Consider the following 55585-nt stretch of genomic DNA (forward strand, 5'->3'; position numbering starts at 1 on the left):
TGGGACGCCCTCGGCGAGCCGCCGAAGAGCTACGCCGCCGGCACCTGGGGTCCGACCGCGTCGAACACGCTGATCACGCGAGACGGCAATACCTGGCGCGAGGATGGGTATCAGTGAGCCGTCGCATTCGAGCCGAAGCTCATATCGAACAAACCGCGAAGCCCTGAGACCACTTCTCGACGAGACGCTCGTCGTGCTTCCAGCGCCAGCGATTCCAGATCACGTTGACGCGCGCGGTCTTGGCGTCGAGAGACGAGATCTCGATCGCGGCGAGCAGCACCGCCGAGTTTCCATCTCGCGTGACGATGCTGAGTTCGTCGAAGCCGTTCTTCGCCGAGCGACGCTCCTGGATCAGGTTCGCGCCCTCGCCCGCTGCGCACTTCTCGGCGGCGTTCTTGATTTCGCGCAAGGCCGTCGCGGCCGGCATCGCCGCGACGAACGAGCGTTGCCGAGTCGAAAGGCTGCTCTTTGCGCCATCGTAGTTCTGCGCCGCGCAGGCGCACAGCAGCACGCACGACAACAGCGGCAAGGCCTGTCGCGCGAATGGAATCCGCATGAGTTTCTCCCGGTGTTCGCTGGCCACGATGCCCGACGGCGGCCGAACATCAGCTGGACGAAGCACACGAAAAAGCCCGCTGTCGCGGGCTTTTTCGTACAGCGTGCAACGACGATCGTCGATCAGAGCTGCAGCAGCAGGCGGCTCGGATCTTCGAGGCTGTCCTTGATGCTCTTGAGGAACAGCACCGCGTCGCGTCCGTCGATGATGCGGTGATCGTAGGTCAGCGCGATGTACATCATCGGGCGGATCACGATCTCGCCCTTGACCACGACCGGGCGATCGAAGATGCCGTGCATGCCGAGAATCGCGGCCTGCGGCGGATTCAGGATCGGGGTCGACATCATCGAGCCGAAGATGCCGCCGTTGGTGATCGAGAACGTGCCGCCGGTGAGGTCTTCCATCGTGAGCTTGTTGTTCTTGGCCTTGGCGCCAAGCTCACCGATGGTCTTCTCTATCTCGGAGAACGACATCGCATCCGCATCGCGCAGGATCGGCACCACCAGGCCACGCTCGGACGACACGGCGACGCCGATGTCGTAGTAAGCGTGATAGACGATGTCGTTGCCGTCGATCGAGGCATTGACGAGCGGATACTTCTTGAGCGCTTCGATGCTGGCCTTGACGAAGAAGCTCATGAAGCCGAGCTTGGAGCCGTGGGTCTTCTCGAAGCTGTCCTTGAACTTGGCGCGCAGGTCGTTGACGGCCTTGAGGTCCACTTCGTTGAAAGTGGTCAGCATGGCCGCGGTGTTCTGCGATTCCTTCAGGCGCTCGGCGATGCGCGCGCGAATGCGCGTCATCGGCACGCGCTGTTCCTCGCGCGAACCGGCGGCCGGCTTGGAGGCGGGCTTCGGCGCCTCGGCCTTGGCTGCCGGAGCGGCGGCAGGAGCCGGCTTGGCCGCGAAGGCCTTGACGTCTTCGACGGTCAGGCGACCGCCCTTGCCGGTGCCGGTGATCTGCGCGGCCGACAAGCCGAGTTCGGCGAGCAGCTTGCGCACGGCCGGGCCCTGCTGGTCGTCGCCGCCACCGTTGGTCGCCGGAGCCGGCGTGGTGGTCGAGGTCGGCTGCGAAGCCTTGGCTTCGTTCTTCGCCATGACCTGCGGCTCGTCGGCCTTCGGGCCGGCGGCGCTGGCGCCTTCTTCGATGATGCCGATGACGTCGCCGGCATTGACCGTCGCGCCCGGCTGGATACGGATCTCCTTGAGGATGCCGTCGACCGTCGACGGAACCTCGAGCATGACCTTGTCCGTCTCCAGATCGACGAGGTTCTGCTCGCGCTTGACCGGCTCTCCAGCCTTCACGTGCCAGGCCGACAGAGTCGCGGACGACACCGACTCCGGCAGCGCAGGCACTTTGATCTCAATGCTCATCTTGTCTCCGAAAGGGAACTTACTTTTTTCCGTTGAATGCGTTGTCGGGCAGAAGCCGGCCTTAGTTGGCCGGCTTGCCTCCCGTGAGGGCGCCGTTGATGACGGCCTCCTGTTCCTTGTTGTGCACCTTCAGGTAGCCCACCGCGGTCGTCGAATTGCCGTCGCGCGTGACGTACAGCAGCTTGTGCTGCGGCTTGAGGTAGGCGCCGAGGCGATGCTTGATCTGATACCAGGCGCCCTGGTTCTCGGGCTCTTCCTGGCACCAGACCACGTCCTTGGCGTTCGGGAACTGCGCCAGGGCCGCTTCGTAGGCTTCGCGCGGGAACGGATAGAGCTGCTCGATACGCACGAGCGCTACATCCTTGATCTCCTGCTTGAGGCGAGCCTGGTACAGATCGAAGTAAACCTTGCCCGAGCAGAACACGATGCGCTTGACGCTGCCCGTTTCGACATCGTGGTCGCTGATGATGGGCTGGAAGCGGCCCTTGGTGAGGTCTTCGAGCGTCGACACCGACAGGGGGTGGCGCAGCAGCGACTTCGGCGTCATCACGATCAGCGGCAGGCGCAGCCCGCGCTTCATCTGGCGACGCAGCATGTGGAACATCTGCGCCGGGGTGGACGGCACGCAGACCTGCTGGTTGTTGCCGGCCGACAGCTGCAGCCAGCGTTCGAGGCGGCCCGAGGAATGCTCCGGACCCTGGCCTTCATAGCCATGCGGCAGGAACACCGCCAGACCGCAGGCGCGGCCCCACTTGGCCTGGCCGCTCGAAATGAACTGGTCGAACACCACCTGCGCGCCGTTGGCGAAATCGCCGAATTGCGCTTCCCAGATCACCAGCGTGTTCGGCTCGGCGGTCGAGTAGCCGTATTCGAAGCCGAGCACCGCCTCTTCGGACAGCAGCGTGTCGTTGACGACGAACTTGTACTTGTCCTGGTCGAGATGGCGCAGCGGCGTGAAGTTCTCGCCGTTCTTGGCGTCATGCACGGTGGCGTGGCGATGGAAGAAGGTGCCGCGGCGCGCATCCTGACCGCACAGGCGAACCGCGAAGCCCTCGTTGACGAGGGTAGCGTAGGCCATGGTCTCGGCGAAGCCCCAATCCATCGCGAGTTCGCCGGCCGCCATCTTGTTGCGGTCGTCGTAGATCTTCTGCACGCGATTGTGCAGCGTGAAGGTCTCGGGCAGCTTGGACACGCGCTCGTACATCGAACGCAGGGTTTCGAGGCTCACCGACGTGTCGGCCGCATCGTCCCAATTGCCCTTGGTGTAGTTCGACCAGTTGACCGTGTGCTTGTTGCCGACCAGGCCGAGCGTGGTGCGGACGATGTTCTCGCCCTTGTCCAAGCCTTCGCGGTAAGCCTTGACGAGCGTCGCGCCCTCGTCCTTGGCGATCGCGCCTTCCTCTTCGAGCTTGCGCGTGTAGAGCGCCATGGTGGTCGGATGCTTCTTGACCGCCTCGTACATCATCGGGCTCGTCACGCTCGGCTCGTCGGCTTCGTTGTGGCCGAGACGGCGGTAGCAGCAGATGTCGATGATGACGTCTTTGTGGAACTCGTTGCGGAAGTCCATCGCCAGGCGCGTGACGAACACCACGGCCTCGGGATCGTCACCGTTGACGTGGAACACCGGCGCTTCGAACATCTTGGCGATGTCGGTGCAGTAGCGGCTGGTGCGCGCTTCGTGGTTCGAGTTGGCTTCGATCGGGTTCGGCGTGGTGAAGCCGATCTGGTTGTTGACGATGATGTGCACCGTGCCGCCGGTCGCGTAGCCCTTCGACTGCGACAGCTGCATGGTTTCCATCACCACACCCTGGCCCGCGAACGCGGCATCGCCGTGGATCAGCACCGGCACCGCGCGAGCGCCGATGTCGTCGTGACGGCGAACCTGGCGCGCCTTGACCGAGCCTTCCACCACCGGATTGACGATCTCGAGGTGCGAGGGGTTGAACGCGAGCACGAGGTGCAGGCGCTTGCCCGACACTTCGACGTCGGTCGAGAAGCCCATGTGGTATTTCACGTCGCCTGCGCGCGAGAGCGCATCGACCGAATACTTGCCCTCGAACTCCGCGAACAGGTCCTTGGGCGACTTGCCGAGCACGTTGATCAGCACGTTGAGGCGGCCACGGTGGGCCATGCCGATCATCACTTCTTCGACGTCCCGCGCCGCGGCGCCGCGCAGGATCTCGTCCATCGCCGGAATCAGCGCATCGCCGCCTTCGAGCGAGAAGCGCTTCTGGCCGACGTACTTGTTGTGCAGATAGCGCTCGATGCCTTCGGCCGCGACGAGCTGCTTGAGCAACTCGCGCTTGGCCTCCGGAGCCACCTTGGGCTTGAACGCCGCGCCTTCGAGACGCTTCTGGATCCAGCGCTTCTGCGCCGTTTCGGTGATGTACATGTACTCGGCGCCGATGGTGTCCGTGTACACGTTCTTGAGGATGCGGATGATCTCGCGCAGCGGCAGGCGATCGCCGCCGTCGTGCATGAGCGAGCCGGTGTTGAACACCGTGTCCATGTCCGAGGCATCCAGGCCATGGAAAGCCGGATCGAGGTCGGGAATCAGCGCCTGCGGGGCGATACCGAGCGGATCGAGCTTCGCGGCCTGGTGGCCGCGCACGCGGTAGTAGTTGAGCAGGCGCAGCACTGCGCCCTGCTTCTCGGCCGCGCGGGCATCGAAGCTTTCCTGCGACACCGTGACCGCACCGGGCTTCTTGTCGCGGGCGATGCGCTCGAAGCGCGCCAGCACATCGCTGTGCGCCACCTCGCGCTGCACGCTCTGATCCTGGATCGAACGGAAATACGCGCGCCAGGACGGATCGACCGATTCCGGGTCTTCCAGGAACTGCTCGTAGTACGCTTCGACGTAGGTCGCGTTGCCTCCCTGGATGGAGGAGGAACCAACGAAACTCTGATATTTGCTACCGCTCATTTTTATTGGCTGCCGCGATGCTCTGCGTAAGGGCTACGAGGGACACCGTGCGGAGCTGAAGTGCCGCCTGAGGGATCGCGGCAGAGAGAGGGGCGGCACCCGAGCCGCCCGCACGGCGTTACGACTTATTTCTTGGCCGTCTTTTCCGCTTTCTCCGGCTTCTTGACATCGAGTTCGGAAAGGTAGCTGCGGAAATCTTCGGCGAGCTCCGGATGCTTGAGGCCGTATTCGACGTTGGCCTTCAGATAACCGAGCTTGGAGCCGCAGTCATAGCGCGTGCCTTCGAATTCGTAGGCCAGCACCGTCTGCTCCTGGATCATCATCGAGATGGCGTCGGTGAGCTGAATTTCGCCACCGGCGCCGCGCTGCGTGCGCTCGAGCAGCTTGAAGATGCGCGGGGTCAGGATGTAGCGGCCGACCACCGCGAGGTTCGACGGCGCATCTTCGGGCTTGGGCTTTTCGACGATGCGACGGATCTCGCCGAGGCCCGGACCGACCGGCTGCACGTCGACGACGCCGTAACCGCTGATTTCTTCCTTCGGCACGCGCTGGGTGGCGATCACGCTGGTGCCGTACTCCTGATAGACGCGCTGCATCTGCGCGAGGCAGGGGCGCAGCTTGCCGTCGATGAGGTCGTCCGCGAGGATCACGGAGAAATCTTCGTCGCCCACGGCCGGCCAGGCGCACAGCACGGCGTGTCCCAGACCGAGCGCTTCGGCCTGGCGGATGAAGATGCAGGTGATGCCCGGCGGAAGGATTTCCTGAACGGTCTGCAGCAGCTTCTCTTTGCCGCGCTGGGCCAATTCGGCTTCGAGCTCATAGGCCTTGTCGAAGTGATCCATGATGGAATTCTTCGAACGACCCGTGACGAAGATGAGTTCTTCGGCACCCGCACTGATCGCCTCCTGCACCGCATACTGAATCAGCGGCTTGTCGACGACCGGCAGCATTTCCTTCGCACTGGCTTTGGTGGCGGGGAGAAACCGCGTTCCCATGCCGGCGACCGGAAATACTGCTTTACGAATGCGCATGCCTCACTCCTTTTTCAATTTTGGAATGAGCGAAACAGCAAACCCCGTGCCGTCCGCTCGAAGCGGGCAATAGTTTAGGAGGTTAGCCTGAATAATGCATGCAATTCAGCGTGAAACTTGTATTGCCAAAACCGATATGCCCGACTCGATAAGCGGATACGGGAGCAAGATAAATCGCAAGCCGGGGTTATCCGAGGGCCTGTCAGCGAATCGAGCCGGTCAGAAACACTTTTTCGCCGCGCTCGGCCAGCAACATGAAATCCTGCGAGCCAGCAGCCGTCGAACGCTTGAGCACCGCCTTGTTCGGCAGCAGCAGCGGGGCCTTGTACTGCACCTGCAGCTGGCGCGGCTGGGCACCCAGATCGCCCTCGAGCAGCGCGGCACAGTGCGCGACCGACCACATGCCGTGGGCGATCGCACGGTTGAAGCCGAACAGCTTGGCGGTCAGCGGAAACAGGTGGATCGGGTTGTAGTCCTGTGACACCGCCGCATAACGACGGCCGGTGTCTGCCGGCACCCCGACCTCGCGGTAATCGGCCAGACCACTGGTATTCGGCTCCGGCTGCGACTTGTTCTTCTGCAGGCCGGTCTTGAGCCGCACCAGCGGCGTGGTGATGGCGCTATAGACCACCTGTCCGGCCGCATCGGTGAATTCGGTCTTCAGATCGAAGATCACGCCCTGCGGCAGCTTGCGAGCCGGGCCGACGCTGGCCAGCACGTCGTAGACACCATTGGCCGGCAGGCCGCCCGTGGGCTGCTCGATCTTGTTGCGCAGATGCACCATGCCGAGCATGGGCAGCGGAAATTCGGGCTGGGTCATCAGCCAGAGGTGCAGCGAGGTCGCGAGCACCTGCGGATAGGTGATCGGCAGGAACTCCGAGGACGCGAAGCCGCAGACGTCGCGATAGCGATCGAGCAGCGCCGGCTCGGCGCGGACTCCGCTGACCTTGACCGACAGCGGCGGAATGACGACATCGGCGGTCGGCTTGCGGGTCGCCGTCATCAGCGCCTTGAGCAGCAGCGGGCGGGCGTCGGGAAGATGGGTCAGCGTCTGCGTCATGACGGATTCGTGTCGGAACTGGGCTTCGGTATTGGGATCAGGATCAAGGCACCACCGAGTCGATCGTCAATGCGATCGGCCCGGCCGCGGCAGCCCGGTCCACGCGTACCACCCCTTGCAAATCGCCGGATTCGGCCTTGGCCTGCCCGCTCTTGCCGACGCGCGCGGTCACTTCCCAGTGATCGAACGACGACAGCTTGAGGTTGGGCATCATGGCCTGGCTGTCATCGAGCCGGACCTGGACCGGGAAGCCGGCGAGCGGCTGGCGAACCACCGCCAGCGGCATCGGAGGCCCGGCGGCCGCCTTGGCGTACACGATCAGGATGCCATCGGCTGGCAGCTTGGCGGCGAGTTCGGGGGCGAGGTTCAAGCTTATGTCGAGCGCGACCGCCGACGGTGTGGCCGGCGATGCCGCGCCCGCTGGCGATTCGGCCACATTCGGCGCCGGCACTCCGAGTTCGGCGAGCTGTTGGTCGAGGATGGTGCTGAGCTCTTCGGGCATCGGCTGCGAGCGCAGACGCGTCCACAGCTCGACCGTGCGCGGCTTGTCGCCGGCCTGCAGTGCGGCCACGCCGGCGTACCAGAGCGCCTTGGCCTGATTCGGGTTGAGCGTGAGCGCCTGTTCGAACAGCTGTCTCGGCTTGCCTTGCAGCTGCCGATCGGCCGCCATGCCGAGCGCCTCGGCCTCGCCGACGAGCAGCTCGGGCTCGCGCCGCTGAGTCAGCTCGTTGGCCTTGGCGTAGGCCTCGGCCGAACCGGCGTAGCGCTGCAGCATGAAGCGCGCGCGTCCGAGCATGGCCCAGCCGTCGACATCCTCGGGGTTCTGCTGCAGGCGTTGCTCGAGCTGGGCGAGCATCGCATCGACATCGGGCTTGGGCGGTTCGATCTCACCCGCGATCGTCGCCGCGGTGCGCCAGGAACCGGACCAGGCGTAGTAACCGCCCGAAAAGATTGCGAGCAGCAGGCCCAGCAGCACGGCTCCACGCCAGAGCGGCGAAGTCGGTTGCGCAAGCTCGGCCTGGCCGGACGCATCGTCGAGCAGCCGAGCGCCGGCTTCCTGGCGCAGCGCGTCGGCCGCCTCGGGCCGCACCAGGCCGGCGGCGACTTCGGCGTCGATCTCCTCGAGCCGTTGACGGTAAGCGGTGACGTTGGCGTCGCGGCGCCGCAAGGCTTCGCTGCCTGCACGCTTCCACCACGGCCGGGCGAGACCGAGCGCCGCGAGCACCGTGAGCGCGGCCATAGCCAGATACAGCAGATTCATGAGCGCTTCGAATCCTCGTCGAGCAGCCGCTTGAGGGCTTCGGGATCGGCGGCGACCGGAGCACGGCTGGCCCTGGAACGCCGGGTGAAGCTCAGCACCGCGGCCAGCGCACCGAGCGCGAGCGCGAACGGCCCGAGCCAGAGAATGGCGGTGCGCCAGGCGAACGGCGGTTTGTAGAGCACGAAATCGCCGTAGCGATCGGTCAGGTAGCCGCGAATTTCCTTGTCGCTGCGCCCGGACGCGATCTGCTTGTGCACCTGCTCGCGCAGGTCGATGGCGAGCGGAGCGCTCGAATCGGCGATGGTCTGGTTCTGGCAGACCAGGCAGCGCAGCTCGTGGATCAGCGTGTCGTAGCGATCGGCCTGATCGGGGTTCAGGTCGGACAGATCCTGCTGGGCGAACACGGCAACGCTCGCGAACAGGCCACAGCCGGCGAGCAGCAGGCGCCAGCGCCTCACGAGCCTGCACCCGGGGCCTGCAACAGCGGCGCGATCTTGCTGCGCCAGGCCTCGATGGTGACCGGCCCGATGTGCTTGTAGAGCACGGTTCCGTCGGCGGCGATCACATAGGTTTCGGGCACGCCGTAAACACCCCAGTCGAGCCCGGCCTGCCCCGCCGGGTCGGCGATCACCGAGCGATACGGGTTGCCATGCCGCTGCAGCCACTGCTCGGCGTCCTGCCGCGTGTCCTTGTAGTCGAGTCCCACGATCTCGACCTGATATTCACGCGAGAGCTTCATGAGCACCGGGTGCTCGACCTGGCAACCCGCGCACCAGCTCGCGAAAAAATTCACCAGCAGCGGGCGACCCTGCAGATCGGCCTGCGTCAGCGGCTGGCTGCCGTCGAGACTCGTCAGCGAAAACGCGGGCATGGGCTTGCCGACCAGCGGGCTCGGGATTTCGCGCGGATCGTGCTTGAGCCCGATCGCCAGAAAGCCGATCAGCACGAGCAGCACGACGATCGGAATGGCGTAGCGCATAGCTCAGGCCGCCACGGAGCCGGCGGGCGACGTCGCCGTCGCGGGCTTGCGCTCGAGCCGGTAACGGCGATCGCTTGCCGCGACGATCCCGCCGAAGAACATCAGCAGGCCGCCGAACCAGACCAGACGCATCATCGGCTTGTAGTAGAAGCGCAGCGCCCAATCCTGCTCGCCGATCGGCTCGCCGAGCGCCACGTAGAGATCGCGCCTCGGGGTGTGATCGACCGCCGCCTCGGTCATGACGCTGCGCTGCGACGGATACAGCCGCTTCTCGGGCGTCAGCAGCGCGATCTGTCGGCCATTCTTCTCGACGAGCACGCGGCCGGTGTCACTCTTGTAGTTCGAGCCATTCACGGGCTCCACGCCCTGGAACGTGAAGTCATAGCCGCCGATGTCGGTGGCCTGCCCGGGCGCCAGACGCACGTCCTTTTCGACGCTGAACAGGCTCGTGAAGGTGACGCCGAGCACCCACACGCCGAGCCCGAGATGGGCCAGCGTCATGCCCCAGGTGCCGGCCGGAATCGAGCGCAGCGCGGCGATCCGATCGCGCTTGGAACGCAGGCGATGCAGCACGTCGAGCATCGACCCCGCCAGAACCCAGACCGCGAACACCGAGCCGACGATCGCGAGCCAGTTCCAGCTGCCTTCGAGCACGAACGGCAGCAGACCGCCCACGACCAGCGCCACGATCGCAACCCAGCGCAGGCGCGACACCACGTCCGCGAACTTCGCGCGCTTCCAGCCCACCAGCGCCGAAACGCCGACGAGCAAGGCCAGCGGGGACATCAGCGGCAGGAACACCGCGTTGAAGTACGGCGGGCCGACCGAAACCTTGCCGAGCCCCAGCGCATCGGCGATCAGCGGATACAGCGTGCCGAGCAGCACCGCGGCGCCGGCCGCGACAAGGAAGACGTTGTTGAGCAGCAGCACGCCTTCACGCGAGAACAGCTGCACTTCGGCCTCGGAGACCAGCTTGTGCGCGCGCGCCGCATAGAGCGTCAGCGCGCCGCCGAGCACGGCGCCGAGAAACACCAGGATGAAGGTTCCGCGTGCCGGGTCGGTGGCGAACGCATGCACGGAGACGAGCACGCCCGAGCGAACCAGGAAGGTGCCGAGCAGCGACAGCGCGAACGCGAGAATCGCCAACAGCACGGTCCAGCTCTTGAGCACGCCGCGCTTCTCGGTGACCGCCAGCGAATGGATCAGCGCGGTGCCGATCAGCCAGGGCATGAACGAGGCGTTCTCGACCGGATCCCAGAACCACCAGCCGCCCCAGCCGAGTTCGTTGTACGCCCACCACGACCCGAGCGTGATGCCCATGGTCAGGAAGGTCCAGGCCATCGTCGTCCACGGCCGCGTCCAGCGCGCCCAGGCCACGTCGAGCTTGCCCGTCACGAGCGCCGCGATCGCGAACGCGAAGGCCACCGCGCAGCCGACGTAGCCCATGTAGAGCGTCGGCGGATGAATGATCATGCCGGGATCCTGCAGCAGCGGATTGAGGTCGCGACCTTCGGGCGGAACCGGAAACACGCGCTCGAACGGATTGCTGACGGTCAGCAAGAACAGCAGAAAGCCCACCGCGATCGCGCCGAGCGTGGCGAGTACGAGCGCGGCGATGTCGGGCGGCAGGCGCTTGCTCGACAGCGAGACCGCGAAAGTCCAGCCCGACAGCATCAGCACCCACAGCAGCAGCGAGCCTTCGTGCGCGCCCCAGACCGCGGTGAAGCGGTAGATCAGCGGCAGGTCCGAGTGCGAATTGCTGGCGACGTAAAGCAGCGAGAAATCGCCCTGCACGAACGCCAGCGTCAGAATCGCGTAGGCCAGCAGCACGAGCGGAAACTGCGTCTGCGCACCGCTCACGCCGATCGCGAGCAGACGCGAATCGCGGCGCAGGTAGCCGATCACCGGCAGGATCGCCTGAGCGATCGCGACACCGAGCGCGAGCACCAATGCGTAGTGGCCAATCTCCGCCATCGCCTACTCCTTACTCGCCTGAACTTGCCGACTGCACCGACTTGAACGGCGCGCAGGAATGCTTGCCATCCGGCGTCGTCAGCGATTTTGCGAGCTCCGGCGGCATGTAATTTTCGTCGTGCTTGGCAAGCACTTCTTCGGCCGTGAACTGGCCGTCGTCGCCGAGCTGTCCGGTGGCGACGATGCCCTGACCTTCGCGAAACAGATCCGGCAGGATGCCGTCGTAGCGCACCTTCACCTTCTGCGCGCAATCGGCGAGCGTGAAGCTCACGAGCAGGCCTTCGCCGCGCTGCAGGCTGCCCTGCTCGACCAGGCCACCGAGCCGCAGCCGCGCATGCTTGGGCGCGTTCTGCGCCACCAGATCGCTCGGCGTGTAGAAATACATCATGTTCTTGCGAAAGGCCGTGAAACCGAGCACCGCCGCCAGCGCGATCCCGCCGACCAGCACGCCCACCCACAGCATTCTGCTTTGACGCTTAGTCATCGTCTTTCTCGCTCTGGCCTTCGGCCAGTTGCTGGATCACGCTGCGACGGCGCAGGGCGGGCGTCACGAGGTTCCAGACCAGCACCAGCACGAACACGCCGAAGCTGCCCCAGACGTACGCGGCATAGCCGCCCATGGAGAGAAAGGAACTAGACATCGAAGCTCAGCATGCGTTCACGAACCCAGGACGAATGACGCTCGCGCAGCAGCAATTCGTTCTGCACGCGCCGGATCACCGCCCAGGCGAAGAACGTCATGCAACCCACGCTCATCGACAGCAGCGGCCACAGCATGTCGGCGGCGATGCTCGGCTTGCCGATCTTCGACACCGTCGGGCCCTGGTGCAGGCTGTTCCACCATTCCACCGAGTAATGCACGATCGGCACGTTGACCACGCCGACGAGCGCGAGCAGGCCGCAGGCACGAGCCGCGGTGCGCGGATCTTCGAAGGACTGATTCAGCGCGATCACGCCGAGATACAGAAACAGCAGCACGAGTTCGGACGTCAGCCGCGCATCCCAGACCCAATACGCGCCCCACATCGGCTTGCCCCAGAGCATGCCGGTGACGAGCGCGAGCGCGGTGAAGCTCGCGCCGACCGGAGCCGCGCAGACCACCACGCATTCGGCGAGCTTGATGCGCCAGATGATGGCGACGAAAGCCGCCGACGCCATCGCGCTGTAGCCGAACAACGAGAGCCATGCGGCCGGCACGTGGACGTAGATGATGCGAAAGGCTTCGCCCTGCTGGTAATCGGCGGGCGCGAGCACCAGGCCGCCGATCAGGCCGTAGCCGATCAGCAGCGCAGAGGCGATCGCGAGCCACGGCGCCCAGCGATCAGCCAGGCGATAGAACGCGGGGGGAGAAGCGAGTCGATGGAACCAGGTCCACATGCCCATTCAGTCGAAGCTATTACGCAAGGCCGCGGTAGCGGCGATAGGCAGCAGGCACAGACCCAGCGCCAGAAGAGAGCCCAGCAAGTATAACGGACCACCTGCGGACAGGCCGTTGGCTGCTGCGCGCGCAGCACCCGAGCCGAAAATCACGATCGGCCCGATCATCGGCAGCACCAGCACGGGCAGCAGCACGCCGGCGCGCGGCAGGCCCACCGTGAGCGCCGCCGCGAAGCCGCCGATCAGGCTCAGCATCGGGGTTCCGAGCAGCAATCCGGCGAGCAGCGCAGGCAGCACTTCGGACGGCGTGCCGAGTTGCAGGGCCAGCGGCGCCGCGATCAGCGACAGCGGCAATCCACTCAGTATCCAGTGACCGATGAGCTTGGCGTAGATCACCGGGAAAGGCCCCGATTCGCAGAGGAAGACCTGCTCGAGCGTGCCGTCCTCGAAGTCGCCGCGAAACAGCCGATCGAGCGTCAGCAGCGCCGACAGCAGCGCGCCCATCCACAAAATGGCCGGAGCGAACGCGGACAGATGCGGATCGTTGGGCTTGCCGCCGAGCGCGAACAAGGTCACCACGATCAGATAGAACAACGGCGGCATCAGCCACTCGCCCTTGTGACGCATCGCCAGGCCGAGTTCGCGAGCGATCGCGGCACCGAACGCGCCGATCATCGTGCGAGCTCCAGCACCGTCAGGCGCTCGTCGATCACCGGCAGCGGTTGATGACTCGTCACCAGCGCGGCGCCGTTCTTGGCCAGATGTTCGTCGATGATCTCGGCGAAGCGCAGCAAGCCTTCGGCATCGAGCGCGCTGAGCGGCTCGTCGAGCAGCCAGAGCTTGCGCGGCACCGCGAGCAGGCGCGCCAGCGCGGCGCGGCGCTTCTGGCCGGCCGACAAAGTTCTCGCCGGACGATGGCGCAGCCTGGAGAGCCCGAGCCGATCGAGCGCCTGCACGGTGGCGGCGCCTTCGGCGCCTTGCAAAGCGCACCAGAACCGCAGGTTCTCGATCACGCTCAGATCGGGGTTCAAGGCGTTCTTGTGCCCAAGCCAGTGCAGGCCGCCTTCGGGCCGCTCGACCCGCCCGGACACCGGGGCGCGCAATCCGGCAAGCACTTCGAGCAGCGAGGTCTTGCCGGCGCCGTTGCGCCCCTTGAGATGCAACACGCTGCCCGCATGCAGCGTCAGCGACAGCTCGCTGACCAGGACGCGGTCACCGCGTCCCAGCGACAAGTCATGGGTGCTGAGCAGGGCGGGCGTCATGGGCGCGCATCTTAGCCGATGACAACGCGCAAGCCTTGATTCGAGACAAAAATACCAAGGCAAGAACCATTTGCGACGAAGCCCGCGTTGGTGCCCGAGGCCGGAATCGAACCGGCACAACCGTGAGGTCGAGGGATTTTAAGTCCCTTGTGTCTACCAGTTTCACCACTCGGGCGAGCGACTTTCGCAATATCGCGGACAGGCTCGCGCAGAGCGCTTCGCACGAAGATTGGAAAATGGAGGCTGGGGTCGGAATTGAACCGGCGTACGCGGATTTGCAGTCCGCTGCATGACCACTCTGCCACCCAGCCAGGGTGTCTAAGTCTACTCGCTGACCGAGGTCAGGAGTGAAAGAAAAAACCCCGGTTTACCCGGGGTTTTCATAAGCCTGGAGCGGGAAACGGGATTCGAACCCGCGACCTCAACCTTGGCAAGGTTGCGCTCTACCAACTGAGCTATTCCCGCGAAGAGGCGCGCATTTTAGCGTTTGAAGCCTCTGTGTCAACAACCTTTTTTGAAATTCCTCGAAAATCTTTTTTTGCCGTTTTGCTTGCAATCCGGCGCTTTCTCAAAACCTGCTCAAAGCGGATGGTCTTCCTTCATGTAAGGCCAGGCCGCCTTGAGGTAGAGCAGCATCGACCACACGGTCAGCACGGCCGCGATGAACAGGATGCCGAAGCCGATCTTGTAGATCGGGATGCCGTAGAACGGGATGCCCCAGAGCATCATGCCGATGGCGACCATCTGGAAAATGGTCTTGAACTTGCCGACCTTGCCGACCGCCACGCTCGTGCGCTGGCCGAGTTCGGCCATCCATTCGCGCAGGGCCGAGATCGTGACCTCGCGGCCGATGATGATGGCGACGAGCACCGCGAGCAGCCGCCCTCGCCCTTCGGCGACCTCGGCATCGAGCAGCATGATCAGGGTGACGGTGACGAGCAGCTTGTCGGCGACCGGGTCGAGAAAGGCGCCGAACTTGGAGGTCTGCCCCCACTTGCGGGCCAGGTAGCCGTCGATCCAGTCGGTCACGCAGGCCGCCGCGTAGAGCAGCGTCGCGATCTGGCGCGAGTGCTCGATCGGCAGATAGAACAGAACCAGCACGACCGGAATCACAGCGACGCGCAGCACCGTGAGCAGGTTGGGCAGGTTCATGTTCATGGGCCGAGTATCAGCTTTTTTTGACTTGCGTGCGCTTTTACCCAGGCCCGACCTTCGTCGCGATGAACCGCCGTCCGGCGAGCCGCTCAGTCGCGGTAGAACGCATAGATGCGCTCGGCCAGCGTGCGGCTCACGCCCTCGACCTGGGCGAGCTGGTCGACCGTCGCGCGCCGCAGCTGCGTGGTGCCGCCGAAGGCGTTGAGCAACGCGCGCCGGCGCGCCGGCCCCAGGCCCTCGATCGATTCGAGCCCCGACGTGAGCCTGGCCTTCTCGCGACGGCCACGATGCCCGGTGATCGCGAAGCGATGCGCCTCGTCGCGTATGCGCTGGATCAGGTGCAGCGCCGGCGAATCGGCCGCGAGCCGCAGCGGAAATTCCATCTCGGGAAGAATCAGTTCTTCGAGGCCCGGCTTGCGCGTCGGGCCCTTGGCGATCGCGACGATGCGCAGGTCTTCGATGCCGAGTTCGTCGAGCGCCTCGAGCGCCGAATTGAGCTGGCCCTGGCCGCCGTCGATGAACAGCACATCGGGCTTCTGCACTTCGCCGTTCTTGATGCGCGCGAAACGCCGCCCAACGGCCTGCTTGATCGCGGCGTAGTCGTCTCCGGGCGTGATGCCGTCGATGTTGAACTTGCGATAGCTCGCCTTGACCGGCCCGCCTTCGCCGAACACCACGCACGAGGCCACCGCTTTCTCGCCGCGCGTGTGGCTGATGTCGAAGCACTCCATGCGCTTGGGAGGATGTTCCAGATCGAGCGCGCGCTGCAGTTCGAGCAGGCGCTGATCCATGCTCGCGGATTCGACGAGCCGCGTCGACAGCGCCTGCAGCGCGGTGTTCTGCGCGATCTCGACGAGCTGCAGCTTGGCGCCGCGCTGCGGATGCCGGATCGCGACCTTGCGACCGGCGTGCTGGCTGATCGCCTGTTCGAGCCAGTCGAGATCCTCGAGTTCGTGGCTGATCAGGATTTCGGGCGGCGCCGGATACTGCGCGTAATGCTGGCTGATGAAGCTGTCGAGCAGCTCGCTGATTTCGGCATGCGGCGGATGCTTCGGAAAGTGGCTGCGATGGCCGAGATTCACGCCATCGCGCACGCTCATCACGACGACGCAGCTCGAACCCGCATGCGGCGCGACGGCGACCACGTCGAGCGCATCGGCGCCGCCGGTCATCACGCGGTTCTCGCGCACACGCTTGAGCGCGGCGATCTGATCGCGCAGGCGCGCGGCGAGTTCGAACTCCAGGGCTTCGGACGCCTGTTCCATTTCGGTTCCGAGTTCGCGCGCGAGCTCGTCGCCTCGGCCTTCGAGCAAGCGCCCGGCCTTGGCGATGTCCTTGGCGTAGTCCTCGGGCGAAATCAGGTTCACGCAGGGCGCGCTGCAGCGCTTGATCTGGTGCTGCAGGCACGGCCGTTCGCGATGCGCAAAGAAGCTGTCGCGGCAAGGCCGCAGCCGGAACAGCTTCTGCAAGGTGTAGAGCGTCTCGCGCACCGCGGTCGCGTTCGGGAACGGGCCGAAATAGCGATCGGGCGGCGTCTTCGCGCCACGGTAGTAGCTGATGCGCGGATAGCGGTGCGCGCTGATGCGCACGTATGGATAACTCTTGTCGTCGCGATACATGACGTTGTATCGCGGTCCGTACTCCTTGATCAGGTTGTTTTCGAGGATCAGCGCCTCGTCTTCGGTGCGCGTCACCGTGACTTCGATGCGCCGGATCTGCGAGACCATCGACTCGATGCGCGGGTTGCCCGAGGCGCGCAGGAAGTACTGTCCGACACGCTTCTTGAGATTGCGCGCCTTGCCGACGTACAGCAGCTCGTCCGCGCCACCGTACATGCGGTAGACGCCCGGATGCGTGGTGAGCTGCGACAGGAATGCGCGGGAATCGAAACTGTCTGCGGGAGAAGACGCCATCGTCGATCAGCGCCGGCGCAACGCGCCGGCTGTGAGAATCACGGCCCTGCCTTGTCTTCCAGCAGGCCGTAACGCATCGCCATGCGCGTGAGCTCGACGTCGTTGGTGACGTTGAGCTTCTCGAACAGGCGATAGCGGTAGGTGCTCACGGTCTTCGGCGACAGGTGCAGGCGGTCTGAAATCTCCTGCGTGCCGTAGCCCTTGGTGACCATCAGCATGACCTGGGTCTCGCGCTGGCTGAGCTGCTCGAACGGCGAATTGCCGCTGCCGCGCACGAGCGTCGCCGCGAGGTTACCGGCGACGTCGGCCGCCACGTAGTGACCGCCCGCATGCACGCGTCGAATGGCCGCCACCACTTCGTCGGCCGCCGAGTCCTTGCTCAGGTAGCCCGCGGCGCCGCCGGCCAGGAAACGGCTCGGATACGGCTCTTCCATGTGCATCGAGACGGCGATGACCTTGGTCGTCGGCGAGCGCTGCAACAGGCGGCGCGTGCATTCGAGGCCGCCGATGCCCGGCATGTTGATGTCCATGAGCACGACATCGGGAGAATGTTCGCGAGCGAGATCGAGCGCCTCTTCGCCGCTGCTGGCTTCGGCAACGACGCTCATGTCGGAAACTTCCTGCAACACACGGCGAAGTCCGGCTCGGACGAGGCGGTGGTCGTCCACCAGCATGATCTTGATCATCGTTCCCTGAGTATACCGATCGCTGAAAACTACTTGATGGGCCAGTAAAGGTCGGTGGCGGAATCCGCTACCGGCGTCGTTGCCGGATCGGTCGTGCTTTGCTCCCAGATGTCGCCGTTGTCTTCGAGCCCGGCGACCGTCTTGAACGTGCGCAGGGCCGCGAAAATGGAGGTGATCGCCGCGTCAGTGCGCTCGTGGCGCGCGTAGAGCACCCATCCCTGGTAGCTCTTGCCGCACTGAACGCCGCCTTCTTCGGTGGCGGCGGTGCAGGCTTGATCCAGGGGAACCGCGACATCGAACTTCCAGATTCCGCCCGGCTCGTCGACGCCATGCGTGATCGTGAGCGGAGCGCCGGCCGGGCGCTGCCCGCTGGCCGCGAGAAACTGGCCGATGCGCGCCCTGGCAGCGGCAATCACCGGCGCCGATTCGGCATGCGGCGCTTCGCCGGCCAAGCTCGCCAGCGGACGTGAAGGCAGCTCGCGAATCTCGATGGGGACGGCGGTGAAATCGTCCTTCGGCAGGCTTTCGACCAACGACTCGAGGCGGCTCAGGCCTTTCTCGAAATCGGGGCCGATCATGCGGTCGAACAGCAGGCCGAAGTAGCGATTGAGCAGGTCGCCGCCGAAGCCGGTGTCCATCGCCCAGACCAGCCGTGTGCCCTCGCCTTCGGGCGTCAGCGTATAGGTCAGCTGGTTTTCGGTGGACATGCTGTCGAAAGACAGGCGCACCTTGACCATCGAATACGGCGTTACCTCGAGAATTTCCTGGCTGCCGCCGCCGACGTTCGGATCGTCGCTTTGCCACTTCTGCCGCGCACCGGGGCCGAACGGCGCGCCGGAATACTGGTATTGGGTTTTCGGGTCCAGATCGGCCCAGGGCGACCAGCGATTGAACTGCTTGAAGCCGCCGAGCACCGCATAAACCGTTGCGGGCGGCGCCTCGATGACCGTGCTGCGCTCCACATGCGCCTCGTCCGGCAGGAAAAAACCCACGCCGACCGCAGCCACGACGAAGATGACGAAGGCGATGAACAGCCCACTGAGCACACGCATCCAATTTCCCCGGCCACTTGGGCCAACCCCTTGTCGGCGAACCTTAATGGAGCCTTGGGAGCCCGGCAAGGGAAGCCGCTCCGATGCGCAGCGGAGCGGCCGGGATTGGCTTTGATTCAGGGCGGCGGAAACATCGAACCGGTTTCACCGAGTTCGAATCCGCCCACTTCCCGCACTTCCCAGTTGCTGGAATCACGCACCAGCGTGCGCAACAGAGCCAGGTCGCTGCGATCGTAGGCGTCGGAGAAGCGCGCGTTGTCCGCGTCGAAGTGGATGTAACTGCCGGCCGCATCGAGCTCGGGCGGCAGGTCGCCCGCAGCGTCACCGATATTGATCGCCGCCAGGAAGCGATCGAGCTCGATCGCTCCGGCAGCGGAGATTCGTCCGCGGAACGCGTAGTAGGTTTCGGCGTCGGTGCTGATGCCTCCACCGTTACGGCCGACGACCACGCCGCGATCGGCCACCAGAACGCTGCCGACCTGGAGGGTGACGACGGTGCCCGCCGCGTAGTCGGCATCCGCGCTCCAGATGAAAGCCGCCTCGTTGGCCGGGAAGCTCTGCGTCGCCGCGTTGTAGTCGCGATCGGTGAAGCCAATGGGCGTACCCGCGACGATGTCGCGCATCAGGATGAAGGCGAACGCCTCGGGCGTATCGCCGTTGATGCCGAGGAACAGCAGATCGCCCGCAGCGAGTTCGGTCTGCGGCTGCGTACCGGTCGCTCCCATCGTGAAATCGAAGGCGCGGTCTCCGGCGATGCCCGAATACGCATTGCCGGCGAGGTCCACGATGACGCCGCCAGCGATCTGCACGTTGTAGCGCACACCCGCGTGCAGCGCCGGATTCGGCCGAATCTCCACGCCGTTGTCGGCGATGCCGATCTGGCTCGCATCGTCGATCGCGATGTTGCGGACGTCGTCGTCGGCACCGCTGACCACGATCTTGCCGCTACCGGCTTTCACGGGCTCGCTGAAGCTCAGCGTGATCCGGTTGCCGGTGACCGACACCGCGTTGTCGACCGGCGCGGTGCCCGTGAGCATCGGCGGACGTGTTTCGTTGCGCGTCGTGAACGAGAGGCTGAAAGCCGCCGACTCGCGGCGGGTCGAGGCCGGCCTGGCCTTCACGAGCGAAGCCGGAGCCTGCACCGTATACGTCGCCAAAGGCCGCAGCGGCTCGCTCAGCTGCACGACGAGGACATTGCCATCGATGCGGAGCTGCTCGGCATCGTCGAGCGCGATCGTGCGCACGTCGTCACTGCCGTTGCTGATCGTGAGCTGGCCCGCTCCCGGGTTGATCGGCGTTTCGAAGCTCAGGTAAAGCCGGCTGTCGATGCCGACGTCGCTTGCGCCGTGCGTCGGCTCGTAAACCCAGAGCTGCGATCGCCCCACGCCACCGCCGGCTTCGTTGACGAGATAGAGCTTGCCGTCGCGATCGGTGGTCACACCCTCGTGCTGCGGCAGCTGGCCCACGTCGAGCCGGCTCAGCACCTTGCCATCGCGATTCATCTTGAGCAGCAGGCCCGATTCCTCGCTGAGCACGAGCAGGTCGCCACGGTCTGCGGCCGTCGAAGCCAGCGTGTTCGCCAAGGCCCACACATCGCCGAAATCCGCCACGCCCGCGCGGTTCGGAGCGAACAGGTTGGTCGAGTTCTCGGTTTCGGGCGAGCCGTTGGATGCCGTGCGGGTTTCGAAATCGATGGCGGTCTGGAAGATGCCGAGCGGCCCCTTCTCCCTGACCAGAATGAAACCGCTCGTGAGCGGGTCGTAGCTGATGCCTTCGAGCCCGTGGGTCGTGGTCGTTTTTCCGAGCTTGACCACGTTCACGCCGGCCGGCGTCAGCGCGGTGCCGGCGACGTAAGTGAAGCGATCGATCTGGCGCAAACGTTCTTCGACAACGACGAACTGCCCGCTGCCGAGATAGGCGATGCCTTCGGGACGCGCGAGAAAGCTGGCCTGCGCGTCTTCGCCCTCACCCTTGAGAAAACGCATGGAGCCGATGAACTCGCCGGTCTTGCGGACCTCGATCACCGAACTGCCGTGGTCGCCGATGACGAAAAGCGTATCGGTGTCGCCGTTGTAGGTGACACCCGAAGCCGCCACGCCACGCAGATCGGCGCCTTCGGCGGCCGGCAGGTCGTAGCGTGCGGCGAGTGAGTAATTGGCCAGGTCCAGCGATTGCCCCGGCGCAGTGAAAGCAAGCTGCGGAGCGGGCAACGGAACCGGAGGCGGCTCGTCCTCTGAACCACCGCCGCCGCCACAAGCCGACAGCATGGACACTCCCACGACAGCCAACAGCGCAGCCCGCAGCACAGGCCCCGAAACCGCCATCTTCCCCATTCCCGTCGACCCCGATCGCAAGGGCGGGAAACTAGAGGCAGACGATGACAACGCGGTGACAGTGGAGCGCGGTCATCCCAGAGAGCAAAGCACGCTCCGGAAACAGAAAAGCCCGGACTTTCGTCCGGGCTTTTCGTCACGGCGGAAGGCTTGCGTGGTGGGATTCCAGCTAACCCGGTTCTCTTTCACGCTGCCCTTTGCGAACCGCTTGAAGCTCGATCCGCATCGACTTTGCGTACAAGAAGACTCGCGACGCTGGATCCCCGGCTGGCGCCGGGGCCCCTCCACGCTGCTCGCTTCTTTAGTGAAACTGCTCTTCTTCGGTCGAGCCCGTGAGCGCCTTGACCGAGGAGCTGCCGCCCTGGATCACGGTGGTCACGTCGTCGAAGTAGCCGGCGCCGACTTCCTGCTGGTGCGAGACGAAGGTGTAGCCCTTCTCGCGGGCCGCGAATTCCGGCTCCTGCACCATGTTCACGTAGTGCTTCATGCCTTCGCCGCGCGCGTAGGCGTGGGCGAACTGGAAGGTGTTGTACCAGTTGACGTGGATGCCCGCGAGGGTGATGAACTGGTACTTGTAGCCCAGCGAGGACAGGTCTTCCTGGAACTTGGCGATCTGCGCGTCGTTGAGGTTCTTCTTCCAGTTGAACGAGGGCGAGCAGTTGTAGCTCAGCAGCTTGCCCGGGTTCTTGGCGAGCACGGCCTGGGCGAATTCACGCGCGAAGCCGATATCCGGCACGCCCGTTTCGCACCACACCAGATCCGCGTACGGAGCGTAGGCGACGCCGCGGCTGATGGCCTGTTCCAGACCATTCTTGACGCGGTAGAAACCTTCCTGCGTGCGCTCGCCGGTGACGAAGGGCTTGTCGTTGGCGTCGTGATCCGACGTCAGCAGGTTGGCGGCTTCGGCGTCGGTACGGGCGAGCACGATGCTCGGCACGCCCATGACGTCGGCGGCGAAGCGCGCGGCGACCAGCTTCTCGATGGCTTCGGAGGTCGGCACCAGCACCTTGCCGCCCATGTGACCGCACTTCTTCACAGCGGCCAGCTGGTCTTCGAAGTGCACGCCGGCGGCACCGGCGGTGATCATGTTCTTCATCAGTTCGAAGGCGTTCAGCACGCCGCCGAAACCGGCTTCGGCATCCGCCACGATCGGCAGGAAGTAGTCGACGAACTCCTTGGAGCCCGGCTCGACGCCGCGCGACCACTGGATTTCGTCGGCGCGCTTGAAGGTGTTGTTGATGCGGCGAACCATCGTCGGCACGGAGTCGTACGCATAGAGCGACTGGTCCGGGTACATGGTTTCGCTGGTGTTGCCGTCGGCGGCGACCTGCCAGCCGGACAGGTAGACCGCTTCGAGGCCGGCCTTGGCCTGCTGCATGGCCTGACCGGCGGTGATCGCGCCGAACGCGTTCACGTAGCCCTTCTTGGCCTCACCGTTGACGAGCTTCCAGAGCTTCTCGGCGCCGCGCTTGGCCAGCGTGTATTCCGGCTGCAGGCTGCCACGCAGGCGAACCACGTCGGCGGCGGTGTAGTTGCGCTTGACGAGCTTCCAGCGGGGGTTGGTCGCCCAGTCGTGTTCCAGGGCCTTGATTTGCTCTTCGCGGTTCATTGGCAGCGATTCCTCTAGGGATTGAGAAGACAGCGGTGTCATGCGGCTTTCACACCCCGAAACAGGGTGCCAGCGGGCGCGGATCATAGCGAAGCACGGGGCCGTTTCGCAATGCAGCATCTGTAAGACTTTAGTATTCCATATTTAATAAATATGGATAAATGCGCAGCCAAACATGCCGCCAATCGAATTCGGCTCGTCGACGGATGAATGGGTGCTGATCTACTGTCGAAACAGGGACTTAGACGACCGAAGCGTCTCTCGAAAAGCCCCTCAGGCGAGCTTTCAGAAAAAGCAGATTGAGGGCCGCCTGAAGGATCGTGGCGACGACCGAAAGGCGCCAGATCCAGCCCGGCGCAAAATCGGAATGGCGGGACAGCAGAGAGGCCGGCAGCAGGATCACGGTGATGCGTATCGCCGAACTGATCAAAGAAGGCCGCGTGTTACCGAGCCCGGAGAACATGCCGGAGCAGGCGAACACCACGCCCGTGGCGAGCAGATTCCACGAAATCCAGCGCAGGAAATCGGCGCCGTAGGCGACCACCGCCGCGTCGTCGGTGAACGGGCGGAACAAGGCATCCGGCACCAGGTGGAAAGCGACCACGAAGACCAGGCAACCGCCCAGCGACCATTTGAGTGCGAGCCACAAGGCCTCGACGACACGATCGTGCTGGCGCGCACCGAAGTTCTGACCGACGATCGCCGCAGTCGCGAACGAGACCGCCATCGACGGCATCATGCCCATCTGCAGAATGCGCATGCCAATGCCGAACGCTGCCTGCGGCTGTGGACCGAACGGGCGCAGCAAGGCCATCACGCTGATCAGGTAGAGCCCCATCAATCCGAATTCGAGACCCGACGGCAGGCCGATGCCGACCATGCGCTTCCAAAGCGCGGTCTGCGGCTTCCAGGCAGCGGAATCGCGGCCGAAAAACTGCCCGCTACGCAGGACGTGGGTCAGCATCACGGCGAACCCGATGGCCACCGACACCAGGGTCGCAAAGCCCGCTCCGCCGACGCCGAGCTCGACGCCGGTTCCCCAGCCGAAAATCAGGATCGGGGCGAGCACGATGTTGAGCAGCACCGTGCCGATCTGCGTGAGCGTCGAAATGCGCACGTTGCCGACTCCGCGCAGCGTGGCGCCCAGCACCATACTCGGGATCTGCAGCGCCAGCGATGGCACGAATCCGTTGAGGAACTCGACCACGAGTTCGGCCGTGTGACGGTCTCCGGCCAGGGTCTCGGCGTAGAGGCGCCGGCCGAAAAAGAACAGCAGCCCCAACAGTCCGCCGAGCAGCAGAGCGAGCAGCAGAGCCTGGTTGAACAAGGCCCGGACCGCCGGCTGATCCTTGCGCCCCATCGCCTGGGCGACCAATGCGGCCGCACCGACCGACAGCACCTGCCCGGCCGACATCACCACCATCATCAGATTGCTGCCGAGCGCGACCGCGGCGACCGCCTCGGCGCCCAGGCGACCGACCCAGAGCAGGTCGACGATGCCGTAGAGCGTCTGCACGATCATCGTCACGAGCATGAAGCCGCTCATGCGCAGCAGATGCCCGCGAACCGGCCCGCCGGTCAGGTCCTGCATGGCCATAGCCGATCTCTGGATGGATGAAACGCGCCGCGACGAGCGGCTCTGGACAGGCTCAGCCGTGCAGCGGCTGTTCCGAGACCACGATGCCGTCGGCGTCGGCGTAGAGCCAGTCGCCATTGCGGAAGGTCACGCGGGCAAAGCTCACGGGTTTGTCGGAGACCGCGCTGTGCAGGCCCTTTTCGCTCTTCTTGGGATGCAGGCCGAGCGCCTTGATGCCGATCGCCTGCGTCGCGATCTCGGCCGAATCGCGGATGTAGCCGAACACCACGATGCCGGCCCAGCCGTTCTTCACGCCGAGCACGCCCAGGTTGCCGCCGACCAGCGCGCAGCGATCCGACCCACCGCCATCGACGACGAGCACGCGCCCTTCGCCGGGTGTTTCGAGCGTGGAACGCACGAGCGCGTTGTCCTCGAACACCTTGATCGTCTTCACCTGCCCGTGAAACGCGGTCTTGCCGCCGAAATCGCGAAAGATCGGCGCCGCGACCGGCGCATCGGGATGGGCATCGGAGAGATCGGTGGTGGCGAACGACATGACGAAGATCCTGAAGAAGTCGAAAAACGAAGGAATCAGCGGGCGCGACGGGCCAGCAGCGGCGTGGCGAGCGCGAGCACGATCAGCACGGCGAAGGTGATCAGCGTCCAGCCCGGCAGCGAAATGCCGAGCAGTTGCGCATCGATGCGGGCGCAGTTGCCGTCACCCTTGAGGATCATGGTCACGACCTCGCCGAGCGGGAACATGTCCATGAGGTAATCGAGCGTCGGGCCGCAGGCCGGCACCTTGTCGGGCGGCAGCGACTGCAGCCAGACATGACGACCTGCGATGCCCGCGCCGACGCCCGCGGCGAGCGCCGCGAGCACCGAATAAAGCCATTGCGGAGCCGCCGCCTTCGGACCATGCAGCGCCCCGAGCAGGAAGAAGATTCCGGCCACGAACATCGCCACGCGCTGGAAGATGCACATCGGGCAAGGCTCGAAGCCCATGAACTTCTGCAGCACGACGATGGCGAACAGCAGCGCGCCGATGCACAGCAGAAAGCCCAGGAAACTCAGACCGCGATAGCTCGATAGCATGGGGCTCGCCTCAGGCCACGGCGACCGGAATCTTGCCGATCTTGGCCTGCCAGATCTTCGGGCCGGTCTCGTGCACGGACTCGCCCTTGGAATCCACCGCCACCGTCACCGGCATGTCCTGAACTTCGAACTCGTAGATCGCTTCCATGCCCAGGTCTTCGAAGCCGACGACCTTGGCCGCACGGATCGCCTTGGCGACCAGATACGCCGCACCGCCGACCGCCATCAGGTAGGCGCTGCCGTGCTTCTTGATCGACTCGATCGCGGTCGGGCCGCGCTCGGACTTGCCGATCATCGTGATCAGGCCGGTCTGGGCGAGCATCGTCTCGGTGAACTTGTCCATGCGCGTCGCCGTGGTCGGGCCGGCCGGGCCGACGACTTCGTCACGGATCGGATCGACCGGGCCGACGTAGTAGATGGCGCGATTGGTGAAATCCACCGGCAGCTTCTCGCCCTTGGCGAGCATGTCGGCGATGCGCTTGTGGGCAGCGTCGCGGCCCGTGAGCATCTTGCCGTTGAGCAGCAGGGTCTGGCCGGGTTTCCAGCTGGCGACTTCTTCCTTGGTCAGCGTGTCGAGGTTCACTCGCTTGCTGGTTTCGAGGTTGGCCTTCCAGGTGACCTGCGGCCAGTCTTCGAGCTTCGGCGTCGGCAGTTCGGCCGGGCCGGAACCGTCGAGGTGGAAGTGCACGTGACGCGTCGCCGCGCAGTTCGGGATGATCGCCACCGGCAGGTTGGCCGCGTGGGTCGGATAGTCGAGCACCTTGACGTCGACGACCGTGGTCAGGCCGCCGAGGCCCTGGGCGCCGATGCCGAGCGCATTGACCTTCTCGAACAGCTCCAGACGCAGCTCTTCGGCGCGCGTCTTGGGGCCGCGGGCGATGAGTTCGTGGATGTCGACCGGCGCCATCAGCGATTCCTTCGCCAGCAGCATCGCCTTTTCGGGCGTGCCGCCGATACCGACGCCGAGGATGCCCGGCGGGCACCAGCCGGCGCCCATGGTCGGGATCGTCTTGAGAATCCAGTCGACGATCGAATCGCTCGGGTTGAGCATCGCCATCTTCGACTTCGCTTCGGAACCGCCACCCTTGGCGGCGCAGATCACTTCGAGGTGATCGCCGTCGACGATCTCGTAGTGGATCACCGCGGGCGTGTTGTCCTTGGTGTTGTTGCGCTTGCCGGCCGGATCGGCCAGCACAGAGGCGCGCAGCTTGTTGTCCGGGTGGTTGTAGGCCCGGCGAACGCCCTCGTTGATCATCTCGGTGACGGACAGCGTCGCGTCCCATTTCACGTGCATGCCGACCTTCAGGAACACGGTGGCGATGCCGGTGTCCTGGCAGATCGGACGCTTGCCCTCGGCGCTCATGCGCGAGTTGGTCAGGATCTGCGCGATGGCGTCCTTGGCCGCCGGGTTCTGTTCCTTCTCGTAGGCCTCACCGAGCGCGGTGACGTAGTCGAGCGGATGGTAGTAGCTGATGTACTGGAACGCGTCGGCAATCGACGCGATGAAGTCTTCCTGGCGGATCGTGGTCATGAGGGCTGGGAGCTTGCGGGGCGTAGAAACGACGCCGCGCATGCTACCGGAATTACCGCGCCCTCGCCCCCGCCCGCCCTCGCCGCGGGGCCTCAGGCCGCCGCGTAGATCTTGTGGCTGTGGTGCGTCTTCGGCTCCCAGAGCGCGATGCCGTGCTCGACTTCTTCGGCCTGGATCAGCTCGCCAGCGCCCACCGAAGCGGTATCGACGAAGGCTGCTTCGAGCACGCGCGTCAGCGAGCGCACGTTGCCGTGCCAGCGACAGTCGCGAATCGCCTTCCAACCACCTTCGGTCAGGCCGAGCGGCGCTTTCCAGGAACCGCACTTGGCGCCCAGGCGCGCCAGCGTGGTGGCGATGACCGCGATCATGTCCTCTTCGCGCTTGTGCAGCTCGGGCACTTCGAGAATCGCCGCTCCCATGCGCGTGAACTCGTCGAGGTTGACCGAGTTCTGCAGTGTCTCCCAGCTGCGGTTGCTCGCGAACAGGATCGCGCAGTGGATCGGCTGCTTGGCCGAGGCGCCGTAAGGCAGGTACTGGCCGTTGTCGAGCGCCTCCATGAGCACTTCCATGACCGGGCCGGTGACACCGTGCGCCTCGTCGATGAAGCAGACGCCGTCCCGCGCGTGCAGGAACGATCCGGTGCGCGCGCCAGCCCCCGGGAACGCGCCCGAAACATGGCCGCAGAGCAGCGACTTGATCGCGGCCTTGTCGCCGGTGGCTTCGGCCGCGAGGTTCACCGAAACGAAGCGGCCCTTGTTGCGCACCAGCCAGTAGTAATAGGCGAACGAGGTCTTGCCGGAGCCCGGACCGCCGAGCAGGTAGGCGCGCGTGACGCCGTTCTCGGCGAAGCCGCGAATACGCGCCGCAAGCTTGTGCAGCTGCGGCGAGAACGTGAAGAAATTCTTGTAGGCGGTGTTCTCGATCTCGGGCGACACCGGCATGCGGATGACGTTGTCCTCGGTCACCGCGGTGAGCCGGTCGGGCAAGTGCTGGGCCACGGCTTCGACGCTGTTGGCGAGAATCAGGCGCGTACCCGATAGCTTGCCGGCGTTGGCGCGTGCATCGAGCCAGCGGCCGAGCGCCGCGAGCTGCGTGGTGCTGATCGCGACGATCAGCGTGGTCTTGTGCCCGGCCGCGCGCTGCACCAGCACCGCGTCGGCGATCGCATCGAGCTGCGAAGGCTCGAGATGCAGCGCCAGCACGAACGGGGCGTCGATGCGGATCGAACCCGCAGCCGCGGCGACCTCGACGTTCTGCGACTCCGGCAACTGCCGCTCGAGCTCGATGCGCGTCGCCGGGTCGGACAGCAGCCCGCCACTCGCGAAGACCTTGACGAAACTAGCCCCCGCCGAAGTCTTGCCCGCGAAGCCTTCCGTCTCGCGCTTGACCGTTTTCCCTATCCCCAGCATGACTCACCTCGTTCCGTTGGTCGCCGCCCAGGCGATCTGGCTTCAAGCCTAGGGGCTGATCCGGGCGTCACCGCGGCAGTGCCGATGAACCCGGCGATAGCGCCGATCAGCGGCGGAACGACAACGGATCAGGGGTCGCGTTCCGACTTCAGCGGCGCGGGCGCGCCTCTTTTTACCGCTTCCGTGCGGCAACCGCGAGCCGCCCGTCGGCTAGAATAGGCCTCATCTCCCGCCTCGCCCTTCACGATGAATCTGACTTCGCTGTCCGCCATTTCGCCCGTCGACGGCCGTTACGCCGAGAAGACCGTCAGCCTGCGTCCCATCTTCAGCGAGTTCGGGCTGATGAGGTATCGCGTCATCGCCGAGGTTCGCTGGCTGCAGGCCCTCGCCGCCCATCCGGGCATTCCGGAGGTGCCGGCGCTGTCGCCGGACGCCAACGAGCGCCTCGAAAAGATCCTGCAGGGCTTCGACGTGACCGAGGCCCAGCGCGTCAAGACCATCGAGCAGACCACCAACCACGACGTCAAGGCCGTCGAGTACTACCTCAAGGAAAAGATCGGCAGCCATGCCGAGCTCGCCCGCATCCGCGAGTTCATCCACTTCGCCTGCACCTCCGAGGACATGAACAACCTCTCGCACGCGATGATGCTGCGCGATGCGCGCAGCCAGGTGCTGCTGCCCTGGCTCGATAGGCTCATCGCCCTGATCGACGTCAACGCCAAGCGCCTCGCCGATCAACCCATGCTCACGCGCACGCATGGCCAGCCGGCGTCCCCGAGCACGCTCGGCAAGGAGCTCGCGGTGTTCGTGCATCGCCTGCGCCGCCAGCGCGAGCAATTCGCCGCAGTGCCGCTGCTCGGCAAGGCCAACGGCGCAGTCGGCAACTACAGCGCGCATCTGGCCGCGTATCCGGAGGTGGACTGGACCGCGTTCGCGAGCGCCTTCGTCTCCGGCCTGGAGCTGGAGCTGTCGCCGGCCACCACGCAGATCGAGCCGCACGACTACATCGCCGAGTACTTCCACGTCCTCACGCGCGTCAACACGATCCTGATCGATTTCTGCCGCGACGTCTGGGGCTACATCTCGCTCGGCTACTTCCGCCAGAAGACGGTCGAAGGCGAAGTCGGCAGCTCGACGATGCCGCACAAGGTCAATCCGATCGACTTCGAGAACGGCGAAGGTAACCTCGGAATCGCCAACGCGATCCTGCAGCACCTCGCGGAGAAGCTGCCGATCTCGCGCTGGCAGCGCGACCTCACCGACTCGACGGTGCTGCGCAACCTCGGCGTCGGCGCCGCGCATTCGCTGATCGCCTACCAGTCGATCGAAAAGGGCATGAAGAAGCTCGAGGCCGATGCCTGGCGCCTCGGCCGCGATCTCGACGACAACTGGGAAGTGCTCGGCGAGGCGATCCAGACCGTCATGCGCCGCTACGGCCTGCCCGAGCCGTACGAGCAGCTCAAGCGCCTCACGCGCGGACAGAAGATCGGCCGTGATGCGATTCGCGCCTTCGTACAGGAACTGCAGATTCCGCCGGCGGATCGTGATCGCCTGCTCGCGATGACGCCAGCGAGCTATCTCGGCAACGCAGCCCAGCAGGCCAAGCCGGACTGATGTCGGCCGATCCGACTTCAGGCTGCAATCCAGTCGCGTCCACAGAGCCGACACCGGAGTCGGTTCTCGGCCATCTGGAATTCGCCGACAAGGCCGCGCAGATGCTGCGCGGCGCGCGCAGTGAAGTGGTGATCTTCTCGCACGATCTCGATCGCCGCATCTACAGCAGCGAATCGCTGGTCAGGCTGCTGCGCGGCTTTCTGCTCGAGCATCGGCGCGGTCGCCTGCGCGGTATCGTGCAGTCACCACGCAGCGCCCTGCAGGGCGCGCATCGGCTCGTCGAACTCGCCCGTTCGCTGTCCAGCCGCATGGAATTCCGCGAATGCGCCGAGGGCTGGCGCGCGTCGGGCGAGGAATATCTGATCGTCGATCAGCGTCAGCTGCTCATCAAGGGCGATCGGCACGAGGTCGAAGCCCGCTACTACGCCGATGCGCCGCTGCTCGCTCGCGAACAGCTGCGCCAGTTCGAAAACGCCTGGCAGGCCTCGACGGTGTCGCGAGAGTTTTCCGACTTGAAGCTCTGACATCCGATCAGGCGTTGAGAGCGGCCTGCCGCTTTTCCCAGGCCGCGAGCTCTTTGCGGTAACGCGAGAGATTGAACAACAGCCCCAGAGCGCAGATGGCCAGATGCAAGGCGCAGAAGAACACGCCTTGCTTGAGATAGTCGAACGACAGAAAGCCCAGCATCAGGCTCAACGCGGCCGCGACGACCATCAGCACCAGCACGAGCGAAAAGCGCGCCATCAACGACTGGCGCGCGGCGGCCGAGATCAGCAGCAGGGCGAGCGGTATGCCGGTCGCCGCCATGTAGCGATAGTCCAGCCTGGGCAACAGGTGCAGGTTGGCGGCGAAGAAATGCGGAGCCCACCAGAGCAGCGCGCCGATCGCTAACAATACGTACGAGGCCAAACCCAGACTTTGCAGAAAACGGCTCATCTCATTGTTCCTTGCAACCGGAGGATGGTGACGCGGCGTCGGAAACCGCCTGCAGTATAGCCAGCCGCCTTGCGGCCTCGGCCTTGATTCGCCGCTGACGATCGGCCGTCGCTCTCGCCCACTCGGCGATCTCGGAAAGCGACCGGCCACAGCCCACGCAAAGCTGGTCCGCGTTGAGCTGGCAGATGCCGACGCAAGGCGACTGCACGGACGCCGAGACGACGGAAGACGAAGGCAATGGAGTGGTCACCGATGGGCAATTGTGACGATAGTCGTGACCGATTAAACCATGGGACGCGAGCATCCCGCACCGCTACACTAAGTCTTATCCACAGCCACTCGACGACGTTCATGACACTCGCGTCCCGCTCCCGTTGGTTGCTCGCCTTGGCGATGATGCAAACCAGCCTCGTGACCGGCGGTTGCGCGTCGAACCCGGCGAGCATCGGCGTCCTGCCGGAAAGCTACGCGGAGCGCCTCTCCTACACCGACCGACTGGCCTCCGGCTTCAAGGTCAGCGGTGAGCGGCGCCACGTGCTGCAGTACTACGTCTCGGACACCATTCATCTCGTGCGATCGTCCTCCGGCGGCCAAAGCGGCGTTCGCGATGGACGCCTGGTGAGCAGCAGTTCGCAGGCGGTGCGCGAGATCGTGATCGACAGCGGAACGCCGGGCGTGGTGCTCGCGAGCGGGCCGCGCTGGATGGCGGTGAGCTTCGAGCCCGGCAGCTATCTGTACTTCATATCCGATGCCCCGCGTTCGGTCTGGCTCGGCAACGAATACGACCGCGAGCGCTATTACCTCTACCTGCCCGACTGGAACGGCCAGGGCGGCACGGTGAAGATCGGCAACACGAGCTACGTGGCCGTCGACAGCAGCATTCGTGCGCATCTGATGGTCGATCGCGAAAGCTTCAGCAGCCTGGATGCCGAGCAGCGCCGCCAGCCCGGGCGCCTGCTGTATCCGAACGCGCCGTAGTCTCGATCCGGGCGCGCCGCCCTGCTCCGCGCCGAAGAAATCCGCAGCAAAGAAAAAGCCCCGCAGTTGCGGGGCTTTTTCTTTTCCAACCTCGGCGATCGCCGACCGACCTTACTGTTTCTCGATGACCTTGACGTCGAGTTCGTCGAGATCGACTCGGCGATTCTTCGCGCGGCCTTCTTCGGTGTCGTTGCTCGCAACCGGACGCGTCACGCCGTAACCCTCGACGAACAGGCGATAGCGGCTCACGCCCTTGTCGACGAGATACTTGCGCACATTTTCGGCGCGCAACAGCGAGAGCATGAGGTTGTAGTCGGAACGGCCCGTGCCATCGGTGTGACCGGCGACTTCGACGACCAGATCGCGCTGGCCGTTGAGGCCGACCGCGGCCTGATCGAGCAGCGTCTTGGCCTCCGGCGTCAGCTCGGCCGATGACTTGGCGAAGCGCACGTTGTCGAGCACTACCTTGCCGCCGACCACGCAGCCTTTTTCGTCGACGGTCGCACCGGCGGGCGTCGTCGGGCAGGCGTCGGAATCGTCCGCAACGCCGTCGCCATCGGTGTCGACGACTTCGGCCGGAGCGGCCGGGCAACCGTTCGCATCGACCGGCGTGCCTTCGGGCGTGCCCGGGCAGAGGTCGAGCGTGTCCGGAACGCCGTCACGATCGGAGTCGACCGAGCAATCCTTGCGGCCGGTCACCGGATCGACCACGGCGAGGCCGCAATCGGCTTCGAGCGGTGCAGCGGTCTGCGGTTCTTCGACAGCGGCGCCGCGACCGAGCGGATACCACAGACCCACACGCAGCTGCGTATCGAGCAGGAAGCTCTTGTCGGCGACCGCATCGTCGGGGAAGGAGCCGATCAAGCGCACTTCGGTGCGCAGCGAAAGCCCGCTCCTGGACAGCGGAAAGCCGATGCCCGCGCCGGTGGTCAGCGCCGGCGCATAGTGATCGTCGTTGAGCACGTCGTCGTAGACCAGGCCGACGCCGCCGAGCACGTACGGAATGAAACTCGGCAGGTAGGATTCGAGGCCCTCGCTCTGCTCCCAGCCGAACAGGCCGAAATGATGCACGTAGCTTGCGAACAGGCCGACCTGCTTGTCGCTGCCGCCGGCCTTGCGATCGCGCTGCAAGCCGTAGACATCGAACTCGATGCCGCCATTGGTCTGGCTTGCGAGCGGAATCTGGAAGCTCAGCTGGCCACCGAAACCATCGTCGGAATCGCGATCGCTATCGGGAAATTCGTACAGCGCGCCGCCGCCGACCACGTAAGGCAGATCGTCCTGCGCAGATGCCGACGACGACATCCAACCGGCCAGCGCCATCGCGGCCCCTGCTACCCATCGCTTCATTCCCCTGCTCCCTGACAAGCTCATCATCTTTAATGGTTTTTGGCGCGGACCACGCGCCTTGCGCGACTGTACGGAAGCCGGGCGCCGGCTTCAATCCAGACCGAAGACGAGGAACGCGAGACCAGAAACGTAGAAGCAACAACGCGCATGAAATATCCAGCGCAACAGCAGCCGCCAAGCTTTTACGTCTCCCGTCTCCCGTTCCCCATCTCCCGGCCTTTCTGCTTCATCGCCCGCGCGCATTCGGCGATCAGTTCCGGACCGCGATAGATAAAGCCACTGTAGATCTGCACGAGGTTCGCGCCGGCTTCCTGCTTGAGCACCGCGTCGCGGCCCGACATCACACCCCCGACGCCGATCAGCGCAAAGTCCTCGCCCGCGAGCGAGCGCAGACGGCGCAGCGTTTCGGTCGCACGAGGGAGCAGCGGAGCACCCGACAGCCCGCCGGCCTCCCTCGCGAGCACGTGATCTTCCAGGCCCGGGCGTTCGATCGTCGTGTTGGTGGCGATGAGTCCGTCGATGCCTTCTTCGCGCGCGACCGCGACGATGCCCGTGAGCTGTTCCTCGGGCACGTCGGGCGCGATCTTCACGAGCATCGGCACCTTCTTGCCGTGCTGCTGCGCGAGATCGCGAGCGCGCTCGACGAGCGTGCGCAGCAGGGCGCGCAGACGCTCCTCGTCCTGCAGGTCGCGCAGGTTCTTGGTGTTCGGCGAGGAGATGTTGACGGTGATGTAGTGCGCGCTCGAATACACCTTCTCGAGGCCGATGCGGTAGTCGTCGATCGCGTTGTCGATCGGTGTATCGGCGTTCTTGCCGATGTTGATGCCGAGCACGCCCGAGAAGCTCGATTCGTGTACGCGTTGCAGCAGGTAATCGACCCCCTTGTTGTTGAAGCCCAGGCGATTGATCAGCGCCTGATGCTCCGGAATGCGGAACATGCGCGGACGCGGATTGCCGGGCTGCGGACGCGGCGTCACCGTACCGATCTCGACGAAGCCGAAACCGAGACGATCCCAGGCCTCCAGGCAATCGCCGTTCTTGTCGAGCCCGGCCGCGAGCCCGATGCGATTTCGAAAGCGCAAGCCCATCAGATCGACCGGATCCTTGACCGGCGAAAACGCGAACGGTGCCGTCGTGAGCTTGGGCCAGCGCTGGAACAGATCGAGCGTGATTTCGTGCGCGCGCTCGGCATCGACGCGGAACAAGGCATTGCGGGCCAGCGAGTAGAGCAGACTCATGATCGACGACGGGAAGGATTCGAAGTTGGAGAGGAAGAAGCCTGCAACGCCGGCATGTTCGGCGCAGCCTGCATCCAGGCGGCCGCGCGCTGCGGCTCGACCGGCCGCGGCTTGGGCTTGTGCATCGGCGGAGCCAGCAGCGAGCCGAGCGCCTTCGGCAGGCGGCGCGCCAGCGACTGGCGCAATCCGAGCGTTTCCTCTCGCAGCCATTCGCTCGTCGCAAGCAGCGGCAGGCGCGTGAATGAAATGCCGAGATCGCGCAGCAGCAGCGATTTGGATTCGTTCTCGTACAGCGTGCTGAAGCTGCCGGCCGCCGCGAACAGGGCGCGGGACAAGTGCAGATAGTCACGGCGCAGAACCAGGCCGGCCTGCTGCGTGTTCGACATCAGATGAATCACCGTCTGCCCACGCAGGTACAGGCCCTTGAGCCCGCCCCGCTGCAGCTGCGAAATGAAGTTCTGTCGATTCAGCGGCGTCACGCCCTTGCGCTGCAAGGTCTCGTCGAGCGAGGCGCGAATCTCGTCACGACGTGCCGCGTTCTCGCGCGGGTGCGTGGACATTTCGATCAGCGTGTCGGTGAGCAGCTCGGTGTCCGCGAGCACCGCCGCCGCGAGGTAATCCCAGACCGCGCGCCACTTGCCGTCGAGGCTCACGACATTGCCCCAGTCGATCAGGTGCAAGCTGCCGTCCGAGCCGACCATGACGTTGCCCGGATGCAGGTCGCCGTGAATCTCGCCATAGACGAAGCCGTGGTGCAGCACCGAGTACAGCAGGCGCTCGGCGATGCGCGCCTGGAAGCGCCGACGATCGCGCCGACTCAGCCGCCGCATCGCACGCGTCAGGCTCGTCGCATCGGACAGATACTCCATCTCGATGATGCGATGCGTGTGGCTGTACAGCGCCGGCACGCGCCAGAGCGCGCTGCGCAGGCTGCGATCGTAGAAGCGCTCGTGGTTGCGCGCCTCCTGGTCGAAATCGAGCTCCATCATGAAGCCGGCGACGAACTCGTCGACCTGCTCTTGCATCGCGCGCAGAAACGGCGCGAGCTTGGAATGCGGCGCCCAATACTGGCTCGACATGATCGCCAGCCCGAGCACGAGCTTGCCGATGGCGAATTCGCGATCGAGATTCTGCCGGCCGATCTTGACGACCACCGGGCGCAGCACTTCGAGCCCGTTTTCGAGGAAGGGTTTCTTGGCGACGTAGACGCTGCCGATCGAGCCCGAGCGGACCGGGCGCGCGGTATCGAAATCCATGTACAGCTCGTGCGGCGCGCGGCCGTAGCATTCGAGGAAGGCCGCTTCGACTTCGGCCGCCGTCATCGGCGGCACGTCTTCGTGGAAGACCGCGAGCTCCCGGGCGATCTCCTCGGGCAGGAAATCCGCGTTCGCAGCCGCGACCTGCGCCATCTTGACGAAAAACGGCCCGAACTCGCGCACCATGTTCGCGATGATCTGCGCCTGCGCCTTGAAGTCCTTCGGGTCGGCCTGGAAGAACGGCTTGATGTGGCGCAAGGCGCGAATCTGCCGACGCATGATCGCCACATCGCCGCGCACCGTGGCCGCGCGCAGCATCACCTCGCGCAGCTGCCATTCGTTGAAGCGGCGCCCGGCCTTGAGCACGTTGATGGTTTCGACGAGCAGCGGCTCGTAGGTGCGCAGCACCAGGCGAACCATGTCGAGCGACAGCTCGCCGAGCCCCTTGAGCTCGGGCGAGGCGAACAGCTCGTCGAAGAAACGCCAGAACTCCTGCACGAGCGCATCGGGCACCTGCACCGGGCTGCGCGCGACCGCCTGCTCGACGACGAAGCGGATCAGATCTTCGGTGGACTGCTCGTTCGGAATCAGCCGGCGCGCACGCAGGTACGCGGTCACGCGCTCGCTGGAACGCAGCAGCGGATGGCGATACAGGCTTTCGAAGACGATGTCGATCGAGGACGACAGCTCTTCGCGCGTGATGTCGGATTCGGAGGCCAGCTGCTTGAACAGCGGCTTGAAGCCCTGCGTGACCCTGTAGGTCGAGACCGTGAGCGCGCCGAGATCGCGCAGCAAGCCCGAGCGTGGCGCGGGCGGCGCCTCGTCGCCAGGAGCTTGCGGGTCCGTCACGGAAGCGTCAGCCAGTGCCCCAGCTTGTTGGCCTTGGCCCGCAGATAAGCCTCGTTGTGCGGGTTCAGCCCCGACTCCACCGGCACGCGCTCGGTGACTTCGATGCCGTCGGCCGTCAGCGCATCGAGCTTGCGCGGATTGTTGGTCATGAGCCGGATGCGCGGCAAGTTCATCTGGCGCAGCAGGTCGACCGCCAGGCCGTACTCGCGCGCGTCGGCCGGAAAGCCGAGCTGGTGATTGGCCTCGACGGTGTCGCGCCCGGTGTCCTGCAGGGCATAGGCGCGAATCTTGTTGCCGAGCCCGATGCCACGGCCTTCCTGGCGCAGGTACAGCACGGCGCCACGGCCGGCTTCGGCGATCCTGGACAGCGCTGCGTGCAGCTGGAAGCCGCAATCGCAGCGCAGTGAAAACAGCGCGTCGCCCGTGAGGCATTCGGAATGCACACGCACGAGCGGCGGCTCGCCCGACAGGTCGCCGAGCGCAATAACGACATGTTCTTTCTCGTCCGGCGCCCGATAAACCGTGATCCGAAACTCGGCGAACGGTGTCGGCAGTTTCGATTCGGCGATTTTTTCGAGGGGAATACGGTCAGTCGTTCGCGCGTTGGCGACGGGCTTCATCAAGCACCCATGAAATTCTGTCCACAGACACGTAGCGTGCGGCCGTTGACGCCAGATGCAAGAGGGCTGGCCATGAACGTAACGGCTTCCGCAATGTCGATCGGCAGACCGCCCTGGTTCAATGAAGACAGACGGCGGCCCACCTCGCGAGGAATCGTCGGCATCGCGGCGGTCATCTGGGTTTCGATGAAACCCGGAGCCACGGCGTTGATCGCGCCGCCGCGCTTGGCCATCTGCGAGGCCAGCGTTTCCACATAGCCAATGATACCGGCTTTGGTCGCCCCGTAGTTGGTCTGCCCGGCGTTGCCCGAGATGCCACCGATCGACGAGATGCAGACGATGCGCGCGCCCGTGTTGAGCCCGCCATCGAACAGCCGCTCGTTGATGCGCAGGATCGAACCGAGGTTGATGTCGAGCACCTGATCCCACCAGTGCACGGGCATGTTGCGCAGCATCTTGTCCCGGGTCACACCCGCATTGTGGATGACGATATCCAGCGGGCCGGCTTCGCGCAGCAGGCGATCCCCCGCATCGGAGGCGGTGACGTCGAGCGCCAGGCCGCGGCCGTTGATGCGGCTCATCGTCGCGCCGAGCGCGCCTTCTTCCTGCGGACGATCGACACCGATCACATGCGCGCCTTCACGAGCGAGCGTCTCGGCGATCGAAGCGCCGATACCGCGGGCCGCGCCGGTGACGACCGCGGTCTTGCCGGCCAGCGGCAGCACGAACGAATCGGGCACGCCGGCGGCCGGCGCGTTGAGCGTGAGGATCTGCGCATCGACATAAGCCGAGTGCTCGGTCAGGAAGAAGCGCAGCGCGCCCGCGATGGTCGGCTCGGCGCCCGAGTTGACCTCGACCAGATTGACGGTCGCACCCTTCTTGCCGATCTCCTTGCCGAGCGACTTGACGAAGCCGCGCAGCGCCATCGAGATCGTGTAGGCGCCGACCGAATCGGTCGACGCGGCCGCGCGCGAGACGATCAGCACGCGGCCGTTCGGCGCGAGCTTGGCCAGGCGCGGCTGCAGGAAATCGTAGAGCTGACGCAGGCCGGCGACCGAATCGATGCCGCTCGCATCGAACACGAAGGCGTGCACGGCCTTGGCTTCCGGCGCCTCGGTCTTGAGCGCGACGCGCGCTTCGGCGGCGGCGTTCTTGATCGGCGGCAAGCCCGGCAGATCGGCGCTCACGAAGATCGTCGCGCCCATGCGATCGAGCCCCTGCACGAGCGCGGCCGACAGCTCGGCATTACGCGCACCGGCGAGCACCACCGCGCGATCGGTCAGCGGCAGCGCCTCGTAACCAGCCTTGGCGCGGCGCAGGCGCGGCGGCGTCGGCATGCCGATCAAGCCGGCGATCTGCTTGCCGAGCGGCGATTGAGTGAAATCCAGCAGACGATCGCTCATGACAACTCCATCGAAAGGAAAATTGAAAGGGAAAGGACGGATCAGTGGAAGGCCGCGATTATCCGTAGCGCCACCTTGCTGAACACTGGCGGCATCGACACGGCCGATTTCGCGTTGGGCGAATCCTGGCCTTGACGCGACGACGAATCGAAGACGGTCGCAAAGGGTTGCCGTTGCGCCGAAGCCAGGCGTCCGACTCGCCGTTGACGTTGCCGATGCCCCGGCCGATAGTGCCCGGCGACACGCCGGACGCACTCGCCGGCCCACATCACTCGAATGACGTTCTTGGGAGCCTTTGATGAGCAAGGCCAATATGCTGGCCGGCGTTTCCGTGGGATTGGCCGTCGTCACGTTCATTACGCTCAACTTGATCTGGCCGTTCAAGCCGACGCAGGAAACCCTGAAGGCCAATCCGACCAGCGACTCGGTGTTCGCCTCCGACATTGCTTCCACACCGGCGGCCGACCTGGCCGGCAAAGCGCAGGAAAGCGAAGCCGCGGCCTTGCCCGCCGTCGCCGACAGCGACCCCTCAGCCGCGAGTGACGAAGCGCCCGCCGCCCCAGACACAGACGCCCCGAATGCGACGCCGGTGCAGCAGCAGATCGCAGCAGTGCCCGAGCCCAGCCCGGCAGCGCAGGCGCCGGCGCCCGCCGAATCCACTTCGGCTCCCGCTCCGGCTGAGCCCAGTGCCGAGCCCGCAACCCCGGCCGCCGAAACGTCGGCAGCCGCCGAAAGCACGGCTTCCGCCGAGCCTGCCGCCGCTCCGAGCGAACCCGCTGCCAAGCCGAGCAAGCCCAAGTCCACCACCGCCCCGCGCGCCGATGCGCTCGCCCAATGGTGGCCGAGCGCCCCGACTCCGGGCCGGCTCAACCTGCTCTACGCCGGCCAGGCCGCGCAAAGCCCGGCGATCGCCCTGCTGTTCGACTCGGTGTTCGCGGACACGGCAGCCGCCGGCAACGCGATCCGCGTCGTCGACGGACAAGGCAAAACGGTCAGCGGCAGTTGGGAGCTCGCGAGCAATCGGCGCCTGCTGATGCTCAAGGCCAAGCCGGGCCGTTACACCATCGTGATCGGAGCCGACCTTGCGAACCAGCGCGGCCAGACGCTGGGCACCGAGCTGCACGGGCCTGTCTACGTGCGCTGATCGCAGCCGATGTCGCAGTAACGAAAGTAGCGAAAGTAGCGAAAGGAACGAAAACGGGCCGCAGATGCAGCCCGTTTTGGTCGGGATCAACACCCGATCAGAACAGCTTGCGATCTTCCTTCGGCGGCGGCGTCCACTGGTACAGCCAGGTTTCGGTCATCGGCTGGCCGTTGGCCGACAGGTACAGGCGGATGTCGATCGGGGTGGTCGTATCGTCCGGCGGCACGATGTCGAACATCGCGCGGTAGCCGCGGATCGCATCGAGCGGGCGCGCCGAGGTGATCTCCACCTTGCCGCGCGAGACGCTGATCTCGGCCCTGACCTCGGTCTTGCCCGCGATCAGCGGCAGATCGCCCCCCGCGAAATCGACCGCAAAGCGCCACGAGAAATACTGGCGCTTCTGGCCGACCACGCCGCCGAGGCCCGTGCGCGTCGCCACGCAGATCGCGTTCGGCGGGTTGGCCGGCATCTTCGCGCCCCAGTGCAGGCGATAGCCGAACAGCAGCTCGTCGCCGGCCTTGGGCTTGGTCGCCGGGCTCCAGAGCGCGACGATGTTGTCGAAGGTCTCGTCGACGGTCGGAATTTCGACGAGCTGCACCGAGCCCTTGCCCCAGCCGGCTTTCGGCTCGACCCAGAGGCTCGGACGGCGGTCGTAGAACACGCCGTCATCCTGGTAGTGATCGAAATTGCGATCCCGCTGCAGCAGGCCGAAGCCCTTGGGATTGTTGTCCTGGTAGGCGTTGAAACGCAGGTTGCGCGGGTTTTCGACCGGGCGCCAGATCCACTCGCCCGAACCCGTGTACATCGACAGGCCGTCGGAATCGTGAATCTCCGGGCGCCAGTCCCAGGCCATGCGACGATCGTTCTCGCCGGTCTGGTACATGCTCGTGCATGGGGCGATGCCGAGACGGTCGATGGCCTTGCGCGGATACAGCGCCGCGTCGATGTCCATCGTCAGCGTGCCGCCCGGCGTGATGATGAAGCGGTAGGCACCAGTGGTGCTCGGCGAATCGAGCAGGCCGTAGACGGTCAGCGTGTTCGAAGCCGGATCGGGCTTTTCGAGGTAATAGGCGACGAAATTCGGAAACTCCTCGGGCGTCGGTGCGCCGGTGTCGATCGCCAGGCCGCGCGCCGACAGGCCGTACTGCCAGTCGCCGCCGACCGCGCGGAAATAGCTCGCGCCCAGAAACGCGGCGACGTCGCGTGTTTCGTCGGTGTGGAAGTTCAGGCGAAAGCCCGCGAAACCGAGCTCCTTGGGCAGCTTTCCGCCCTTGAGGCCGCTCTTGCCGTAATCGAACATCGCCGGATCGTAGGCGAGCTCCTGCGCCTGGCCGTTCGCGATCTCGTACATCTTCACCGGGCTCTTGAAGTACAGGCCCAGGTGGAAGAACTTGGCCTTGAAGCGCAGCTTGTCGTCCTGCCAGAGCGCATGGTCCTGACGGTACTGGATCGCCTGGTACTGGTCCCAATTGAGCGCCGAAACTTCCTTCGGCAGCTCGCCCTGGTGCGACTTGTACGCCTGCGCCGAAAGCGCGCGCGCCTGGCCCTTGAGGGCGGCGTAGTCGAAGCGTTCGGCCTTGCCGAGCGGCTTGGGCTTGGCGGCCCCGGCGACGGTCGGCAACAAGGCCATCGGCACCGGCAAACCCGCGGCTGCGAAGGCAGTCGCGGCTTTCAACAAATCCCTTCTCTGCATTGTTTTCGAGTCCCTGGTCGGAAGGCGCAAGCAAGGAGCCGGATACTGCCCGGGTTCGCGGCTCAAGCGCGCGATTCTAGGCAATCGCGTCCGGCTCCGAAATGAACCGCCGCCGTATCGAGCCGGGCGCTCGCGCCCGCCGTCAGTGAACGATGTTGCCGCTGACCGGCAGGGCTTCGTGACCGTCGACGCGATGCGGTGGGAAATCGCAGCGGAAGGTGCTGCCGGCCCCAAGCTCGCTATCGATGCGCAGCCGGCCATCGTGACGTTCTAGCGCATGCTTGACGATCGAAAGTCCCAGGCCGGTGCCGCCGCTCGCACGCGAACGGCCGACATCGACGCGATAGAAGCGCTCGGTCAGCCGCGGAATGTCGGCCGCCTCGATGCCGATGCCGCTGTCGACCACCGAGAAATGCGCGCCCTCGGCATCACCCCACCAGTTCACGCGGATCACGCCGCCGGGCGGCGTGTAGCGCACCGCGTTGGTGACGAGGTTCGACAGAATGCTCTGCGCCTCGATCTCCCGCCCGCACAGGAACAGCTGGGGCTGGATGTTGACCTCGAAGCGATGCTGCCCCTTCGACATCGCCTTGGCCTCTTCGACCGTGCGCGCGAGCATCGACGGAATGTCGAGCACGTCGAGCCGATGGTCGTAGCCGTCGGCTTCGAGCCGGGCCAGCTTGAGCATGTCGTTGATCAGCGATTCCATGCGCACGGCCTGATTGCGCATCTCGGTGACCGGCATGCGCCACGCGGCCAGGCCTTTGCCGTCGCGTGTGTCGGGTTCGAGCATGTCGAGATAGCCACGCAGCACCGTCAGCGGCGTGCGCAGCTCGTGCGAGGCGTTGGAGACGAAATCGCGCCGGGCGTGCTCGAGCCTGCGCACTTCTGAGATATCGCGCACGATCATCAGCCGCTGGTTGTTGCCATACGGAATGATGCGCAGCGCGAGCGCGATGTTGCGATTGATCGGCGACGGCACCTCGACCTCGCCCGAATACGAATCCCCGGCGATGTAATCGGTGAAGTTCGGATGCCGGATCAGGTTGGCGATGCGAATGCCGACGTCCTGGCTCGATCGCAAACCCAGTAGCGACTGCGCCGCGCGGTTGAACCAGAGGATTTCTCCATGCTCGCCGAGCACCACCGCGCCGTCGGGCAGCGCGGCGGTCGAAGCCTGAAATTCGGCGACGATCTCGGCGAGCTTCTTCTTGCGCTTGCGGTTGCGCTTGTCGAGCACCTGCAGGGCCTCGAACACCTCGCCCCAGATGCCGGAGGGTTCGGGCAACTGGTAATGCTTGGGCGCCATCAGCCACAGCCGCAGATGGCGCAAGTGCCGCATCTGGTTCGCCAGGTAGACCACGATGGCGAGCGTGAAACCGGCCAGCAGATGCGAGAACAACTGCCCGACCAGCAGGCCGACGGCAGCGACGATCGTGAGCTTGACGAGTTCCTGACGCCAGGCCAGTGAACTCAGTGCCCGGCCCTTCGCTGGCTTGGGCGCCGCCGGAGCCGGCGACGCGAGCGCCGGAGAAGAGGCCGGCTGGTCGGCTGCCATTGCGAGCTACTCAGACCTTCTCGGAGAAGCGGTAGCCGGTTCCGCGAACGGTCTGGATCATGCCGTCGAAGCCGTGCGGCTCGAGCGCCTTGCGCAAGCGGCGAATGTGCACGTCGACCGTGCGCTCCTCCACGTAGACGCTCTGGCCCCAGACGCGATCGAGCACCTGTTCGCGCGTGTAGACACGATCCTGGTGGCTCACGAAGAAATGCAGCAGGCGGTATTCGGTCGGACCCAGCCGCACCGGCTCGCCCTTGGCGGTCACGCGCTGGCTGGCCGCGTTGACCTCGAGGCCGGCGACCGACAGCGTCTCTTCTTCGCCCCCTGGCGTGGCGCGACGCAGCACCGCCTGGATGCGGGCGATCAGTTCGGGGAACGAGAACGGCTTGGAGACGTAATCGTCGCAACCCGTGTTGAGGCCGCGAACCTTGTCTTCCTCTTCGACGCGCGCGGTGACCATGATGATCGGCACGTCGCGCGTGGTGGCGTTGTTCTTGAGTTCACGCGAAAACTCGATGCCCGAGGCGCCGGGCATCATCCAGTCCATCAGGATCAGGTCGGGCTGGTTTTCGGCGATACGCAGGCGGGCTTCACTCGCACCACTGGCCAGGGCGACGTTGTAATCGGCACGTTCCAACGCGAACTTGAGCATTTCACGAATCGGTGCTTCGTCTTCGACAACCAGTATCAGTTTGTTCGGCATGCCCATGGTCGCATTAGATGATTGCGGGATGCTAAAGACAACTTATTACAGGTTTTTGACAGCCTCCGGACGAATATGACAACGCCAAGCCCTTGCCAGCGCTTGGATTTAACCCGCCAGCGCCTTGTGGATCTTCTCGCTCACGTCCGGGGACGCCACCTGCTGGACCAGCCGCTGCAATACGGCGCGCAGCAGTTCGTCACGCGGAGCCGCCAGACCGCGCCAGCCAAGCAGGCCGTCGGCCAGGCGCGACGCGATCTGCGGATTGCTCTTGTCGAGCTTGAGCACCTGTTCGGCCAGCAGCCGGTAGCCGGAGCCATCGGCCCGGTGATAGGCGCGCAGGTTCTCGCGCCAGAACGTACCGAGCACGGAGCGGATGCGGTTCGGGCTGGCGACGTAATCCGGGTGCCCCAGCAGTTCGGCGGTCCGCTCGACACCGTTGCCGATCGCAGAACCCGCCTGCAAGGCGAACCACTTGTCGAGCACGAGCGCGTCGTGACGCCAGCGTGACAGGAAGGCGGCCATCGCGTCCTCGCGCTGCGGGCAGTCGATGTCGTTGAGCGCGACGAGTGCCCCGTACGACAGCGTCATGTTGTCGGAGCCCGCCCGATCGCGGCACAGATCGAGGATGCGCGTCGAGCGGGTCGCCGCCAGATACCCGCTCGCGATCCCGGCGAGCGCCCGGCGGCCGACGTTGATCGCACCCTGGTCTTCCGGGGCGGCGGTCGCCCAGACCGACAGCGGACCGGTCAGCGCGTGGGCGATGCGCAGGCGCAGGGCGTCGCGCGCGGCGGCGAGTTTTTCGCCATCGAGCGGCTGCAGCTGGCCGGCCAGATAGCTCTCGGACGGCATCCGCAGCAGCTCGGCGAGCAAGGCCTTGTCGTCGAAATGCTGGGCGGCGAGCAGCTGCAGGCCCTTCAGCAAGGCCTGGGTGTCGTCGCCGGCCGGGCCCGACAGCAGCTCGAAGAAGGCGTTCAGCATGAGCCGCTGTACCGCCTCCCAGCGCGCGAAGCCGTCGGACTCGTGCAGCAGCAGGTTCACGAGCTGGTCGGACGAATAACCGAACTGCAGCCGAACCGGAGCCGAGAAACCCTGCAGGAACGACGGCGTCGGCCGGACTTTGACGTCCTCGAAGGTGATCGTCGCCTGCGCATCCTCGAGCAGGATCAGGTCGGGCGCCGGCATCAGCGGCGGCTGGGCCGGCAGGTGGATGCGCTGGCCCTCGCCGTCGAAGAAGGCGACGCGGATCGGAATCGGCACCGGCTTCTTGTCGGGCGCACCCGGCGTGGCCGGCGTGGATTGCTCCAGATGCAGCGTGTAGGTGTGCGCAAGCAGGTGATATTCGTCGTCGATGCCGACGGTCGGCGTGCCGGCCTGCGAATACCAGCGACGGAAGCCTTCGAGATTGCGGCCCGAGACCGCCTCGTGTGCGGCGAGGAAATCCTCGATCGTCGCGGCCGAGCCGTCGTGCTCGCGCAGGTAATGCTGCACGCCCTTGATGAAGGTCTCGCGCCCGAGCAGGGTCTGCAGCATGCGCACGATCTCGGCGCCCTTCTCGTAGACCGTCGCGGTGTAGAAGTTGTTGATCTCGACGTAGGAGTCCGGCCGTACCGGATGCGCCATCGGGCCGGCATCCTCGGCGAACTGCAGCGTGCGCAGCTGGCGCACCTCGCCGATGCGCTGCACGTCGGCGCCATTCAGGTCAGCCGAGAAATTCTGGTCGCGAAAGACCGTAAGACCTTCCTTGAGCGAGAGCTGGAACCAGTCGCGGCAGGTCACGCGGTTGCCGGTCCAGTTATGGAAATACTCATGGGCGATGACCGATTCGATGCCCTCGTAATCGGCGTCGGTCGCGGTATCGGGCGAGGCGAGCACGAAGCGCGCGTTGAACAGGTTCAGGCCCTTGTTCTCCATCGCGCCCATGTTGAATTCGCGCGCGGCGACGACCATGTAGATGTCGAGGTCGTATTCGAGCCCGTAGACCTGCTCGTCCCAGCGCATCGCCTTCTTGAGCGATTCGAGCGCATGCGGCACGCGACCCTCGTTGCCCTTGTCGACGTAGAACTGCAGCGCGACCTCGCGGCCGCTCGCCGTCGTATAGGTGTCGCTCACGCAGCCCAGATCGCCCGCGACGAGCGCGAACAGATAGCAGGGCTTCAGGAACGGGTCTTCCCAGATCGCATAGTGACGCCCGTCGGCCGCCTCGCCCGCTTCGACGCGATTGCCGTTCGAGAGCAGCACCGGATAGCGCTGCGCATCGGCCTCGATGCGCACCTTGAAGCGCGAAAGCACATCGGGGCGATCGGGAAAATAGGTGATGCGCGAAAACCCGCGCGCCTCGCATTGCGTGCAGAGCATCGGGCCCGAGCGATACAGGCCTTCGAGCGAATGATTCGAATCCGGATCGAGCCGGGTCACCACGCGCAGGCTGAAAGCCTGCGGCAGAGCCTGTTTGATCAGCAGGCGCTCGTCGTCACGCTCGACGTTCGCCTCGGCAACCGCAAGACCGTCGATCGCCAGTTCGAGCAATTCGAAACCGCGGCCATCGAGATGCAGCGGCGCGTCGGCCCGCGCCTGCCCGTTGCGGCGGATTCGCAGCACGCTGACCACGGTCGTGCGATCACGCACGTCGAAATCGAGGTCCACGTTCTCGACCGCGTAATCGGGAGCCCGGTAATCCTTGCGAAACACTTCCACCGCTGCGTTCATGGCCTGATCTTCTCGATGCGTGGCGCATTGTAGCCACACCGTCATGCGGGCCTTAGTATCCGCGCCATCTGCCTTCGGAAGCCTTTCGCGGAGATTGCGATGCCCAGCGCCACCGACCTGATCCAGCAGCTGCCCACCGCGTTCGATGCCGCTGCGGCTGCCGGCACCGAGTGCACGATCCAGTTCAACGTCTCCGAACCCATGCACCTGCTGATTCGCAACGGCCACTGCGAAGCCAAGCGCGGAAGCGCTGCTTCGCCCGACGTGAGCCTGACGATGGACGATGCCGACTTCGTCGCCCTGATGACCGGCGAACTCAATGGCATGAGCGCTTTCATGACCGGCAAGCTCACGGTCGATGGCGATTTGATGCTCGCGCAGCGCCTGACGCAGTGGTTCGAGGCCGGCAAGCTTGGCTGAAACCCGAAACGTCTCGTTCGAACTCGAAGCCGGCGCGCAAGGCCTGCGCCTGCGCGCCTTGCACCGCCCCGAATGGGAGCCGCTGTGCATCGACTGGCTCTCGGCCGACGTGCGCCGCCGCATCCTCGCGGGACGCAAGCAATTGCTGCCGCGCGCACTTGGCCTGCACAAGAAGGCGGACGTGCTGATCGCAGATGCGACTGCCGGCCTCGGCCGCGACGGCTTCACGCTCGCCGCGCTCGGAGCGCGCGTGATTCTCGTCGAGCGCCACCCGTTCGTGATCGAACTGCTGCGCGATGCGCTCGCACGTGCGAGTACCTGCGATGAGAAATGGGCGATCGCGGCCTGCGCGCGCGTCGAGATCGTGCAGGCCGATGCGCGCGAATGGTTGCGCCACTGCCCGCACGCGCTCGATGGCGTGCATCTGGACCCGATGTATCCCGAAGACGGCAAGACCGCGCTGCCGCAGAAAGGCATGCAGATGCTGCGCGAACTCACTGACGGCGACGATGATTCGGCCGAGCTGCTGCGCGCCGCGATGGCGAGCGGCGCCGCGCGCGTCGCGGTCAAGCGGCCGACCAAGGCACCGTGGCTCGATGAACGCCAGCCGAACGCGGACGTTGTCGGCACGCAGGCGCGTTACGATATTTATCTCAACCGCCGCTAGCCCGATTCGAATTCAATCCGCCATGCGCACTCTGACGCTGATCCGTCACGCCAAGTCCTCGTGGGACGATCCGAAGATCGAAGATTTTCATCGCCCGCTCAACGAGCGCGGTTTTCGCGATGCGCCGGTGATGGCGCAGCGCCTCGGCAACCTGCTCGACGCCACGCCGCAACTCGTCGCGAGCCCTGCGCTGCGCACGACGACGACGGCGCGCATCTTCGCCGAGGTGCTCGGCATCGCGGAATCTTCGATCCGTTTCGAGCCGCCGATCTACGACGCCACCGCCGCCGAGCTGCTCGCGGTCGTGCGCGAGCTCGACGATGCGTATCCGAACGTGGCGCTGTTCGGCCACAACCCGGGGCTCACCGACCTGTCCCACCGGCTCGCGCGCTGCACCTTCGGCGAGATGCCGACCTGCGCGATGGCCGTGCTCGAATTCGATGTCGATCGCTGGGCCGATGTCGCCCATGGTCGCCTGTTCGCGTACTCGTTCCCGAAGGAACGGCAGTAAAGTTCAGCCGTCGATGCGCTTGAGGCCGTCGCGATAGCGCCGGGAGTGCTGCGCATAGACTTCGGCCGATTGGCGCAGCCCGGCGATCTCCTCGGGCGTCAGTTCACGCACGACCTTGGCCGGTGAACCCAGGATCATCACGCCGTCCGGAAACTGCTTGCCTTCGGTGACGAGGCTGTTGGCGCCGACCAGGCAATTTTTGCCGATGCGCGCGCGGTTCATCACCACCGACTTGATGCCGATCAGCGAGCCGTCGCCGATCTGGCAGCCGTGCAGCATCACCAGATGGCCGATCGTGCAGTGCTTGCCGATGACGAGCTTGAGGTTCGGGTCGGTATGCAGCACCGAACCGTCCTGCACGTTGCTGCCTTCGCCGATGCGCAGCTCGTCGTTGTCGCCGCGCAGCACCGCGTTGAACCAGACACTGGCCCCGCGTTCGAGCACCACGGAGCCGATCAGGCTCGCGTTGTCGGCGACGAAATTGTCGCCCTGCAGTTCGGGCGTGCGGTGATCGAGTCGGTAGAGCATGCGGCAAGTATACGGTGCTCGATCTGGTCTCGATCTGGGTCGAGGTTTCAGACATCACCGCGTATCGCATACGATTAAGCCGCTCCTCGCCCGCTCCCACTTCCTTCGAGACATGACCACTCGCCTGCCCGCTTTCAAGGCCTACGACATCCGCGGCCGCGTTCCCGACGAACTCAATCCGGACATCGCCTACCGGCTCGGCATCGCCTACGCCGAGCGCTTCGCGCCGAAAAAGATCGCGCTCGGCCGCGACGTCCGCCATTCCTCGCTGCCGCTGCTCAAGGCGCTGGCGCACGGTTTCAACGCGCGCGGCGTCGAAGTGCTCGACATCGGCCTCTGCGGCACCGAAGAAATCTACTGGGCCGCACAGCAACCGGGCGTCGACGGCGGCATCGAAGTCACCGCGAGCCATAACCCGATGGACTACAACGGCATGAAGCTCGTGCGCGGCGGATCGATCCCGATCTCGGGCGACACCGGCCTGCGCGAGATCGAAGAGGCCGTCGCCGCTTCGACCGCGACCTGCCCCGAAGGCGAACCGGTCGTCACCAAGGCGAGCTATCGCGACGGCTACGTGCAGCATCTGCTGAGCTACGTCGACACCTCCAAGCTCAAGCCGCTCAAGATCGTCGTCAACGCGGGCAACGGCGTCGCCGGCGTGGTCGTCGATGCGATCGAGAAGAGCCTGCCGTTCACGTTCATCAAGGTGCACCACGAGCCCGACGGCGATTTCCCCAACGGCATCCCGAACCCGTTGCTGCCCGAAATGCGCGCCCCGACCGCCGATGCGGTCAAGGCGCATGGCGCGGATTTCGGCGTGGCCTGGGACGGCGATTTCGATCGCTGCTTCCTGTTCGACGAGAACGGCGGCTTCATCGAAGGCTATTACATCGTCGGCCTGCTCGCCGAGGCGCTGCTCAAGAAGGAACCCGGCGGAAAGATCATCCACGACCCGCGCCTGACCTGGAACACCGTCGATGTCGTCGAAAGCGCCGGCGGCGTACCGGTGATGAGCAAGACCGGCCATGCCTTCATCAAGGAGCGCATGCGCAAGGAAAACGCGATCTACGGCGGCGAAATGAGCGCGCATCATTACTTCCGCGACTTCGCCTACTGCGACAACGGCAACATTCCGTGGCTGCTGGCGGCTGCGCTGATCAGCGAGAGCGGCAAGCCGCTGTCCAAGCTCGTCGAAGAGCGCATGAAGGCCTTCCCGGCCAGCGGCGAGATCAACCGCAAGGTCGCCGACGTGAAGGCCACCATCGCGCGGATCGAAAGCGCCTACGCGCCCAAGGCCAGCGCGATCGACAAGACCGACGGCATCAGCCTCGATTTCGGCAGCTGGCGCTTCAACCTGCGCGGGAGCAACACCGAGCCGGTGCTGCGCCTGAACGTGGAATCGCGCGCCGACGAGGCGCTCATGAACGCCAAGACGCAGGAAATCCTCGCGCTGATCGATGCCGGCGGAGCGACCGCCGCGCACTAAAAAGAGGAGCGACGGCCCGTTCCCGAACCCGCCCGGAGCCGGCTCCGGGCGGGTCTTTCATTGGTACGCCGGGAAATTCCGCTTTGAATACAGGGTGCTGAAGCGCCCACGCAGGTTCACTCAAACCTCGCGGCCGACGCCGCCGCGCTGGCTCGAATCCTGCTGCAATCCGGCCGTCATGACTCGATCCGCGGCCTTTGCAACTGACAGGCGATCCAGCTCTCGCGTGGTGACCGCGAGCCGGGCGCCGCAGCTGGACGACGCTCCGCTGAGCCGCCGGCTCGGCATCGCCATCTCGGTCGGCCTGCACCTGCTGCTCGCGCTCGGGCTGCTCGTGAAATGGCCGAGCCGGACGCTGGAGCTGCCGCCCGCCGCGGACCAGAAATCGATCGAGGTTTCGCTGATCACGGCCGCGGCCTCGTCGCCTTCGGCTGCCGCCGCGCCACCGCCGGCCGCGCCGACGCAGGCGGTCGAAGCGCCCAAGCCCAAACCGAAATCCGTCAAGCCGAAGCCCAAGCCGGTCGTCGCCGCCCAGGCGCCCGCGCCGGTAAAAGCGCCCGTGCCGGAACCCGAAATTTCGAAGCCCGCCGAACCCGCGATGGCTCAATCGCAGCCGGCGCCGGCTGCCACGGCCACCGCATCGAGCGCGCCTTCCACCGCCGCCGTCGCGAGCGCCACGCCATCGAACCCCGGTGCCGGACGCCCGGTCGGAGCGCCGGCCGTGAGCATGAGCCCCGAGCAGATCAGCCGGCTCGAGCGCCAGTATTCGATGATGGTGATGCGCTCGGTCGAGCGGAACATGCGCGTGCCCGTGCGCGCCCGCCAGTTCAAGGAAACCGGCGTCACCGTCGTGCGCATGCGCATCGGCCGCGACGGCAGCGTGCTCGAAGCGCGCGTGGTGACCTCGTCGGGCTTCGGCTATCTCGACGAGGAAGCCCAGGCCCTGATGTTCCGCATCGCGAGCTTTCCGCCCGTGCCGCCGGTGCTGCGGCCGTGGATGGAAAGCATCGTCATCGATCAGCCGGTGAATTTCAGGCTCTAGCGACCCGCTGCGCACACCGTCGCCGACTGGCCACTACGGTTTCGGCCTGGGTTTGCGCGATGCGGGCTTGCCCGTCCCGGACTTGGAGGCGGCGCCGCCTCGGCCGGACGGCTTTGACGCGTTGCCGCGGCCCGATGGCCTGGCCCCGTCGTTACGCCCGGAAGACGGCCTCGACGAATTCGCATCGCGATGTCCCGCCGGCGATCGTGACGAACTGTCCTTCCCCCGGCTCGCCGACTTGGCCGCGGCACCCGGCCGGCTCGGCTTGCCATGCGCCTTGCCCTGGACCTTCTCCGACGGCTTGCCGGCCGTCCGGTCCGACGATTTCGCCGCGCCCGGAGCGCGCTTTTGCGAACGTTCGCCGCGGCGCTCGGCCGCGCGTTCCCGCTGCGCACGCTTGGAATCGCCACGCGGCCCGGCCCGGGTCGGGTCGAAGCCACGCTCGTGATCGTCACGCCGATCGTCCGCGCCTTCGCGGCTGGAGGAAGCCGGCTCCAATGCTTCCGCATGCGGAAAGCGCTCACGCAAGCTGCGCTCACGATCGCGATCGCGATCGCGATCGCTTTCACGCTCGGGACGACGATGACGGGCCGTCTTGCGCAAACCCTCACGCGTCGGCGCGACGAACTCGCCTTCGGGCTTGCGCCGCTCGTCATGCCGCTGGGCCGAAGGCCTCTTCCCGGCCTTGGCCGACCTTGGCTGGGCGATCGCCACGGCTTCGAGCAAGGCCTGCAGCTCTTCGGGCGTCGCCTCGCGGCAGGTTCCGCTCTTGATGCCGCGGCCGAGCGCGATCGGCCCATACGACACGCGCATGAGCCGGCTCACCTGCAGGCCCTGCGATTCGAGCAGGCGGCGCACGACGCGATTGCGGCCCTGGCGCACGGTGACGTTCCACCAGCTGTTGGCCGACGAGCCTTCGCTCTCGCGGCGTCCGCCTTCTTCGTCGAGGTCGACGCTTTCGCCGGGCTGGATGGTCTCGAACCTGGCGAATCCATCTTCGAGTTCGACGCCCTTGCGTAGCCGATCGAGCATCTCCGCATCGACGCTGCCGAGCACGCGCACCGCGTATTCGCGACGCATTTCGAAACTCGGATGCATGAGCCGGCGCGCGAGTTCACCGTCGTTGGTCAGCAGCAGCAGGCCCGAGGTGTTGATGTCGAGACGGCCGACCGCGATCCAGCGGCCCGTTTCGAGTTCGGGCAGCTTGCGGAACACGGTCTTGCGGCCATCCGGATCGTCGCGCGTGACGAGCTCGCCGACGCGCTTGCGATACAGCAGCACGCGCGTGCTCTCGGGCTTGCGGCTCAGCGGCACGAGCTTGGTGTCGACGCGCACGCTGTCGTTGTGATCGATCTTCTGGCCGATCTCCGCCGGCCGGCCGTTCACGGTCACGCGGCCTTCGGCGATCATCGCCTCGATGGCGCGGCGCGAGGCGATGCCGGCCGTGGCGAGCAGTTTCTGTATGCGGTCAACCATGGCTCAACGTTCCTCGTCCGGCTTCGGCTCTTCGGCTGGCGCGCCGTCGTCACCGGTGTCTTCTGTATCCGGTGCTGCGTGTCCGGATGCTGGGTCGGCATCGGCGTCGCGCTCATCGCCTTCATCGATGATCGTTTCGACGATTTCCTGCGCTTCGTCTTCGGTGTTTTCGTCGCCAACGGCGTCGCGGGCTTCGGGTGATTCGCTCGCGGCTTCGTCCACCTCGTGTTCGGACTCGGCTTCATCGCCCTTCGACGGCAGCTCGCCCGTGAGCTGCGCGAGCGCGGCGTCGAGCTGATCCATGTCGCGGATCTCGGGCAGTGACGGCAGCTGGTCGAGCGTGCGCAGGTTGAAGTCGTCGAGAAACTGCGCGGTAGTGCCGAACAGGGCCGGACGTCCGGGCACTTCCTTGACGCCGATCTCCTTGACCCAGCCGCGCTCCTGCAGCGTGCGCAGGATGTTCGACGACACCGAAACGCCGCGCACTTCTTCGATCTCGCCACGCGTGATCGGCTGTCGGTAGACCACGAGCGCAAGCGTTTCGAGCAGGGCGCGCGAAAATTTCGGCGGCTTTTCCTGCCACAGGCGCGCAACCCATCCGGCGTATTCCTCGCGCACCTGGATACGCCATCCGCTCGCGACTTCCTGCAGTTGCGCCGCTCCGCCCTGCAGGCGCGCATCGAGCTTGGCGAGCGCGGCGCGAACTTCGCTGCGACCGATGCCGAGGTCTTCGCCGAGCAGGCGATGCAGGGCATCCACCGACAGCGGGCCGTCCGCCGCCAGCAGCAGCGCTTCGATGATGTGCTCTAGCCTGTCGATCGCCTCGGCGTTGTCGGCGACGCCAGTCACGATGTCCTGCGCCGTCGCGTCGGCCGCGATTTCAGGCGCGATGTCGGCGATCGCCGTCTGGTCGGACTGCGCGTCGGGCTTGGCGCCGGACAACTCTTCCGGAGGCAGCGGCACCTCGGGCAGTTCGTCGTCCTGCTCTTCGTCCGGCTCGTCGTTTCGGGGCGTATCACTCATAGCTGGCGGTCTCGATGGCCGTTTCCGATATCGGGCGGCCGCTGTCGATCATGATTTCGGCGAACGGTCCTTCCTGCACGAGATCGATCGCGGCGAGCTTCACGAGTTCGAGAATCGCGAGCAGGCAGACGATCACGCCGGCGCGGCCTTCGGACGGCTCGATGATCTCGTCGAAGCGCTTCGGTCCGCTGTGCACGAGATCGAGGATATGCGTCATGCGCTCGCGCACCGACAAGGGCTCGCGCTTGACCTGATGCCGCGTGAACAGCTCGGCGCGCATCATCACCTCGCGAAACGCGAGCATGAGCTCGCGCAGGCTCGGCTGCGGCAGCACGACCTGGGTCGGAATCACGTCGGGCTTAGCGGCGGCGCGATAGATTTCGCGGCCCGCGCGCGGCAGCCTGTCGAGATTCTCGGCCGCGGTCTTGAAGCGCTCGTATTCCTGCAGGCGGCGCACGAGTTCCATGCGCGGATCACCCTCTTCTTCCTCGGCCTCGACGGGCTTCGGCAGCAGGATGCGCGATTTGATCTCGGCGAGCAGCGCAGCCATCAGCAGGTATTCGGCCGCAAGCTCCAGCCGCAGCTCCTGCATCAGCGCGATGTACTGCAGATACTGCTGCGTGATCTTGAGAACCGGAATGTCGAGAATGTTGAGGTTCTGACGGCGGATCAGGTACAGCAGCAAGTCGAGCGGGCCTTCGAAGGCTTCGAGAAACACCTGCAATGCATCGGGCGGGATGTAGAGATCTTCGGGCAGCTTGTCGAGCACATGGCCGTTGATCTTCGGCAGGCGCGCGGCATCGGAAGCCTCTTCGACTTCGGTCACGATTTCGGCGTTGTCGGCCGGATCGCTCATGCTTATTCGGGGATGAAACCGAGCACGTCGTGCACGCGCGCGAGCGTCACGTCAGCCGCAGCAGATGCGCGCGCAGCGCCATCACGCAGCACGCGCTGCAAGCCATCGGTGTCTTCGCGAATGTCGCGATAGCGCATCTGCACGGGCTCCAGGCAGGCGACCACCGCGTCGGCGACGGCCTGCTTGAACTTGCCGTAGCCCTGGCCGTTGTAGCGCTCGGCGATGCTGTCGAAGCTCTCGCCCGAGGTGGCCGACAGGATCGACATCATGTTGCTCACGCCGGGCTTCTCGGCGATGTCGAAGCGGATCTCGTTGCCCGAATCCATCTCCGCTTTCTTGAGCTTGCGCACGATGGTGTCGACCGGATCGAGCAGGTAGATCGCGTTGGTTTCGGCCTCGTCCGACTTGCTCATTTTCTTGGTCGGTTCCTTGAGGCTCATGATGCGCGCGCCGACCGGCGGAATCATCGGCTCCGGAATGCGGAACACCTCGCCATAGAGGTTGTTGAAGCGCGTCGCGACGTCGCGCGTGAGTTCGAGATGCTGCTTCTGGTCGTCGCCGACCGGCACCGCGTGCGCCTGGTACAGCAGGATGTCGGCCGCCATCAGCACCGGATAATCGAACAGGCCGGCGTTGATGTTGTCGACATGCTTGGCGCTCTTGTCCTTGAACTGCGTCATGCGGTTGAGCTCGCCCATCTGCGTGTAGCAGTTGAGGATCCACGACAGCCGCGAATGCGCCGGCACGTGGCTCTGCACGAACAAGGTGTTCTTGGCCGGGTCGAGGCCACAGGCGATGTAGAGCGCGAGGAATTCGTAGCAGCGCTCGCGCAGCACTTTCGGATCCTGGCGCACGGTGATCGCGTGCAGGTCCACGAGCATGTAGTAGCAGGCATAGGTTTCCGACAACGGAACCCAGTTCTTGATCGCGCCCAGATAGTTGCCGAGCGTGAGCCGGCCCGAAGGCTGGATGCCGGAAAGAACGATGGGGCGTTGCGAATTCGAGGACATTCGAAGAACCGTGATGTGTCGGTGATGAGGAGAGAAATCAGTACAGCGAAACGGGCTCGATGCCGAAGGCCTGGAACAGCAGGCCCTGGCTGATCACGAGCGGCCAGAACAGCAGGCCTTTGAACAGCAGCAGTACGCCGAGCACGATGAAGAAAGCGTAAGGCTCGACCTTGGCGAGCGCCATCGCCTGGCGCATCGGCAGCAGGCTGATCAGGATGCGTCCGCCATCGAGCGGCGGCAGCGGCAGCAGGTTCAGCACCAGCAGCGCGAGATTGATCACCACGCCGGCCACCGCCATGTAGCGCAGCCCGACCCAGGTCGGCTGATCGCTGCCGAAGACGAGCGTGGCCTTGATCAATGCGG

At 65.3% G+C, this 55585-nt stretch carries 52 protein-coding genes and 3 tRNA genes (2 of these 55 cut by a window edge); 10 read left to right on the plus strand and 45 right to left on the minus strand.

Annotated elements, in window-relative coordinates; all coding sequences use genetic code 11:
* A protein-coding gene (gene zwf / locus WQQ_RS21845) for a glucose-6-phosphate dehydrogenase (RefSeq protein ID WP_007187455.1) crosses the window boundary here: on the plus strand, positions 1 to 117 show its final stretch. 1368 nt of this gene lie to the left of the window's left edge; 117 of the gene's 1485 nt are visible here — the last part of the coding sequence; its start codon lies off the left edge, out of view; the stop codon is at positions 115 to 117.
* Positions 118 to 139: 22 nt separating this feature from the next.
* On the opposite strand, the gene WQQ_RS21850 is transcribed toward zwf, so the two are convergent.
* The 28 genes from WQQ_RS21850 to WQQ_RS21980 form a co-directional block, all read right to left on the minus strand.
* Entirely contained in the window at positions 140 to 556 is a 417-nt protein-coding gene (locus WQQ_RS21850; protein WP_007187456.1) for a hypothetical protein, read from the minus strand.
* A gap of 122 nt (positions 557 to 678) precedes the next feature.
* Positions 679 to 1926: a 2-oxoglutarate dehydrogenase complex dihydrolipoyllysine-residue succinyltransferase gene (odhB, locus tag WQQ_RS21855; RefSeq protein WP_007187457.1), complete on the minus strand. Its 1248-nt coding sequence runs from the start codon at positions 1924 to 1926 to the stop codon at positions 679 to 681.
* Between the two features lie 61 nt (positions 1927 to 1987).
* On the minus strand, positions 1988 to 4849 hold the full coding sequence (locus WQQ_RS21860) for a 2-oxoglutarate dehydrogenase E1 component (RefSeq protein ID WP_007187458.1): 2862 nt from the start codon (positions 4847 to 4849) through the stop codon (positions 1988 to 1990).
* Positions 4850 to 4974: 125 nt separating this feature from the next.
* Complete coding sequence (gene galU / locus WQQ_RS21865; protein WP_007187459.1) at positions 4975 to 5880, minus strand: UTP--glucose-1-phosphate uridylyltransferase GalU; 906 nt, start codon at positions 5878 to 5880, stop codon at positions 4975 to 4977.
* A gap of 202 nt (positions 5881 to 6082) precedes the next feature.
* Positions 6083 to 6940, minus strand: a complete 858-nt coding sequence (locus WQQ_RS21870; RefSeq protein ID WP_007187460.1) for a MaoC/PaaZ C-terminal domain-containing protein — start codon at positions 6938 to 6940, stop codon at positions 6083 to 6085.
* 43 nt (positions 6941 to 6983) lie between these two features.
* On the minus strand, positions 6984 to 8201 hold the full coding sequence (gene ccmI, locus WQQ_RS21875) for a c-type cytochrome biogenesis protein CcmI (RefSeq protein WP_007187461.1): 1218 nt from the start codon (positions 8199 to 8201) through the stop codon (positions 6984 to 6986).
* Positions 8198 to 8659, minus strand: coding sequence for a cytochrome c-type biogenesis protein (locus tag WQQ_RS21880; protein ID WP_007187462.1), 462 nt, complete (start codon positions 8657 to 8659; stop codon positions 8198 to 8200). The genes ccmI and WQQ_RS21880 overlap by 4 nt, the downstream gene beginning before the upstream one ends.
* Positions 8656 to 9180, minus strand: coding sequence for a DsbE family thiol:disulfide interchange protein (locus WQQ_RS21885; RefSeq protein WP_007187463.1), 525 nt, complete (start codon positions 9178 to 9180; stop codon positions 8656 to 8658). Before WQQ_RS21885 ends, WQQ_RS21880 begins: the two co-directional genes overlap by 4 nt.
* A gap of 3 nt (positions 9181 to 9183) precedes the next feature.
* Complete coding sequence (locus WQQ_RS21890) at positions 9184 to 11154, minus strand: heme lyase CcmF/NrfE family subunit (RefSeq protein ID WP_007187464.1); 1971 nt, start codon at positions 11152 to 11154, stop codon at positions 9184 to 9186.
* A gap of 10 nt (positions 11155 to 11164) precedes the next feature.
* Positions 11165 to 11638, minus strand: coding sequence for a cytochrome c maturation protein CcmE (gene ccmE / locus WQQ_RS21895; RefSeq protein WP_040455309.1), 474 nt, complete (start codon positions 11636 to 11638; stop codon positions 11165 to 11167).
* Entirely contained in the window at positions 11631 to 11795 is a 165-nt protein-coding gene (ccmD, locus tag WQQ_RS23985) for a heme exporter protein CcmD (protein WP_237715108.1), read from the minus strand. Before ccmD ends, ccmE begins: the two co-directional genes overlap by 8 nt.
* Positions 11788 to 12531, minus strand: a complete 744-nt coding sequence (locus tag WQQ_RS21900) for a heme ABC transporter permease (protein WP_007187467.1) — start codon at positions 12529 to 12531, stop codon at positions 11788 to 11790. Before WQQ_RS21900 ends, ccmD begins: the two co-directional genes overlap by 8 nt.
* 6 nt (positions 12532 to 12537) lie before the next feature.
* A complete protein-coding gene (ccmB, locus tag WQQ_RS21905; protein WP_007187468.1) occupies positions 12538 to 13206 on the minus strand; it encodes a heme exporter protein CcmB in 669 nt (222 codons plus the stop codon).
* The gene (gene ccmA, locus WQQ_RS21910; RefSeq protein WP_007187469.1) at positions 13203 to 13793 is read right to left on the minus strand and encodes a heme ABC exporter ATP-binding protein CcmA; all 591 of its coding nucleotides are present in this window, start codon (positions 13791 to 13793) and stop codon (positions 13203 to 13205) included. Before ccmA ends, ccmB begins: the two co-directional genes overlap by 4 nt.
* Positions 13794 to 13881: 88 nt before the next feature.
* Positions 13882 to 13968 (minus strand) — tRNA-Leu (locus tag WQQ_RS21915).
* 62 nt (positions 13969 to 14030) lie between these two features.
* A tRNA-Cys gene (locus tag WQQ_RS21920) sits at positions 14031 to 14104 on the minus strand.
* A gap of 78 nt (positions 14105 to 14182) precedes the next feature.
* Positions 14183 to 14258 (minus strand) — tRNA-Gly (locus WQQ_RS21925).
* A 114-nt stretch (positions 14259 to 14372) separates the two neighbouring features.
* Positions 14373 to 14951: a CDP-diacylglycerol--glycerol-3-phosphate 3-phosphatidyltransferase gene (gene pgsA, locus WQQ_RS21930; protein WP_007187470.1), complete on the minus strand. Its 579-nt coding sequence runs from the start codon at positions 14949 to 14951 to the stop codon at positions 14373 to 14375.
* A gap of 86 nt (positions 14952 to 15037) precedes the next feature.
* Positions 15038 to 16861 carry an excinuclease ABC subunit UvrC gene (uvrC, locus tag WQQ_RS21935; protein ID WP_007187471.1) on the minus strand — a complete coding sequence of 608 codons (1824 nt, stop codon included), beginning with the start codon at positions 16859 to 16861 and terminating at the stop codon, positions 15038 to 15040.
* Positions 16862 to 16899: 38 nt separating this feature from the next.
* Positions 16900 to 17547 (minus strand): UvrY/SirA/GacA family response regulator transcription factor, encoded by a 648-nt coding sequence (gene uvrY, locus WQQ_RS21940; RefSeq protein WP_007187472.1) that lies wholly within the window; start codon positions 17545 to 17547, stop codon positions 16900 to 16902.
* A gap of 29 nt (positions 17548 to 17576) precedes the next feature.
* Positions 17577 to 18599, minus strand: a complete 1023-nt coding sequence (locus tag WQQ_RS23405; protein ID WP_007187473.1) for an SRPBCC family protein — start codon at positions 18597 to 18599, stop codon at positions 17577 to 17579.
* A gap of 116 nt (positions 18600 to 18715) precedes the next feature.
* Entirely contained in the window at positions 18716 to 20866 is a 2151-nt protein-coding gene (locus WQQ_RS23410; RefSeq protein WP_007187474.1) for an SdiA-regulated domain-containing protein, read from the minus strand.
* 367 nt (positions 20867 to 21233) lie between these two features.
* Positions 21234 to 22541: an isocitrate lyase gene (gene aceA, locus WQQ_RS21955; RefSeq protein ID WP_007187475.1), complete on the minus strand. Its 1308-nt coding sequence runs from the start codon at positions 22539 to 22541 to the stop codon at positions 21234 to 21236.
* A 241-nt stretch (positions 22542 to 22782) separates the two neighbouring features.
* Complete coding sequence (locus WQQ_RS21960) at positions 22783 to 24138, minus strand: MATE family efflux transporter (RefSeq protein WP_007187476.1); 1356 nt, start codon at positions 24136 to 24138, stop codon at positions 22783 to 22785.
* Positions 24139 to 24190: 52 nt separating this feature from the next.
* Positions 24191 to 24673: a ribonuclease E activity regulator RraA gene (gene rraA, locus WQQ_RS21965; RefSeq protein ID WP_007187477.1), complete on the minus strand. Its 483-nt coding sequence runs from the start codon at positions 24671 to 24673 to the stop codon at positions 24191 to 24193.
* Between the two features lie 35 nt (positions 24674 to 24708).
* Entirely contained in the window at positions 24709 to 25212 is a 504-nt protein-coding gene (locus WQQ_RS21970) for a disulfide bond formation protein B (protein WP_007187478.1), read from the minus strand.
* A 10-nt stretch (positions 25213 to 25222) separates the two neighbouring features.
* The gene (locus WQQ_RS21975) at positions 25223 to 26743 is read right to left on the minus strand and encodes a fumarate hydratase (RefSeq protein WP_007187479.1); all 1521 of its coding nucleotides are present in this window, start codon (positions 26741 to 26743) and stop codon (positions 25223 to 25225) included.
* Between the two features lie 92 nt (positions 26744 to 26835).
* The gene (locus tag WQQ_RS21980; protein WP_007187480.1) at positions 26836 to 28152 is read right to left on the minus strand and encodes a sigma 54-interacting transcriptional regulator; all 1317 of its coding nucleotides are present in this window, start codon (positions 28150 to 28152) and stop codon (positions 26836 to 26838) included.
* A 246-nt stretch (positions 28153 to 28398) separates the two neighbouring features.
* Here WQQ_RS21980 and purB point away from each other — a divergent pair, with 246 nt between their 5' ends.
* Together purB and WQQ_RS21990 are read left to right on the plus strand one after the other, a co-directional pair.
* Complete coding sequence (gene purB / locus WQQ_RS21985) at positions 28399 to 29766, plus strand: adenylosuccinate lyase (RefSeq protein WP_007187481.1); 1368 nt, start codon at positions 28399 to 28401, stop codon at positions 29764 to 29766.
* Positions 29766 to 30290 (plus strand): DUF7931 domain-containing protein, encoded by a 525-nt coding sequence (locus WQQ_RS21990; RefSeq protein WP_007187482.1) that lies wholly within the window; start codon positions 29766 to 29768, stop codon positions 30288 to 30290. The genes purB and WQQ_RS21990 overlap by 1 nt, the downstream gene beginning before the upstream one ends.
* 7 nt (positions 30291 to 30297) lie before the next feature.
* On the opposite strand, the gene WQQ_RS21995 is transcribed toward WQQ_RS21990, so the two are convergent.
* Positions 30298 to 30702 carry a hypothetical protein gene (locus WQQ_RS21995; RefSeq protein WP_007187483.1) on the minus strand — a complete coding sequence of 135 codons (405 nt, stop codon included), beginning with the start codon at positions 30700 to 30702 and terminating at the stop codon, positions 30298 to 30300.
* Position 30703: 1 nt separating this feature from the next.
* Positions 30704 to 31006 carry a DUF1289 domain-containing protein gene (locus tag WQQ_RS23990; RefSeq protein ID WP_237715109.1) on the minus strand — a complete coding sequence of 101 codons (303 nt, stop codon included), beginning with the start codon at positions 31004 to 31006 and terminating at the stop codon, positions 30704 to 30706.
* Between the two features lie 47 nt (positions 31007 to 31053).
* Between WQQ_RS23990 and WQQ_RS22000 the strand changes: the two genes are divergently transcribed.
* Positions 31054 to 31680 (plus strand): hypothetical protein, encoded by a 627-nt coding sequence (locus WQQ_RS22000; protein ID WP_157534836.1) that lies wholly within the window; start codon positions 31054 to 31056, stop codon positions 31678 to 31680.
* A 111-nt stretch (positions 31681 to 31791) separates the two neighbouring features.
* Here WQQ_RS22000 and WQQ_RS23415 read toward each other — a convergent pair whose 3' ends face one another.
* The 5 genes from WQQ_RS23415 to WQQ_RS22025 all read right to left on the minus strand — a co-directional run bounded on the left by WQQ_RS23415 (position 31792) and on the right by WQQ_RS22025 (position 38396).
* Positions 31792 to 33030, minus strand: coding sequence for an OmpA family protein (locus tag WQQ_RS23415; RefSeq protein ID WP_007187486.1), 1239 nt, complete (start codon positions 33028 to 33030; stop codon positions 31792 to 31794).
* A gap of 182 nt (positions 33031 to 33212) precedes the next feature.
* A complete protein-coding gene (locus WQQ_RS22010) occupies positions 33213 to 34268 on the minus strand; it encodes a quinone-dependent dihydroorotate dehydrogenase (protein ID WP_007187487.1) in 1056 nt (351 codons plus the stop codon).
* Positions 34265 to 36373 (minus strand): AarF/UbiB family protein, encoded by a 2109-nt coding sequence (locus tag WQQ_RS22015; protein ID WP_007187488.1) that lies wholly within the window; start codon positions 36371 to 36373, stop codon positions 34265 to 34267. The genes WQQ_RS22010 and WQQ_RS22015 overlap by 4 nt, the downstream gene beginning before the upstream one ends.
* A complete protein-coding gene (ribA, locus tag WQQ_RS22020) occupies positions 36370 to 36993 on the minus strand; it encodes a GTP cyclohydrolase II (RefSeq protein WP_007187489.1) in 624 nt (207 codons plus the stop codon). Before ribA ends, WQQ_RS22015 begins: the two co-directional genes overlap by 4 nt.
* A complete protein-coding gene (locus tag WQQ_RS22025) occupies positions 36993 to 38396 on the minus strand; it encodes a 3-oxoacyl-ACP reductase (RefSeq protein WP_007187490.1) in 1404 nt (467 codons plus the stop codon). The genes ribA and WQQ_RS22025 overlap by 1 nt, the downstream gene beginning before the upstream one ends.
* Before the next feature lie 298 nt (positions 38397 to 38694).
* On the opposite strand from WQQ_RS22025, the gene WQQ_RS23420 reads away from it, so the two are divergent.
* On the plus strand, positions 38695 to 39540 hold the full coding sequence (locus WQQ_RS23420) for a hypothetical protein (RefSeq protein ID WP_050997809.1): 846 nt from the start codon (positions 38695 to 38697) through the stop codon (positions 39538 to 39540).
* 97 nt (positions 39541 to 39637) lie between these two features.
* Here the strand turns inward: WQQ_RS23420 and WQQ_RS22035 are convergent, their stop codons facing one another.
* The 4 genes from WQQ_RS22035 to pepN all read right to left on the minus strand — a co-directional run bounded on the left by WQQ_RS22035 (position 39638) and on the right by pepN (position 46203).
* Positions 39638 to 41233 carry an OpgD/OpgG family glucan biosynthesis protein gene (locus WQQ_RS22035; RefSeq protein ID WP_007187493.1) on the minus strand — a complete coding sequence of 532 codons (1596 nt, stop codon included), beginning with the start codon at positions 41231 to 41233 and terminating at the stop codon, positions 39638 to 39640.
* 142 nt (positions 41234 to 41375) lie between these two features.
* A complete protein-coding gene (phoR, locus tag WQQ_RS22040; RefSeq protein WP_007187494.1) occupies positions 41376 to 42791 on the minus strand; it encodes a phosphate regulon sensor histidine kinase PhoR in 1416 nt (471 codons plus the stop codon).
* 10 nt (positions 42792 to 42801) lie between these two features.
* Positions 42802 to 43500 (minus strand): phosphate regulon transcriptional regulator PhoB, encoded by a 699-nt coding sequence (gene phoB, locus WQQ_RS22045; protein WP_007187495.1) that lies wholly within the window; start codon positions 43498 to 43500, stop codon positions 42802 to 42804.
* A 102-nt stretch (positions 43501 to 43602) separates the two neighbouring features.
* Positions 43603 to 46203: an aminopeptidase N gene (gene pepN, locus WQQ_RS22050; protein WP_007187496.1), complete on the minus strand. Its 2601-nt coding sequence runs from the start codon at positions 46201 to 46203 to the stop codon at positions 43603 to 43605.
* A gap of 99 nt (positions 46204 to 46302) precedes the next feature.
* Between pepN and WQQ_RS22055 the strand changes: the two genes are divergently transcribed.
* From WQQ_RS22055 to WQQ_RS22065, 3 genes are read left to right on the plus strand one after another with little or no spacing between them, the layout of a single operon-like run.
* Positions 46303 to 46623 (plus strand): SCP2 sterol-binding domain-containing protein, encoded by a 321-nt coding sequence (locus WQQ_RS22055; protein WP_007187497.1) that lies wholly within the window; start codon positions 46303 to 46305, stop codon positions 46621 to 46623.
* The gene (locus WQQ_RS22060; protein ID WP_007187498.1) at positions 46616 to 47290 is read left to right on the plus strand and encodes a class I SAM-dependent methyltransferase; all 675 of its coding nucleotides are present in this window, start codon (positions 46616 to 46618) and stop codon (positions 47288 to 47290) included. The genes WQQ_RS22055 and WQQ_RS22060 overlap by 8 nt, the downstream gene beginning before the upstream one ends.
* Before the next feature lie 22 nt (positions 47291 to 47312).
* On the plus strand, positions 47313 to 47801 hold the full coding sequence (locus WQQ_RS22065; RefSeq protein WP_007187499.1) for a SixA phosphatase family protein: 489 nt from the start codon (positions 47313 to 47315) through the stop codon (positions 47799 to 47801).
* A 3-nt stretch (positions 47802 to 47804) separates the two neighbouring features.
* On the opposite strand, the gene WQQ_RS22070 is transcribed toward WQQ_RS22065, so the two are convergent.
* Entirely contained in the window at positions 47805 to 48329 is a 525-nt protein-coding gene (locus tag WQQ_RS22070; RefSeq protein WP_007187500.1) for a gamma carbonic anhydrase family protein, read from the minus strand.
* Positions 48330 to 48441: 112 nt separating this feature from the next.
* Here WQQ_RS22070 and WQQ_RS22075 point away from each other — a divergent pair, with 112 nt between their 5' ends.
* Both WQQ_RS22075 and WQQ_RS22080 read left to right on the plus strand, forming a co-directional pair.
* On the plus strand, positions 48442 to 49815 hold the full coding sequence (locus tag WQQ_RS22075; protein ID WP_007187501.1) for a phosphohexomutase domain-containing protein: 1374 nt from the start codon (positions 48442 to 48444) through the stop codon (positions 49813 to 49815).
* 226 nt (positions 49816 to 50041) lie between these two features.
* On the plus strand, positions 50042 to 50857 hold the full coding sequence (locus tag WQQ_RS22080; RefSeq protein ID WP_007187502.1) for an energy transducer TonB: 816 nt from the start codon (positions 50042 to 50044) through the stop codon (positions 50855 to 50857).
* A 33-nt stretch (positions 50858 to 50890) separates the two neighbouring features.
* Here the strand turns inward: WQQ_RS22080 and WQQ_RS23995 are convergent, their stop codons facing one another.
* The 5 genes in view from WQQ_RS23995 to WQQ_RS22105 are tightly spaced (at most 37 nt apart) and all read right to left on the minus strand, a layout consistent with a single transcriptional unit that may run on beyond the window.
* Complete coding sequence (locus tag WQQ_RS23995; RefSeq protein ID WP_007187503.1) at positions 50891 to 52333, minus strand: pseudouridine synthase; 1443 nt, start codon at positions 52331 to 52333, stop codon at positions 50891 to 50893.
* 3 nt (positions 52334 to 52336) lie between these two features.
* Positions 52337 to 53356 (minus strand): SMC-Scp complex subunit ScpB, encoded by a 1020-nt coding sequence (gene scpB / locus WQQ_RS22090; RefSeq protein WP_007187504.1) that lies wholly within the window; start codon positions 53354 to 53356, stop codon positions 52337 to 52339.
* A complete protein-coding gene (locus WQQ_RS22095) occupies positions 53349 to 54212 on the minus strand; it encodes a segregation and condensation protein A (protein ID WP_007187505.1) in 864 nt (287 codons plus the stop codon). Before WQQ_RS22095 ends, scpB begins: the two co-directional genes overlap by 8 nt.
* A 2-nt stretch (positions 54213 to 54214) precedes the next feature.
* The gene (trpS, locus tag WQQ_RS22100) at positions 54215 to 55222 is read right to left on the minus strand and encodes a tryptophan--tRNA ligase (RefSeq protein ID WP_007187506.1); all 1008 of its coding nucleotides are present in this window, start codon (positions 55220 to 55222) and stop codon (positions 54215 to 54217) included.
* Between the two features lie 37 nt (positions 55223 to 55259).
* Positions 55260 to 55585: the 3' portion of a site-2 protease family protein gene (locus WQQ_RS22105; RefSeq protein WP_007187507.1), read on the minus strand. Its footprint extends 340 nt past the window's final position; only the last 326 of its 666 coding nucleotides appear in the window; its start codon lies off the right edge, out of view — the gene reads right to left on this strand; the stop codon is at positions 55260 to 55262.

Source organism: Hydrocarboniphaga effusa AP103 (assembly GCF_000271305.1).
GTDB lineage: Bacteria > Pseudomonadota > Gammaproteobacteria > Nevskiales > Nevskiaceae > Hydrocarboniphaga > Hydrocarboniphaga effusa.

Coding starts and splice junctions, on each gene's coding strand:
- WQQ_RS21850 (WP_007187456.1), bottom strand. CDS start 556: ATGCGGATTCCATTCGCGCGACAGGCCTTGCCGCTGTTGTCGTGCGTG.
- odhB (WP_007187457.1), bottom strand. CDS start 1,926: ATGAGCATTGAGATCAAAGTGCCTGCGCTGCCGGAGTCGGTGTCGTCC.
- WQQ_RS21860 (WP_007187458.1), bottom strand. CDS start 4,849: ATGAGCGGTAGCAAATATCAGAGTTTCGTTGGTTCCTCCTCCATCCAG.
- galU (WP_007187459.1), bottom strand. CDS start 5,880: ATGCGCATTCGTAAAGCAGTATTTCCGGTCGCCGGCATGGGAACGCGG.
- WQQ_RS21870 (WP_007187460.1), bottom strand. CDS start 6,940: ATGACGCAGACGCTGACCCATCTTCCCGACGCCCGCCCGCTGCTGCTC.
- ccmI (WP_007187461.1), bottom strand. CDS start 8,201: ATGAATCTGCTGTATCTGGCTATGGCCGCGCTCACGGTGCTCGCGGCG.
- WQQ_RS21885 (WP_007187463.1), bottom strand. CDS start 9,180: ATGCGCTACGCCATTCCGATCGTCGTGCTGCTCGTGCTGATCGGCTTT.
- WQQ_RS21890 (WP_007187464.1), bottom strand. CDS start 11,154: ATGGCGGAGATTGGCCACTACGCATTGGTGCTCGCGCTCGGTGTCGCG.
- ccmE (WP_040455309.1), bottom strand. CDS start 11,638: ATGACTAAGCGTCAAAGCAGAATGCTGTGGGTGGGCGTGCTGGTCGGC.
- ccmD (WP_237715108.1), bottom strand. CDS start 11,795: ATGTCTAGTTCCTTTCTCTCCATGGGCGGCTATGCCGCGTACGTCTGG.
- WQQ_RS21900 (WP_007187467.1), bottom strand. CDS start 12,531: ATGTGGACCTGGTTCCATCGACTCGCTTCTCCCCCCGCGTTCTATCGC.
- ccmB (WP_007187468.1), bottom strand. CDS start 13,206: ATGATCGGCGCGTTCGGTGCCGCGATCGCTCGCGAACTCGGCCTGGCG.
- ccmA (WP_007187469.1), bottom strand. CDS start 13,793: ATGACGCCCGCCCTGCTCAGCACCCATGACTTGTCGCTGGGACGCGGT.
- pgsA (WP_007187470.1), bottom strand. CDS start 14,951: ATGAACATGAACCTGCCCAACCTGCTCACGGTGCTGCGCGTCGCTGTG.
- uvrC (WP_007187471.1), bottom strand. CDS start 16,861: ATGGCGTCTTCTCCCGCAGACAGTTTCGATTCCCGCGCATTCCTGTCG.
- uvrY (WP_007187472.1), bottom strand. CDS start 17,547: ATGATCAAGATCATGCTGGTGGACGACCACCGCCTCGTCCGAGCCGGA.
- WQQ_RS23405 (WP_007187473.1), bottom strand. CDS start 18,599: ATGCGTGTGCTCAGTGGGCTGTTCATCGCCTTCGTCATCTTCGTCGTG.
- WQQ_RS23410 (WP_007187474.1), bottom strand. CDS start 20,866: ATGCTGTCGGCTTGTGGCGGCGGCGGTGGTTCAGAGGACGAGCCGCCT.
- aceA (WP_007187475.1), bottom strand. CDS start 22,541: ATGAACCGCGAAGAGCAAATCAAGGCCCTGGAACACGACTGGGCGACC.
- WQQ_RS21960 (WP_007187476.1), bottom strand. CDS start 24,138: ATGGCCATGCAGGACCTGACCGGCGGGCCGGTTCGCGGGCATCTGCTG.
- rraA (WP_007187477.1), bottom strand. CDS start 24,673: ATGTCGTTCGCCACCACCGATCTCTCCGATGCCCATCCCGATGCGCCG.
- WQQ_RS21970 (WP_007187478.1), bottom strand. CDS start 25,212: ATGCTATCGAGCTATCGCGGTCTGAGTTTCCTGGGCTTTCTGCTGTGC.
- WQQ_RS21975 (WP_007187479.1), bottom strand. CDS start 26,743: ATGACCACGATCCGCCAGGAAGACTTCATCGCGTCGATTGCCGACGCG.
- WQQ_RS21980 (WP_007187480.1), bottom strand. CDS start 28,152: ATGCTGGGGATAGGGAAAACGGTCAAGCGCGAGACGGAAGGCTTCGCG.
- purB (WP_007187481.1), top strand. CDS start 28,399: ATGAATCTGACTTCGCTGTCCGCCATTTCGCCCGTCGACGGCCGTTAC.
- WQQ_RS21990 (WP_007187482.1), top strand. CDS start 29,766: ATGTCGGCCGATCCGACTTCAGGCTGCAATCCAGTCGCGTCCACAGAG.
- WQQ_RS21995 (WP_007187483.1), bottom strand. CDS start 30,702: ATGAGCCGTTTTCTGCAAAGTCTGGGTTTGGCCTCGTACGTATTGTTA.
- WQQ_RS23990 (WP_237715109.1), bottom strand. CDS start 31,006: ATGCTCGCGTCCCATGGTTTAATCGGTCACGACTATCGTCACAATTGC.
- WQQ_RS22000 (WP_157534836.1), top strand. CDS start 31,054: ATGACACTCGCGTCCCGCTCCCGTTGGTTGCTCGCCTTGGCGATGATG.
- WQQ_RS23415 (WP_007187486.1), bottom strand. CDS start 33,030: ATGAAGCGATGGGTAGCAGGGGCCGCGATGGCGCTGGCCGGTTGGATG.
- WQQ_RS22010 (WP_007187487.1), bottom strand. CDS start 34,268: ATGAGTCTGCTCTACTCGCTGGCCCGCAATGCCTTGTTCCGCGTCGAT.
- ribA (WP_007187489.1), bottom strand. CDS start 36,993: ATGAAGCCCGTCGCCAACGCGCGAACGACTGACCGTATTCCCCTCGAA.
- WQQ_RS22025 (WP_007187490.1), bottom strand. CDS start 38,396: ATGAGCGATCGTCTGCTGGATTTCACTCAATCGCCGCTCGGCAAGCAG.
- WQQ_RS23420 (WP_050997809.1), top strand. CDS start 38,695: ATGAGCAAGGCCAATATGCTGGCCGGCGTTTCCGTGGGATTGGCCGTC.
- WQQ_RS22035 (WP_007187493.1), bottom strand. CDS start 41,233: ATGCAGAGAAGGGATTTGTTGAAAGCCGCGACTGCCTTCGCAGCCGCG.
- phoR (WP_007187494.1), bottom strand. CDS start 42,791: ATGGCAGCCGACCAGCCGGCCTCTTCTCCGGCGCTCGCGTCGCCGGCT.
- phoB (WP_007187495.1), bottom strand. CDS start 43,500: ATGGGCATGCCGAACAAACTGATACTGGTTGTCGAAGACGAAGCACCG.
- pepN (WP_007187496.1), bottom strand. CDS start 46,203: ATGAACGCAGCGGTGGAAGTGTTTCGCAAGGATTACCGGGCTCCCGAT.
- WQQ_RS22055 (WP_007187497.1), top strand. CDS start 46,303: ATGCCCAGCGCCACCGACCTGATCCAGCAGCTGCCCACCGCGTTCGAT.
- WQQ_RS22065 (WP_007187499.1), top strand. CDS start 47,313: ATGCGCACTCTGACGCTGATCCGTCACGCCAAGTCCTCGTGGGACGAT.
- WQQ_RS22070 (WP_007187500.1), bottom strand. CDS start 48,329: ATGCTCTACCGACTCGATCACCGCACGCCCGAACTGCAGGGCGACAAT.
- WQQ_RS22075 (WP_007187501.1), top strand. CDS start 48,442: ATGACCACTCGCCTGCCCGCTTTCAAGGCCTACGACATCCGCGGCCGC.
- WQQ_RS23995 (WP_007187503.1), bottom strand. CDS start 52,333: ATGGTTGACCGCATACAGAAACTGCTCGCCACGGCCGGCATCGCCTCG.
- scpB (WP_007187504.1), bottom strand. CDS start 53,356: ATGAGTGATACGCCCCGAAACGACGAGCCGGACGAAGAGCAGGACGAC.
- WQQ_RS22095 (WP_007187505.1), bottom strand. CDS start 54,212: ATGAGCGATCCGGCCGACAACGCCGAAATCGTGACCGAAGTCGAAGAG.
- trpS (WP_007187506.1), bottom strand. CDS start 55,222: ATGTCCTCGAATTCGCAACGCCCCATCGTTCTTTCCGGCATCCAGCCT.